We start from the raw sequence: 57104 nt of genomic DNA, 5'->3' as shown, positions 1-57104 counted from the left end.
CCGCGAGCGCGTGTACTCCCCGAGGTAGGTGATCGTGTCGGTGGACTCGCCGATCCGGCGCAGCAGCGTCCGGGCGGCGGGCAGCTGGGCCCAGCCGGCCTCGTGGCCGTGCGTGGTCGCCACGAGACGCGTCGCGCCCGCTCTGCGCAGGGCCGGCGCCATCAGGCCGAGCGGTGCCGCCGCCCCGAACCACACCGACGTACAGCCGTGTTCACGCAGCAGGCCGACCGCCCGCCGGGTGGCGCCCGGCGTGGGAAGCAGCATGGTCGTGCGGTCCCGTACGACGGTGAAGGGCTGCTCGGCGTCGAACGCGGCGGTCGCCTCGGCGCCCTCGCGACCGCGCTTCCAGGTCGAGGCGTAGACGACGAGCCGGCCGGGGTCCAGGCGCAGTGCCATGTTGTGCAGAAAGGCCTGGATACCGCCGGGGCGGGGCGGGAAGTCGTTCGTCACGATCAGGGTCTTGTGCATCGTGTTCGACACTATCGAACCTATACTCACAGCTCGGCACGGCCGCGCTCGACGGCTCGTACACAGACCGGTGCGTCACCCTGGGCCCGCGAGGAGCGCGGCGGCGGGGCACACGGATTCCGGACGATGAGAGCCAGGTGGGCATGACCGGGGCACGGAGCGTGAGATTCCCCTTCGGCCTGGCCGCGCTGCTGGGGATCTGGGGCCTGACCAGGCTCGCGCTGCTGCTCTTCGTGGCCAAGGTCTACGTCTTCCCCGGTCCGGACGTCACCAGCGACGTCTCCGTGATCTACCACGGCTGGTACGAGGTCCTGCAGGACGGCCGTTTCCCGCTGCGCGACGTCACCTGGCAGTACCCTCCGGCCGCCTCCCTCGCGATCCTCTCCCCCGCCCTGCTGCCCTTCCTCGACTACGCGCACGCCTTCTTCGTGCTGGCCTTCGTCGCCGACCTGGTGGTCTTCGGACTGCTCCTGTACGCGGGTTCGCGCCCGGGCAGGAGCGTGCGCGGCGCCTGGGTGTGGACGGCCGGGGTTCCGCTGCTCGGACCGACCGTGTACGCCCGCTACGACGTGATGGTGACGGCCGTCGCGGTCGCCGCGCTGCTCGCCGGTGCCCGCCACCCCCGGGTGATGGGGGCGCTCACGGGCTTCGGCGCGATGGTGAAGGTCTGGCCGGTGCTGCTGCTGCTCGGCGCCGTGCGCCGCCGGGCCTGGGCCTGGGCGGCGGGGACGGCGGTCTCGATCGCGGCGCTGTTCTTCGCGACGATGCCGGGCCCGTTCGCCTTCCTGACCTTCCAGCGCGACCGCGGCACCGAGGTGGAATCGCTCGGGGCCCTCGTCTTCCACGTGGCCAGGCACCACGGCTGGAACGGGCGGGTGCTGCTCAACTACGGCTCGGTGGAGTTCGTCGGCCCCCACGTCGACACGGTGAGCACGGCCGCCATGGTCCTGACCGGGCTCGCCCTCGGCTGGCTCGTCCTGTGGCGGCTGTGCGCCAAGCGGTTCCTGTCGCACACGCTCGCCGACGCGGCGTTCGTCGCCGTCCTGATGTTCACCACCACGAGCCGGGTCATCAGCCCGCAGTACCTGGTGTGGCTGGTCGGGATCGCCGCGGTGTGCCTGTGCTTCCGCGCGAGCCGGATGGCGCTGCCCGCCCTCCTGGTGCTGGTCGCGTGCTTCGTGACGGTGCTGGAGTTCCCGATCTGGTTCGGGGAGGTCGTCAACAGCACGGACCTCGGGATCACCCTCCTCGTGCTGCGCAACGGCCTGCTGGTGACCGCCTCGGTGCTGGCGGCCCGGGTGCTGTGGCGCGGGACGGTCTCCCGGTCCGAGCCCGGCCTTCCCGCTCAGGCCGCCCGCGCCAAGGAGACCCTGGCGTCCCCCTGACGCCCCTCGCGCGCGTCGCGCCGGGTCCACAGCCACAGGGCCGCGCACTGCACCGTCATGGACAGCGCGAGGGCCAGACAGATGCCCGGCAGCCCCAGTACGGACAGGGCGAGGGCCAGCGGTAGCTGGACCGCCGTGCCGGTCAGCGTCACCCGCAGCAGCACCGGCGCTCCCCCGCTGCCCTCGAAGACCCCGCCGAGGGCGATGAGGCAGGCCGTCAGCAGCAGGTAGGGGCCGACGCAGCGCAGGAACAGCACGCCGTCGTGGGCGACCGCGGGACCGGCGCCGAAGGCCTTCATGATCCAGGGAGCCAGGGCGCCGAGCAGCACGGCGGCGAGCAGGCCGACGGTGCCCGAGACGAGGACGGCCTGCCGTCCGATGGCGCCCCGCTCGTCACGGCCGGCGCCGCGGCTGTGCGCGGTGTGGATCGAGGCGGCCTGCCGGACCGAGTAGAACGCCATGGTGGCGACGTACATGACCTTGTAGGCGATCGCGTAGGCCGCCACGGCCGTCGTCCCGAGGCGGGCCACGATCGCGACCAGGACCAGGGCTCCGCCCTGGCGCACCGTGAAGTCGGCGGACATGGGCAGTCCGGTGGCCAGGGTGCGGCGCAGGGCGGCGCCGGTGGTCTCGGCGGGTGCCGCGCCGGCCGCCCGCGACAGCAGGGTGTTGCGGCGCAGGGCGCGCAGTCCCGCGGCGAGGGCCACCGAGCGGCACAGCACGGTCGACAGGGCGGCGCCCTGGACTCCGTACGCGTGGATCAGGAACGGGTCGAGGCCAAGGATCAGGCCGTTGGCCAGCAGGGCGAGGCGCATCGGGGTACGGGTGTCCCCCGCGCCCTTGAGGATGCCGTCGACGAGGTTCTGGGCGAAGAAGACGGCGATGCCGGGCAGGGAGACCGCGAAGTACTGGACGGCGAGGGCCGACGCGCGTCCGTCGCCGCCGAGGACCAGCCGGGCCAGCGGCTCGCGCAGCAGGAAGCCGCCCAGGGCGATCACCGGCGTGACGGCGGCGCACAGCGCCCAGCCCCCGCGCACGGCCGCGCGGACCGCCGCGGGGTCGCGGGCGCCCCGGGCATGGGCGACCAGGACGGTGGTGCCGGAGGCGAAGACCAGGGCGACGCCGAGCAGCACGTTCTCGGTGTTCGTCGCGACGGCGACGGCGGCCACGGCGTCGCCGCCGAGCCGGGAGACCCAGACGGTGTTGATGATCCCGGCGGCGACGGAGGCGAGCAGCGAGAGGTAGACGGGGTGGGCGAGCGCCATGAGCTGCTTGCGGTGGGCGTTCACAGAGGCTCCCTCGATACGAGCTACCTCGTTTAGAGGTAGCTCGATAAGAGGTACCATGGGTGGGTGAACCCCGCAACCACCCCGGACGCGCCGCCCGCGCGGGCGTCCACGAGGGAAGGGCCGGCCCGATGCTGGAGCTGTCGATCCTGGGCTTCCTGTACGAGGAGCCGCTGCACGGCTACGAGCTGAAGGAGCGCATCAAGGCGCTCAGCGGCCACGTCCGGCCGGTCAGCGACGGCGCCCTCTACCCGGCGATCACCCGCCTCGTCGACAAGGGCCTGCTCGGCCAGCACACCGAGCCCGGCAGCGGCGCGGCCCCGCGGCGCATCCTGTCGCTCACCGACGAGGGCCGCGCCGACCTCCTGGAGCGGCTGCGCCACCCCAGACAGGCCGAGATCACCGACCACGTGCGCTTCAACACCCTGCTGGCGTTCCTGCGCCACCTCGGCGACCCCCGCGAGCAGGCCGCGGTGCTGCGCCGCCGCCAGGAGTTCCTGGACACCCCGACGAGCTTCTTCTACGAGGACGGCCGGCCCGTGCACGCGGAGGAGGCCGACGACCTGTTCCGGCAGGGCATGCTGCGGGTGGCGCGGGCGACCGGCACGGCGGAGCGGACCTGGCTCGCGGAGGCCATCGGGAAACTGGAGGGGTGAACGACCGCGGGCGCCGACCGAGTCGGCCGGTGGGCCGCGGCCCCGGAGGCCCCGAGAGGTGTCCCCGGTGTTCCCGAGGGGCGCCCCCGGCGGTCCTGGGGGTGTCCCCGGCGGTCGCGGGGCGTCGGTCGAGTCGATCCGCGGGACATCGGCCCCGTCGGCCCCGGGGCGTCAGCCGAGCTGGTCCCTGAGGTACTGCCGCCACAGCGCGCCGAACCGCTCCGGCGTCGTGTGCAGCACCTCCCTCAGCGCGTCCTCGACCGCCCCCGCCCGCTCCCGGTGGCCGCCCACCGCCCGGTAGAAGTCGTTCAGCCGGACCTCGCCCCACCGGTCCGCGATCAGCCGGCAGGCCATCCAGCCGCCCTCGTACGCCCGCGCAAGACCGCCGGAGTCCCCGGTGAAACCGAAGTCCTCGTCCTCGGGCAGCGCGGCCGGGACGTCCCCCTGCGCCACCGCGCGCCGGAGTTCCGGCGCGACCTGTCCGGGCGTCCGCCCGCTGCCGCGGTAGCCGGTCCAGTCCGCGTACCCCTCGGAGAGCCACAGCGGGGTGGCGGCCGTGGTGCGGGCGCGGGTGGCGACGTGGGTCGTCTCGTGGGTGAGCACGACCTGCTTGCCGAGGTCGCCGAGGACGCCGAACGCGTCCGGATTGACGATGACGCGGTCCGCGGGCGCCCCGGCCGGGCCGCCCGCCTCCCCGGTGGTCACCGCCGCGATCCCCCGGTACCCGGACGCCGGGGCCCCGAGCAGCCCCGCCATCCCCTCCAGCGACTTCGGCACGAGGACGACGACGTGCCGGGACCAGTCCGCGCCCCAGACGTCCGACACGGCCGGCACCGCACGGTCCGCGAGGCCCGCGAAGGCGCGCAGCCGCTCGCCGGACTGCCCGACCCCGAGGACGAGACTGCGCTCGCCCCGTACGGCCGTCACGGTCCCCTCGTCCCACAGCTGGTCGCCGCCCTTGCCCGCCGGCTCGTCGGAGGTGACGCGCCAGGTTCCGCGGACGCGGGTCAGCCGCAGCGTGCGGTCCACCTCGACGGGTGCGGCGTCGTAACCCGCGATGCGGTAGCGCAGTTCGGCGCGGGCGGTGGCCCGGTCGCCCGAGCGGCTCAGTCCGGCCAGGCGGTAGGACCAGGCCGCGAGCGGCACGTCACGCAGGTTCGCGAGGCCCGTTCCGGCGCCGGCCGCCGCTCCGGTGGCCCGGAAGGCCGCCTCGTCCCGGTCCAGGACCGCGTCCGCCCGCCGGTCGAGGACCCGCTGCACGTCGGCCGCCGCGGTGTCCGGCACCGCCCCGCCTCCGCAGCCGACGAGCCCGGCGAGCAGCAGGACCACACCGAGCCCCGCCCGCGACGCACACCTTCGACCGGCCATTCTCCCGATCGTACGGTGCCCGCGTCCGCCACCCGCCGAAGCGCCCGCCCGGCACCGGGACCGGGCCCGTCAGACGCGGGTGACGGACGCGATCGGCATCATCCCGACCGGGTCGTAGCGCACCGGGGCGCCCGGGTGGGGGGCGTGGATCACCTGGCCGTCGCCCACGTACATCCCGACGTGGCTGGCGTCGGACCGGTAGGTGACCAGGTCGCCGGGCCGCGCCTGGGAGAGCGGGACCTGCCGTCCTGCGTACCGCTGCGCCTGCGAGGTTCGCGGCAGACCGACTCCGGCGTGCGCGTACGACCACTGCATGAGGCCCGAACAGTCGAAGCCGCCGGGCCCGTTGGAGCCCCAGACGTAGGGGCGGCCGAGCGCCGAACGGGCCGCGGCGACGGCCGCGGCCGCGCGCGAGGAGGGGGCGACGGAGCCGTCGAGGCCGGGCAGGCCGGCGCGGATCGAGCGCGACGCCCGGCCGTAGGCGGCGCGGTCGGCGTACGGCAGCGAGTCGAGCAACTGCCGCGCCCTGGCCAGTTTGGCCTCGACGACCCGTTTGTTCCGGGCCACGGCCTTGCGGCTGCGCTCCAGTTCGGCGAGTTTCCCGTCGGCCTCCTCCCGTTCCTGGGCGAGGTCGCGCAGGGCGGCCCGGAGGTTCCTGAGTTCGCCGGCCTGGCGGGAGCTGATCCGGTCGAGCGCGGAGGCCCGGTCGAGATAGTCGTCCGGGGCGGCCGAGAAGAGCAGCGCGAGGGAGGGGTCGAGGCCACCGGAGCGGTACTGCGCCCCGGCGAGCGAACCCAGCGCGTCCCTCATGGTGTTGACGCGGTCCTGCTGCCGGGCGATCCCGTCCCGCGCCTCGCCGATCTGCTCGCGCAGCGCGTCGCCGCGCTCGTCGGCCCGGTTGTACGCCTCGGTGGCCTTCTCCGCCTGGGCGTAGAGGCGGTCCACCTCGGCCCGGGTCTCGTCCTGCGGCGCCGCGGAGGCGGGCAGGGCGCCGAGCGCGGCTGTCGCCGCGGACATCACGCAGACGGCGACGCCGAAGGCGCCCCGGTCGAGGCCGGTCGGTGCAAGGCGGCGATGGAACCCCACGGGTGACCGCACTCCCTTCCGCTGACGGTCCCCCGCCGTCGGGGGAACGCGGCAGACAGTAACCGCGCGACCACGCGCCGGCCAAAGGCCCTCACGGGTACGCACAGTGACGCCCCGCCGGAGACGCAGGTCACCGACGGGGCGTGAGGTCAGCGCGAGTTGTCGCGATTCGCCCGTTCGGGCGGAATTGCGGAGGGCGCCACGGGCGGTGGCCGCCGAGCGGCGGCCGGCCCGTGCGGATCAGACCCGGACGCCGAACTGGAAGGGCATGTTGCCGATCGACTCGTAGCGGACGACAGTGCCGGTGCGCGGGGCGTGCAGCACCTGGCCGTTGCCCGCGTAGAGGCCGACGTGGTGCTGGTCGCCGTAGAAGATGACCAGGTCGCCGACCTGCAGGGCGCTCTGCGAGTAGATGCGGGTACCGGCGTTGGCCTGGTCCTGCGATATGCGGGGCAGGCCGACGCCGGCCTGGGCGTAGGCCCAGGAGGTGAGGCCCGAGCAGTCGAAGGAGCTGGGGCCGGTGGCGCCGTAGACGTACGGCGTACCGAGCTTGGTCTTGGCGGCGGCGAACGCGGCGGCGGCGCGGCCCGAGGCGGCCGGGGTGTCACCGAGGTCGACACGCTCGCTGGCGCGGGTGGCCCGCTCCTGCTCCTCGTCGGCGAGCTTCTGCCTCTCCTGCGCGGTCAGGGAGTTCAGGAGCTTCTGCGCGGAGCCCAGCTTGGCCTGGACTTCCTTCTTCTTCTTGGCGAGCTCGGCCCGGGTGTCGGCGAGGTCCTCGAGCTTCGCGGAGGCCTCGGCGCGCTGCTGGGCGAGCGAACGCTGCTTCTCCTGGACCTTCTTGAGCGACTCGACCTGCTGAGCGCTCAGCTGGTCCATCGTGGACGCCTTGTCCAGGTAGTCGTCCGGGTCGGAGGAGAGGAAGAGCGCCACGGAGGGGTCGATGCCACCGGTGCGGTACTGGGCGCTGGCCATCGAACCGAGGCCGTCACGCAGCTCGTTGAGCTCTTCCTGGCCACGGGCGACGTTGTCCTGGAGAGCGCTGATCTGCTTCTGCAGCTTCTGCTGCTTCTCCTTGGCCCCGTTGAACTTCTCCGTGGCCTGCTCGGCCTCTTCGTAGAGCTTGTCGACCTTGGTCTTGACCTCGTCCTTGCTGGGCTTCTCGGACGGGGCCGCGTTGGCGGCGTTCGCGCTGAGGACAACAGCGGCAGCGGCGGCGGTGGTGAGCACGGTCACACGGGCGCGGCTCGGCTGCTTGGGTCGACGGTGGGACGCCACGAAGGCGAGCTCCTTCTTCCTCCAGCCGCCTGCCGAAAACGCCGACGGGCGGTGCCCCTCCACCGTCACTCCCCATGAGTGATCACCCGAGTTGGAGGTTCGAGGCATGACCCTAGTGACCTACTTGTGATCAGTTCAAATCCAAACCTGAAAATTCTTTGTCACGGAGAGCATTCTTTGCCATCAACTCACCTGCAGTGATGTCCGCTTGACGCTACGTCGCGTGAAGGTCCGACGAATTCGGGCATCAGTGACAGAAGTTACGGATGACGCTTAAGCGACCCATGCGACGTAGGCCACCGATCGCCGCGCACACGAAACCCCAGGTCCGAAGGGAAACGGACACGGGGAGAGCGACGCACGGGAAAGGGGGCGCGGAGGAGACGGACGCGGAAAGAGGGCGTACGGCGGAACGCGCCCGAGGGGCCGCTCAGCCGCCCGTGAAGCGCTTGAGGAGCACCGCGGACGCCACCGGCCGCGCACCCGCCTTGGCGATCCCGTCGGCCACCTCGCGGTCGGTCGAGACGACGATCACCGGCCGGCCGGGCGGCTCGGCCCGCACCAGCTGACGGATCAGCTCGTCCGCCGTGACACCGGGCTTGGAGAAGAGCACCCGCACCCCGCGCGGGGGCGCGAGCAGCACGGGCGCGGCCAGTTCGGCCCCGTCGAAGACACAGGTGACCTCGGCGCCGGTCTGCGCGGCCAGCTGCGAGAGCTGCCCGAGCAGCCGCAGCCGCTGCTTCTCCAGCGGCATCTGGGGATAGCCGGTCTTGGTGACGTTGTAGCCGTCGACGACCAGGTGCGCCTGGGGCAGCGCGAGCAGCTGGTCCAGGATCGCGGGGTCGTTCTCGGACAGCGCGCGGGTCGCGATGTCCTTCGGGGTCATCCGTCCCGGCTCGACCGCCTCGACCGTCTCCGCGGGCCGCACGGAGACGGGAGGCAGCGCCAGTTCCCGGCGCAGTCCCTGGGCCGCCTCCAGCACCGTGTCGAGCAGCAGCCGCACCCGCATGTCCTCGACGCTGCGCCCCTCGCGGGCCGCCTTGCGGGTGGCCTCCAGGGCCGCCTCGGCCTCCGAGAGCCGCGCCTTGAGCCGCCGCGTCTCGCTCTCGGCCGCGGACACCTGCGCCTGGCTCTCCGCCTTCGCCCCGTCCGTCTCGGCCTGCAGCTTGCGCAGGGCCGCCTCACCGCGCTTGACGTCGCTGAGGGCCCCGCGCAGCTTGCGGTGAAGCGATTCCGCTTCCTTCCTGGCCGCCTCCAGTTCCGCGCGGAGCCGCTCGGTCTCGGCGCGCGTCTGGCCGCGGGCCTCCGCGAGTTCCGCGCGCAGCCGGTCGAGCTCGACGCGGCTCTCCTCGCCCGCGCGCTCGGCGTCCGCCCGCAGGGCCTCCTCGCCCGCGGCGGTCACCAGCTTCACCCAGCCCGTGGGCCGCACGACATAGGCCGCGGCCGCCACGTCCAGCGGATCCGCGGCCGGGGGCGGCGCGCCCGAGTCGAGAGCGCCGACGAGCTCCGGCTGGGCCTCTCTGAGCTTCTCGGCGATGCGCTGTCTGAACAGCGCGTCCGTCTCCAGGGCCGTCGCCATCGCGTTGCCGGCGAACTTGGCGCGGCGGTTCGGGGCGAACCGGGCGTACTGCCTCAGCTGGGCGGGCAGTTCGGACACCGTCAGCCCGCCGAAGCCGTCCGAGACGATCTGCACGACGCGTCGGCGCACACCGTCGGGCAGCGGACGGTCGAGCACCTCGGCGGTGCCGTCGTCCGGCTCCCCGCCTGTGGTCTCCACCATCCGTTCACCCCAATATCCGTGCGGGGCCCGCTCCGTCAGGAGCCGGCGCCCGGCCTGTCCACGAGTTCGACCTGATCCACCGCGTTGCACCAACGGCACCGCACCGACTCGATGGTCTCACTGACCACCTCGCGCTCCTCGACCTTGGGCTCGCCGGCCAGGTCCAGGTGCACATACTCGACGACCTTCGACGAGCGGGTCACGTCGAAACGCGTGAGGTTGCCGCACAGGGTGCAGCGCCAGCGGGTCTTGGCATCGGGCAGGGGAACTGTCATAGGGCAGCCGCTTTCCTTCTAGTGTCCGTCCGGCGCCGGTTTCCCGGTGCTTGGCTCGTAACCCTACGGCCTGGCGGGTACTCGACGCTCGGGTGTCCACGGCGGCGAGGCGATATGTGCGCATCGACGCGGTTACGTCATGCTCTGCACCATGATCGGCAATTGGAGCGGAACGGTCGTCAGGGCGGGCAGGGCGCTGCGGGGCCGGTCGACGCCGGTGACGTACGGACTGATCGCCCTGTGCTGTCTGGTCTTCGTGATCGGTCCGGCCTCGGGCCTCGATCCCGCGTACGGCACCGGGGACGAGCTGCTGGTGGCGCAGCGGACGTACTTCCGCCGCTGGGGCGTGGTGCCGGCCGACCTGTTCGACGGGGCCCCGGCCGAGGCGCTCACCCCCGCGACCGCCCTGTTCATCCACGGGAGCTGGCTCCATCTGCTGGGCAACATGCTCTTCTTCTACGTCTTCGGGCTGATGACCGAGGAGCGCATGGGCCACCTGGAGTTCGCCCTCTTCTACCTGGGCTGCGGGTACCTGGCCCTGCTCGGCTACGCCGCCGCCAACGCGACCTCGCAGCAGTCCCTGGTCGGGGCCTCCGGGGCGATCTCCGCGGTGCTCGGCGCCTTCCTGTACCTGTTCCCCAGGGCCCGGGTGACCAGTCTCTTCCCGTTCCTGTTCTTCCTGCCGCTGCGGTTCCCGGCCTGGGTGGTGCTGCCGTTCTGGTTCGCCCTGCAGTGGCTGGCGGCGGGCCGCAGCTCCCCGGGCCCCGGGGTCGCCTACCTGGCCCACCTCGTGGGCTTCTGCCTGGGCTTCCTCTACGCGTGGGCGCGGTTCCGGAGCCGTCCGGCCGCCGCGCCCGAGCGGAGGGTCCTGCCGGGGCCCCCGGTGGAGCGGCCGGGCCGGGGGGACCGCGAGTAGGGTGAGATCCCCAGCAGCGGCCTCCCAGGGAGAGAAGCAGACGTGATCACCGCGATCGTCCTCATCAAGACCAGCGTGGACCGGATCCCCGAGATCGCCGAGTCGATCGCGTCGCTGGAGAGCGTCAGCGAGGTCTTCTCCGTCACCGGCACCTACGACCTGATCGCCATGGTCCGGGTCCAGGCCCACGACGACCTGGCGGACGTCATCCCCGGCAGGATCAGCAAGATCCCGGGCGTCGAGGCGACGGACACGCACGTGGCGTTCCGTACGTACTCCCAGCACGACCTGGAGGCGGCGTTCGCGATCGGCCTCGACAACTGACCGGCGCGGCGCCGCCTCCGGGCGGGGCTCCCGTGGGCGTCAGACCGCCGGGACGCAGCGGCCGTCCTCGGTGCGGTACTGCCAGCGCGCGCCGTCCCTGACGAGCTCGCGCACCGCGCGGACGAACCGCTCGACGTGCTCGTCGGGGGTACCGGCCCCGAAGCTGACGCGGATGGCGTTGAGGGACTTCTCGCCCGGGGCGGCCTCGGGTGCTCCGCACTCCCCCTGGGTCTCCGGTGCGCTGCCGAGCAGCGTGCGGACGAGCGGGTGGGCGCAGAAGAGGCCGTCGCGCACCCCGATGCCGTACTCGGCGGAGAGCGCGGCCGCGAAGTGCGAGCTGTTCCAGCCCTCGACGACGAAGGAGATGACGCCGACCCGAGGGGCGTCGTCGCCGAAGAGGGACAGGACCCTGACCTCGGGGACCTCGGCGAGACCCGCGCGGACGGTGCGGATCAGGTGCCGCTCACGGGCGACGAGCTTGTCGAAGCCCTCCTCGGTGAGCGCCTTGCAGGCCGACGCGATCGCGTAGGCGCCGATGACGTTCGGGGAGCCGGCCTCGTGGCGGGCGGCGCTGTCGTGCCACTCCACGTCCACGCCGCCGTCCTCGCGCCGGGTGACCCGGCGGCTGGCGCCGCCGCCCGCGAGGTACGGGTCGGCCTCGCGCAGCCAGTCGGAGCGGCCCGCGAGGACGCCGGAGCCGAAGGGCGCGTACAGCTTGTGCCCGGAGAAGGCGACCCAGTCGACGTCGAGGTCCTGGACCGACACCGGGTGGTGCGGGGCGAGCTGGGCCGCGTCGAGGACGATGCGGGCGCCGTGGGCGTGCGCGGCGGCGGCCAGCTCCCGCACCGGCCACAGCTCGCCGGTGACGTTCGAGGCGCCGGTGACGCAGACCAGGGCCGGTCCGTAGGGGTCACGGGCCGCGAGAGCGCGTTCCAGGGTGTCGACGGCCTCGCCCGGGGTGCGCGGGGCGTTCAGGTAGGTCACCCGGGCGTCGCGCCAGGGCAGCAGCGAGGCGTGGTGCTCGGTCTCGAAGACGAAGACCTGGCAGTCGGCCGGGAGGGCCGCGGCGAGCAGGTTGAGCGAGTCGGTGGTGGAGCGGGTGAAGACCACCTGGTCGCCGGTACGGCAGTCGAGGAACTCCTCGACGGTCCTGCGGGCGTTCTCGAAGAGGTCGGTGGACAGCTGCGAGAGGTAGCCGGCGCCCCGGTGGACGCTGCCGTAGTACGGGGCGTACGCGGCCACGTCGTCCCACACCCGCTGGAGGGCGGGCGCGCTGGCGGCGTAGTCGAGGGCCGCGTAGGTCACCTCGCCGCCGGTGACGAGCGGGACGGTGACATCCCGGCCGAGAACGGGCAGCGGGGCACAAATGCTCTGGTCGGCGGCAACGGTGGAGACAGACATGGCGAGCTCCTGTGAGAGGCAGGCGGGATCACCGCGCGAGCCGGCCGCCGGAAGGCGGCGCTCGGCGCGGGAAAAGGTGAAAAGGGGTGTGCGGAGGCGGGGCTCGGCGCCCTAACGCATTCGCTTGCTCACAGAAGGCTCCCTCGAACGACCAGGACCCCTGGTTGTCCGCCCGGAGAGCGGGAGGGGTCCGCGCTTGCCGTGGGCCTCGCTGCCCACGACCTGGTCTTCACCCGGGGCACCCCGCCACGGACGGAGGGTTGCCGGACAGCCGGCCGGGGCCTGATGGCTGTCACTCATGACCTGGTACAGCATCCTGCCAGAGGATCTTCCGCGCGCAAGACGCAGTCCGGATGCTGGACTGCGTCCCGCGCGTTCCCCGGGGAGGATCAGGCGTTGCTGGCGGCCACCCAGCGCTCCAGGGTGCGCCTCGCCGCCCCGGAGTCGATCGCCTCGGCCGCCCTCTCCATCTGGTCGCGGAGCTGCTCGGCGAGCGGCGCGCCGGTCTGGGTGAGGGCCACCAGGGCCGCCGCCGAGTTCAGCAGGACGGCGTCCCGTACGGCCCCCTTCTCGCCGTCCAGCAGGCGCCGGGCGACCTCCGCGTTGTACGAGGCGTCGGCGCCGCGCAGGGCCTCCACCGGGACGATGCCGAGCCCCACGTCGCGGGGGTCGAAGCGCTCCTTCGTGACCTCGCCGTCGCGGACGATCCAGACGTCGGAGCCCCCGGTGGTGGTCAGCTCGTCGAGGCCGTCGTCGCCGCGGAAGACGAGCGAGGAGTTGCCGCGCTCGGCGAACACGCCCGCCACGATGGGCGCCATCCGGGGATCGGCGACACCGACCGCCTGGGCTTTCACCCGCGCCGGGTTGGTCAGCGGTCCGAGCACGTTGAAGGTGGTCCGGATGCCCAACTGGCCGCGGGCCGCGGCGGCGTGACGCAGCGCCGGGTGGAACTTGACCGCGAAGCAGAAGGTGATCCCGGCCTCCTCGGCCACCTCGGCGACCCGCTTCACCGGCAGCTGGAGATTGACGCCGAGCTTCTCCAGGACGTCCGACGAGCCGGACGCGGAGGACGCGGCCCGGTTGCCGTGCTTGACGACCTTGGCGCCGGTGCCGGCCACCACGATCGAGGACATCGTGGAGATGTTGACGGTCTTCGCGCCGTCGCCGCCCGTCCCGACGATGTCGACGGTGCTTCCGGGCACCTCGATCACGTTGGCGTGCGCGTACATCGCCCGGACGAGTCCGGTGATCTCCTGGACGGTCTCGCCCTTGGCGCGCAGGGCCACCATGAACCCGGCGATCTGCGCGTCGGTCGCCTCGCCGCTCATGATGCGGTCCATCGCCCAGGCCGTGTCGTCCGCGCTCTGGTCGCGGCCCTCGAGCAGGCCGTTCAGTACCGCGGGCCAGGAACGGCCCGCCGCGGTGTCGCCTCCAGCGGGGTTCACAGCGCTCATGGTCGCTCCTGGGTTCGTCGGTCACGCGGTCGCGGGTGACACGGTCGTGGGTGACGCGGGGTGGATCACCCCGCACCACCGGGTGAGAGTCCACCCTATCCAGCCCGGGGGACGGCGAAGAGCCCCGTCCATGTCATGGACGGGGCTCCAGCCGTGGCGAACAGCCGGGGATCAGTGGTGGCCGTGGCCGCTCGCGATCTCCTTGTACTCCTCGACGGTGGGCTTGGGGATCTGGCCCTCGTCGCCGTAGAAGCCCTTGCTCATCTTGGCGCGCAGCTTCTGCGTGCCCGAGACCTTGCGCTCGACACCGTTCTCGTCGACCGTCGGGCCGATCTCGACCGGCTTGTACTGCTCGTGCGCGGTGAGCGTGTGCAGCGCGTCCTGGCTGAGCGGCTCGTGGACCTCGATGAACTCACCGTGCGGCAGGCGCTTGATGATGCCCGACTCACGGCCGTGCAGCACCTTGTCCCGGTCCCGGCGCTGGAGGCCGAGGCAGATCCGCTTGGTGGCGATGAAGGTCAGCACCGGCACGACGAAGAACGCGATCCGGACGAACCAGGTGATCGAGTTGATCGACAGGTGGAAGTGCGTGGCCCACAGGTCGTTGCCACCGCCGACGAGCAGGACGAAGTACCAGCTGATCCAGGCGACGCCGAACGCCGTCCGGGTCGGGACGTTGCGCGGGCGGTCCAGGATGTGGTGCTCGCGCTTGTCGCCGGTGACCCAGCCCTCGATGAACGGGTAGACCGCGATCGCGACCAGGACCAGCGGGAAGATGACCAGCGGGATGAACACGCCCAGGACGAGCGTGTGACCCCAGAGGTTGATCTCCCAGCCCGGCATGACACGGATCAGGCCCTCGGAGAAGCCCATGTACCAGTCGGGCTGGGCTCCGGTGGACACCTGGTCCGGACGGTACGGGCCCAGCGCCCAGATCGGGTTGATCGAGGCGATCGCCGCGATGACCGCGATGACACCGAAGACCAGGAAGAAGAAGCCTCCGGCCTTGGCCATGTAGACCGGCAGCAGCGGCATGCCGACGACGTTGTTGTTCGTCTTGCCGGGACCCGCGAACTGCGTGTGCTTGTGGTAGAAGACCAGGATCAGGTGGCCGACGACCAGGCCGAGCATGATGCCCGGCAGCAGCAGCACGTGCACCGAGTAGAAGCGGGCCACGAAGTCGCCGCCCGGGAACTCGCCGCCGAACAGGAAGAACGACAGGTACGTGCCGACGATCGGCACGGACAGGATCGCGCCCTCCATGAAGCGGACACCGGTGCCGGAGAGCAGGTCGTCCGGGAGCGAGTAACCGGTGAAGCCGGTGAACATGCCGAGGACGAACAGCAGGAATCCGAAGACCCAGTTGACCTCACGGGGCTTGCGGAACGCACCCGTGAAGAACACGCGCATCATGTGCACGAACATGCCGGCGAGGAAGATCAGCGCGGCCCAGTGGTGGATCTGACGGATCAGCAGACCACCGCGCACATCGAAGGAGATGTGCATGGTCGAGTTGAACGCCTCGGACATCAGCTGGCCCTGCAGCGGGACGTAGCTGCCGTGGTACTCCACCTCGTTCATCGACGGGTGGAAGAACAGGGTCAGGTACACACCCGTGAGGATGATGATGATGAAGCTGTAGAGGCAGATCTCACCCAGCATGAACGACCAGTGGTCGGGGAAGATCTTGCGCATGTTGGCCTTGGCCAGGGAGTAGATCCCGAGGCGGCCGTCGGCCCAGTCGGCTACCCGCTCACCGGCGGGCGCCTTCTCGCGCGAGGGGCGCGAGTCGGAGGTGGTGGTAGTGCTCATCCGCGCTCCCAGAATGCAGGACCGACGGGCTCCTGGAAGTCGCTGAGCGCTTCGAGGTAGCCCTCAGCGTTCACACCGATCTGCAGCTGCGGCAGGGCGTGACCGGCCGGGCCGAAGATGACTCGGGCTCCGTCGGAGAGGTCGAAGGTGGACTGGTGGCACGGGCACAGCGCGTGGTGCGTCTGCTGCTCGTACAGGGAGATCGGGCAGCCGACGTGGGTGCAGATCTTCGAGTACGCCACGATGCCCTGGTAGGACCACTCGAGTTCCTGCTTGTCTTTGATGTCCTGCGGCTGGAGCCGGACGATCATCAGGGCCGCCTTGGCGATCTCCTTCTGGAAGTCCTCGTCGTGCTCCTCCAGGCCCTCGGGCTTGGCGAAGGTGAGCGAACCGACGGCCAGGTCCGAGGGACGCAGCGGCTCGTTCGTGTTCATGTTGACGAGGAGCTTGCCCTTGGACCACAGCGTGTGGCGCAGCTTCGTGCCGGGCAGCGGGCCGAGGTCGCGCAGCAGCACGACGCCGGAGAGCGGGAACAGGGCCAGCGCGCCGAACATCGTGTTGCGGATCAGCTTGCGGCGGCCGAGCGCGGACTCCCTGGCACCGTCCCTGAAGTCGGCCATGACCTTGGCCTTGACCTCGGGCGCCGCCTCGATCGGGTGACGCTCGTCGGCGATCTCCACGTCGGACATCAGGGTGCGGGCCCAGTGGACCGCGCCCGCGCCGATCGCGAACAGCGCCACGCCGAGGGTCATGCCCAGCGCGAAGTTCAGTGCGCTGATGTGCCCGAGCGGGAAGATGTAGACCGACTTGTCGGCCGGGATCGCCACGTAGGAGGCGATGAAGCCGACGGTGGCCAGCATCGACAGCACGAACAGCATCGCGACCAGACGCTCGGACCGCTTGGCGGCCCGCTCGTCGATGTCCTGGATGCGGTGCTCGTGGGGCGGCAGCCCCGGGTCCGCGAACGGGTTCTGCTCGTCCGCGACGGCTACCGGAGCGTGACCGGCGTGGTCGTCGGAGGCCCGCTCGGCGGGCACGTTCTCTTCTGGAATGTCTTGGCTACTCATGACTTCTTGGCCTTTGCGGTCCGAGCGGCGACCCAGACGGCGACGGCGACCAGGGTTCCGAGACCGAAGATCCAGCCGAACAGTCCCTCGCTGACCGGCCCGAGGCCGCCCAGCTCGAGACCGCCGGGGCTCTCGGTGTCGTCACCGTTGACCGCGTCGAGGTACGCGATGATGTCCTGCTTGTTCTTCTCCGTCAGCGTGGTGTCGGGGAAGGACGGCATGTTCTGCGGGCCCGTCTGCATGGCCTCGTAGATGTGCTTCGGGTCGACACCCTCCAGGGTCGGCGCGTACTTGCCGTGCGTCAGCGCGCCGCCCTTGCCGGTGAAGTTGTGGCACTGGGCGCAGTTCGTACGGAAGAGTTCGCCGCCCTTGGCGATGTCCGCGCCCTCGGGGCTGACCTGGTTCTTGGTCGGGATCGCGGGACCGGCGCCGAGCGAGGCGATGTAGGCCGCGAGCTGGTCGATCTCGGCCTGGGTGTAGATCACCTTCTTGCGCGGGATCTGGGCGCCCGGCTGCTGGGCCGGCATACGGCCGGTGCCGACCTGGAAGTCGACCGCCGCGGCGCCGACACCCACCAGGCTCGGACCGTCGGAACTGCCCTGACCGCCGGTTCCGTGGCAGCTTGCGCAGCCCACGGAGTACAGCTTCTGGCCCTCGGTGATGCCGAGGGACTGGGCGGTTTCATCGGCTTGCGCCTTGCCCGCGGGCGCGAACGCGGCGTACAGCCCCCCGGTGGCCGCCAGCGCGAGGAGTAGGACGACGACCGCCGCCAGCGGATGGCGTCGTCGTGCGGAGAGCTTTTTCACGGATTACCCCGGTGTCAGGATCTTCTGCGTCGGTGCTTCTGGATGTTTCGGGCGGTGCGCCCGATTACTTGATCAGGTAGATCGTGGCGAAGAGGCCGATCCAGACGACATCGACGAAGTGCCAGTAGTAGGACACGACGATGGCGGCGGTCGCCTGCTCGTGAGTGAACCTCCGAGCCGCGTAGGTGCGACCGAGGACCAGCAGGAAGGCGATGAGTCCGCCCGTCACGTGCAGTCCGTGGAAGCCGGTGGTCAGGTAGAACACCGAGCCGTACGGGTCGGAGGAGAGCGTGAGCCCGTCCTTCGTGACCAGTTCGGTGTACTCGAAGACCTGACCGCCGATGAAGATCGCACCCATGACGAAGGTGACGATGAACCACATCCGGAGCTTCTTCACGTCCCCGCGCTCGGCGGCGAACACGCCGAGCTGGCAGGTCAGGGAGGAGAGCACCAGGATGGTGGTGTTCGTCGCCGAGAACGGAAGGTTCAGGCTGTCCGCCATTTCCTTCCAGTGATCCGGCCCGGTCACCGATCGCAGGGTGAAGTACATCGCGAAGAGGGCCGCGAAGAACATCAGCTCGGAACTCAACCAGATGATGGTTCCGACGCTGACGAGGTTCGGTCGATTGACCGAGGGGTGCGCGTGCCCGGTTTCTACTGTCGTTGCTGTCGCCACGACCGACATTATGTCGGTCGCTTATCCCGCCCTCACGCCGGGGGGTGCCGTTCGGGGTGTTGACCGGGTGTGTCCAGCCCGGATGGACCATCGAAGCCCTGTCCGAACCGGTGTTGACGAGGTGTTCAAGGGAGTAGCATCCGCGCATCGGGCCGGGGACGATCAGCCCGATGCGCACGATGTCCGTACGACGCTGACGTCTCGGAGGAAGCATGCAGCCGACCGCCACGGTGCTGGTCTACAGCGACGACTCCAACACCCGCGCGCAGGTGCGGCTCGCCACCGGGCGCAGGCCCGCCCCCGACGCCCCTCTCGTCGAGTTCGTCGAGTGCGCGACGCCGGCCGCCGTCGTCAGGGAACTCGACAAGGGCGGCATCGACGTCTGCGTGCTGGACGGCGAGGCGGTGCCGATGGGCGGCATGGGGGTGTGCCGCCAGATCAAGGACGAGATCTTCGAGTGCCCGCCCGTGCTGCTGCTCATCGGGCGCCCGCAGGACGCCTGGCTGGCCACCTGGAGCCGCGCCGACGCCGCCGTGACCCTGCCGGTCGACCCGGTGGAGTTCGCCGCCTCACTGGCCTCCCTGCTGCGCCGCAGGAACCTCCTGAGCGCCTGAGGAACCCGCGCCCCGCCAGGGCCCGTCCGCGCCGTTCCCTCCGTCGCCCTCTTCGTGCGCGACGGAGGGAGAACCGGACGGGCCCTGGCGCGCCTCACGCGCTCTGGGGGCGCAGTCGGGCACGCTGGGCGGGGTTGGGGACGTCCGGGGACCCGGCCACCAGCGCGCTGCCCTCGCGCCAGTCCTTCCAGTCGAGGTTCCAGTCGCCGAAGCCGTTCCCGAACGCGTCCATGGTCTTGCCGTCGGAGTTGACGACCTTGACTATGTCGCCCTCGTTGAACGTGTTGAAGAACCACTCGGCGTTCTCGGTGCTCATCCCGGTGCAGCCGTGGCTGACGTTGGCGTACCCCTGGGAGCCGGTCGACCAGGGCGCGGCGTGGACGTACTCACCGCTCCAGGTGACCCGGGTCGCGTAGCGCACCTCCAGGTCGTAGGAGTCCGCACTGCCCTCGGCGATGCCGATGCTGGTGCCGCGCATCCGTACGAGGGACTCCTTGCCGAGCACGACCTTGACGCCGTTGCGGGTGTCGAAGCCGGGCTTGCCCGTGGTGACGGGGATCCGCTTGATGCTCTGACCGTTGCGGTAGACGGTCATGGAGTGGGCGGCGGCGTCGGTCAGGGCGACCAGGCTGTCGCCCGTGGTGATCTTCACGGTCTCGGCCCCGCCGCCCCAGAGGCGTTCGCCGATCCTGACCCCGGCGAGGTTGCTGTGGGCGGTGACGCCGGCGTGGGCGGGCCAGTAGTCCCGGGGGCGGTAGTGCAGCGTCTTGTCGTCCACCCAGTGCCAGGCGCCGTCCACCGCGGGGACGGAGTCGACCCTGAGGGCGCGTTCGACGATCGTGCGGGCCGCCTTGTCCTTGACGGGGGCGCTGAGTTCAGCGGTTATCGGCTGGCCGACGCCGTACTTGCCCGCCTTGGGGCCGAACGTGACGTCCAGGAGCTTCTTCGCCTTGGGCGTGCTGGTGTCGAAGCCGACGACCTTGCGGCCCGGGGCGCCGTCGCGGTCCTCGGTGCTCACGCGCACCGTGTAGTGGGCGCCCGCCGCGAGGGGCGAGGTGCTGTGCCAGCGGCTGCCGTCGGCGGCCAGTTCGCCCGCTACGTGGCGCCCTGAGGCGTCCGTGGCGGTCACGTCGGTGATGCGCCCCTCGTCACTCTCGGAGGTGATTTCCAGGGGCTTGTCGGGGTCGACCTTGGTCTGCTTCCCGCTGTCCTCCGAGAGGCCCTTGAACGAGATCTGTCCCGCCGCGTCGTACGGCTTCGCCGAGAGCGGGCGGCCGCCGGAGCCGCAGGCGGTGACGCCTGCGCCGAGGGCGACCACCAGCGCGGTGCAGCTGACGACCGTGCGGATGCGCGGTGAGTGGTTCATGAGTCCACGCTATGAACGTCCGTCAAGCACGGCGCGCCGGGTGAGCCGAGCGGGGGACGCAAGTCCCGGCGAACGAGGGAGCCCGGACTCTCCTGACGGAGTGTCCGGGCTCCCGTGTGTTCAGCGCGTGCTACTGGGTGCGGTTCTCACCGTGGTAGTACTCGAAGACCCAGCCCCACAGGCCGAGCAGGATGAGCGGCGCCGAGAAGTACAGCAGCCACCAGCCGAAGACGACGCCCATGAAGGCGAGCGCGCCACCGGCACCGAGCGCGAGCGGCTGCCAGCTGTGCGGGCTGAAGAAGCCCACCTCGCCGGCCTCGTCCGCGACGTCGGCCTCCTTGTCGTCCTGCGCCATGGCGTCGACCCGCCGGGCCGTGAAGGCCAGGTAGTAGCCGATCATCATGCTCAGGCCGAAGCCCATGAAGAGGGCCGTGGTGCCGGCCGGCTCCTTGGACCACACGCCGTAGACGATCCCCATGATGAGGATGAACACCGCCAGCCAGATGAACATCTTGCCTTGGACCTTCACTTGCCGGCCTCCTTTCCGCCAGGAAGGGCCGACGAACCGTGACCGGCGGTCTCGAGCTGGTCGAGAGCGGCGATCTCCGGGTGGTGCAGGTCGAAGGCCGGGGATTCACTGCGGATCCGCGGCAGGGTGAGGAAGTTGTGCCGCGGCGGCGGGCAGGAGGTCGCCCACTCCAGCGAACGGCCGTAGCCCCACGGGTCGTCGACCTCGACCTTCTTGCCGTACTTGGCCGTCTTCCACACGTTGTACATGAACGGCAGGATCGACAGGCCGAGCACGAACGAGCTGATCGTCGAGAACGTGTTCAGCGCGGTGAAGCCGTCGGCCGCGAGGTAGTCCGCGTAACGACGCGGCATGCCCTCGGCACCGAGCCAGTGCTGCACCAGGAACGTGCCGTGGAAGCCCACGAACAGCGTCCAGAAGGTGATCTTGCCGAGGCGCTCGTCGAGGATCTTGCCGGTGAACTTCGGCCACCAGAAGTGGAAGCCGGAGAACATCGCGAACACCACGGTGCCGAACACGACGTAGTGGAAGTGCGCCACCACGAAGTACGAGTCCGAGACGTGGAAGTCCATCGGCGGCGAGGCCAGGATCACGCCGGTCAGACCACCGAAGGTGAAGGTGATGAGGAAGCCGACGGCCCAGAGCATCGGGGTCTCGAAGGACAGCGAGCCCTTCCACATCGTTCCGATCCAGTTGAAGAACTTCACGCCGGTCGGGACCGCGATGAGGAACGTCATGAAGGAGAAGAACGGGAGCAGAACGCCGCCGGTGACGTACATGTGGTGCGCCCACACCGTCACGGACAGACCCGCGATCGCGATCGTCGCGCCGATCAGACCCATGTAGCCGAACATCGGCTTACGGCTGAAGACCGGGATGACCTCGGAGATGATGCCGAAGAACGGCAGCGCGATGATGTACACCTCTGGGTGGCCGAAGAACCAGAAGAGGTGCTGCCAGAGCAGGGCTCCGCCGTTCACCGGGTCGAAGATGTGCGCCCCGAACTTCCGGTCCGCCTCCAGGGCGAACAGCGCCGCCGCGAGGACGGGGAAGGCCAGCAGCACCAGAACCGCGGTGAGCAGGACGTTCCAGGTGAAGATCGGCATGCGGAACATCGTCATGCCGGGAGCGCGCATGCAGATGATCGTGGTGATGAAGTTGACCGCGCCGAGGATCGTGCCGAAGCCGGAGAAGGCCAGACCCATGATCCACATGTCGGCGCCGATGCCCGGCGAGCGGACCGCGTCCGACAGCGGGCTGTAGGCGAACCAGCCGAAGTCGGCCGCGCCCTGCGGGGTGAGGAAGCCGCCGACCGCGATCGTCGAGCCGAAGAGGTACAGCCAGTAGGCGAACATGTTCAGCCGCGGGAACGCCACGTCGGGCGCGCCGATCTGCAGCGGCATGATCCAGTTCGTGAAACCGGCGAACAGGGGCGTCGCGAACATCAGCAGCATGATCGTGCCGTGCATCGTGAACGCCTGGTTGAACTGCTCGTTCGACATGATCTGCAGGCCGGGACGCGCCAGTTCGGCGCGCATGAGCAGCGCCATGACGCCGCCGACCAGGAAGAACGCGAACGACGTCACCAGATAGAGCGTGCCGATCGTCTTGTGGTCGGTGGTGGTGAGCCACTTGACCACGACGCTGCCGGGCTGCTTGCGCCGCACCGGCAGCTCGTTCTCGTACGAGTCTTCGGCGGCGGCACCCTGGGGTTCGTTGAGGATGCTCACAGGTTGTTCGTCTCCCGGTTCTTCTCGTGGCCCGTCTGCTCAATGCCGGCCGGGACGTAACCGGTCTGTCCCTTCTCAGCGAGCTCCTTGAGGTGGGCCTCGTAGCGCTCGGGGGAGACGACCTTCACGTTGAAGAGCATCCGGGAGTGGTCGACGCCGCACAGCTCGGCGCACTTGCCCAGGAAGGTGCCCTCACGGTTGGGCGTCACCTGGAAGGAGTTGGTGTGGCCCGGGATGACGTCCTGCTTCATGAGGAACGGCACCACCCAGAAGGAGTGGATGACGTCACGCGAAGTGAGGATGAATCGGACCGTCTTGCCCTTGGGGAGCCAGAGGGTCGGACCCGGGTTGCCCGTCTGCGGGTTCTTCGTGGCGGGCGTGCCGACGTCGTAGACACCGCCGGCGTTCGCCGGGAACTGCTCCTTGAACCGGTCCGGAATGGCGGACAGGTTCGGATCCGTCTTGGCGTTCCCGGAGGAACCGGGGACGTCCGCGACGTAGTTGAAGCCCCAGCTCCACTGGAAGCCGACCACGTTGACCGTGACGTCGGGCTTCGGCTTGAGGCTGAGGAGCTTCGTCTCGTCACGTGCCGTGAAGTAGAACAGCACGGAGACGATGATGAGCGGGACCACCGTGTACAGCGCCTCGATCGGCATGTTGTACCGGGTCTGCTGGGGAACTTCGACCTTGGTCCGGCTGCGCCGGTGGAAGATGACGCTCCACAGGATCAGGCCCCAGACCAGCACGCCCGTGGCGAGCGCGGCCGCCCACGAGCCCTGCCAGAGGGAGAGGATCCGCGGAGCCTCCTCCGTGACCGGGGTGGGCATACCAAGGCGGGGGAAGTCTTCCCAGTTGTACGAGCAACCAGTGGCTGTCGCCAGGACCAGGCCCGCAGTCATTGCCTGCAGCAGCTTCCGCCGCATCGGGCGCCGCGGCGAGCGGTCGGAGCCGTTGGGACTCACGTAGCGCCTTCCCGAGAGTCTCGCCCGCGCTGTTGGCTGCGGCCTTCTCGCTGGTCGGTCGCCGCCCTGCGTCGGGCAGGGGTTTGGATGTTTATGCGGACCAAACCCTACTGGACGCTATTTGGGGTCGCGCGGGGAGGGTGCCCAACGCGCCGCCCGACTCCCCGAAGGAGTGCTGTTTCGCCTGCAAGACCCTGTCAGAGTACCTGGAATGCCCCAGTCCGGATGCCTTCTGACGCCCCCTTGGGAGGACCGGCGACGGGCGGACGCGCGCCGCCGCGGGACCGGTATCCGCCGCTCGGACTCACGCGGAGGGACGCACCTCGGCACCCCTCCGGCCCGGACGGCAGGACCGGGGTCCGCCCGACGGTTCCCGTCACCACCCGGCGGACGGAAACCGCCGGACAGGCCCTAGCGTGGTGGTGTGTCCTACTTCGACGCCGCGTCCGCGGCCCCGCTGCACCCCGTCGCCCGGCAGGCCCTGCAGGCCTCGTTCGACGAGGGGTGGGCCGACCCCGCCCGTCTCTACCGCGAGGGGAGGAGGGCCCGGCTGCTCCTCGACGCGGCGCGCGAGGCGGCGGCCGAGGCGGTGGGCTGCCGCCCCGACGAACTGGCCTTCACCACCTCCGGCACCCGCGCGGTGCACTCCGGCGTCGAGGGCGCCCTGGCCGGCCGGCGACGCGTCGGACACCACCTGATCGTGTCAGCCGTCGAACACTCGTCGGTGCTCCACTCGGCGGACGCCCACGAGGCGTCGGGCGGAACGGTGACCCGCGTTCAGGTCGGGCGTGGCGGACGGGTGTCCCCTTCTTCCTATGCCGAGGCCCTGGGTCCCGGCACCGCGCTGGCCTGCCTCCAGTCCGCCAACCACGAGGTGGGCACGGAGCAGCCGGTCGCCGAGGTGGCACAGATGTGCCGGGAGGCAGGAGTGCCGCTGCTGGTGGACGCGGCGCAGTCGCTGGGCTGGGGACGGGTGGAGGGCGACTGGTCCCTGTTGACGGCAAGTGCCCATAAATGGGGCGGCCCCTCGGGCGTGGGGCTGCTCGTCGTCCGCAAGGGCGTACGGTTCGCGCCCCAAGGCCCGGCGGACGAGCGGGAGTCGGGGCGGGCGGCCGGGTTCGAGAACATCCCGGCGATCGTCGCCGCGGCGGCCTCGCTGCGCGCCGTCCGGGCGGAGGCGGCGGTGGAGGCGGGGCGCCTGCGTGAACTGACGGAGCGGATCCGGGCGCGGGTGCCCGCGCTGGTGCCGGACGTCGAGGTGGTCGGCGACGCGGTCCACCGGCTGCCGGGGATCGTCACCTTCTCCTGTCTCTATGTCGATGGAGAGACCCTGCTGCACGAACTGGACCGGGCGGGCTTCTCGGTCTCCTCGGGCTCGTCCTGCACGAGCAGCACCCTGACCCCCAGCCACGTCCTGAAGGCCATGGGTGTCCTGAGCGAGGGCAACGTGCGGGTGTCGCTGCCGCCCGGCACCGGGGAGGAGGACGTCGACCGCTTCCTGTCGGTGCTTCCGGGGGTGGTCTCGGGGGTCCGCGAGAGGCTGGGGGCGCCGACGGCGGTGACGAAGGTCCCCGCGGCCGCCGACGCGCTGGTGGTCGACGCGCTGGGCAGGCGCTGCCCGATCCCCGTCATCGAGCTGGCCAAGGTCATCGGGGACGTGCCCGTCGGCGGCACGGTCCGGGTCCTGTCCGACGACGAGGCGGCCCGCCTCGACGTCCCTGCGTGGTGCGAGATGCGGGGCCAGGAGTACGTCGGGGAGGAGCCCGCGGAGCACGGCTCGGCCTACGTCGTCCGCCGGCTGTCGTAGGACCGCCCCGCGGAGGCGGGCCGACCCTGCCCGCGCCGGGCGGAGGCGGGCCCCGGGCGAAAGGTCCGGGCCCGCCTCCGTCGGACGGAGGCGGGCCCGGACCTTTCGCCGTGCGCGGGGTCTAGTGCTGCGGCACTAGGAGAGGTGCGCCTTGACCTCGGTGGCGGCGTCGTCGCCGTACGCCTTGGTGAAGCGCTCCATGAAGTGGGCGCGGCTCAGCGTGTACTCCTGCGTGCCGACGGTCTCGATGACCAGGGTGGCGAGCATGCAGCCGACCTGCGCGGCGCGCTCCAGGCCGACCCCCCAGGCGAGACCGGAGAGGAAGCCGGCGCGGAACGCGTCGCCGACGCCCGTCGGGTCCGCCTTGAGCTGCTCCTCGGGGCAGCCGACCTCGATCGGGTCGTGGCCGACGCGCTCGATGCGGACGCCGCGCGAGCCGAGGGTGGTCACCCGGTGGCCGACCTTGGAGAGGATCTCCTCGTCGCTCCAGCCCGTCTTGGACTCGATGAGCCCCTTCTCGTACTCGTTCGAGAAGAGGAACTCCGCGCCCTCCAGCAGGACCCGGATCTCCTCGCCGTTCATGCGCGCGATCTGCTGCGAGAAGTCGGCGGCGAACGGGATCCCGCGCGAGCGGCACTCCTCGGTGTGGCGGAGCATCCCCTCGGGGTCGTCCGCCCCGATCAGGACGAGGTCGAGACCGCCGACCCGGTCCGCGACGGCCTTGAGCTCGATGAGGCGGGCCTCGCTCATCGCGCCCGTGTAGAAGGAGCCGATCTGGTTGTGGTCGGCGTCCGTGGTGCACACGAAGCGCGCGGTGTGCAGCACCTCGGAGATGCGCACGGACTCGGTGTCGACGCCGTGCCGGTCCAGCCAGGCACGGTACTCGTCGAAGTCGGAACCGGCCGCTCCGACCAGGATCGGGCGGGTACCGAGCTGGCCCATGCCGAACGCGATGTTCGCGCCGACCCCGCCGCGGCGGACATCGAGGTTGTCGACCAGGAAGGAGAGGGAGACCGTGTGCAGCTGGTCGGCGACCAGCTGGTCGGCGAAACGGCCGGGGAAGGTCATGAGGTGGTCGGTGGCGATGGAGCCGGTGACTGCGATACGCACGGCTAGGACACGCTCCTGCGAGGGGAGGGGATTGACAGTTAACGCTACCGGGTCCGCACGCGACCCCTGAAGGGCCAAAACTACCCGATAGTAGATCTTTCTTCGTGACGGCAACGGTGCATACGGTTCCGGTATGACGAACATCAAGGTCCACGGCACCGCTCCGCTCGGCCCGGTCGGCGACCTGGAGGGCGACCTGGAGTCGCTGCGCGGCGACTGCGCCCGGATGGCCGGCCACTGGTCGGCCCCCGCTCCCGTCCCCGCGCTCCACGTCTCCCCCTCCCTCATCCACGGGGTGACGGTCCCGCCCGCCTCAGCGCGGCTGCTGGACGCCATGTCCGACTACGGCGACTGACCGCGCCGTCCGGGCGGTGCCGCCGTACGGGTGAGCCCCGGCGCCGCCCGGGTGAAGACGGGTGCGCATGCGGGGAACCGTGCGCTCCCCCGCTGCGTCCCATCGGCGTCCCCCGTGAAAGGGATGCGCCGTACGACCCTGGAGTGCCCGTCATCGACAGGGCCGGGTCGTGGGACGGCAGCGGAGCCGAAGGAGCGATGCGGTGAGCACCGAGCGACCCGACAACGACGCGACCGATCCCGTCGGGGGTCACGCCGAGGGTCCCGCCGAGGACACGGCCGGGGGCACCGTCGAGGATCCCCCCGAGGGGGGCACCGCGACGGACGCCGCCGACGTGACGGATGCCGCCGGCACGGTCGCGGACACCCCGGAGGGCGCCGTCCCGGGTTCCGGTGAGGAGGCCGACGGGAGTTCCGGCGGGGACACCGACGGGGCGACCGGCGAGGACGCCGCCGAGGGTTCCGTCGGGGGTTCCGTCGGGGACTCCCCCGAACCGCCCGGCTCGCCCGAGGACACCGACGGGGCGGCCCCGGAAGGATCCCGCGAGGACGAGGACGAGGCCGGCGACTCCGGCGAGGGCGCCGTCGAGAGTGCCGTCGAAGGTGCCCCGGAAGGGTCCGGCGAGGACGAGGCCGGTGACTCCGGTGGGGTCGGCGGGGGTTCCGGCGGGGAGTCCCGCGACGAGCACCCCGAGGTCGCCGTCGTGGGGTCCGGCGCGGGACACGGCGAGGGCGCCGGAGCCGACGGGGCGCGCCGTCGGCGCACTCCGGTGCTCGTCGCCTCGGTCGCCGCCGCCGTGCTGCTCGCCGGGGGCGGCGGCGCCTACTTCGCCGCGACGGCGGCCGGAGGCGGCCGTTCCGGCACCCCCGGCGCCGACGGCACTCCCCCGCCGCTCGCCCTCGAGGGCTACGCCGCGAGCACCTCGGGCGACGACGCCACGGGCAGCACCGCCGGCATCGCGCCCGGCGAGCCCGACCCCTACGGCACGACCTACCGCGCGAGCGGCACACTCCCCTCGGGGCCCGGCTCGGCGCACGTGCGGTGGGCCGAGGGCACGGTCACCCGGGCCGAGGTGGCCCGGCTCGCGAAGGCCCTGGGCCTGGCGGGCACCCCCCGGCTCTCCGGGGACTCCTGGACCGTCGGCACCGCCGGGGACGGCAGCGAGCCGAACCTGCGGGTGACCGCGGACGCTCCGGGGACCTGGACCTACGCCTCCGCCCTGCCGGGAGGCGACAACTGCGTCAAGGTCACGAGGTGCGCTCCCGCCCGCTCCGGCTTCTCGGCGGCGGACTCCGCGCCGGGCCCGGTGAGCGAGGCGGCGGCCGAGAAGGCGGCGGCGCCGGTGCTGAAGGCGGTGGGCCAGGACGACGCGAAGCTGGACGCGAGCCAGCTCATGGACCGGGTACGGGTCGTGAACGCCGACCCGGTCATGGGCGGGCTGCCCACCTACGGCTGGACGACCGGCCTGCGGATCGGCACGGACGGCCGTGTCGTCGGAGGCAGCGGCCGGCTGAAGGCGCCGGTGGAGGGGGACGCGTACCCGGTCGTCGGTGCACGGAAGACGCTGGACCTGATGAACGGGTCGGCGAAGGCCGACAGGCGCATGGGCATCGGCGGCTGCGCGAGCCCCGTACCGCTGAAGGACCGGGACGAGACGCCGTGCGAGCACCCCTCCGCGAAGCCGGAGCCGGAGGCCGCGACCGTCGAGAAGGCCGTCTTCGGACTGGCGGCCCAGCGTGCGGACGGACGGCAGGTGCTGGTGCCGTCCTGGCTGTTCGAGGTGCGGTCGCCGGGCGCGCGGGACACGTACACCGTGACGCGTCCGGCGGTCGACCCGGCGTTCCTCGCCTCGCCGGAGTCACCGGCGCCGCCGAGCGCGGACCCGGCCGTGCCGGTGCCGTCCGGCGAGCCGTCCTCCCCGGCGGCCACGCGTGACGTCGGCGTCCAGGGCTACACGGCAAAGGGCAGGGACCTGACCGTCAGCTTCACCGGCGGGGTCTGCGCCCACTACTCGGTGTCGGTGAGCGAGAGTTCCGGCAGGGTCACCGTCACCGTGACGGAGAAGCCCTGGAAGAACAAGGTCTGCATCATGATCGCCAAGATCTACGAGAAGACCGTGCGCCTGGACGAGCCGCTCGGCGGTCGCGAGGTCGTGGGGAGCGACGGCAGGGCCGTCCACCACGGGCACTTCGGCGTCCCCGAGACGTCCGCGGCGACACCGCCCACGTCCGCTGCGACGCCGCCCGGGCCCCGGTAGGCGCGGGCGGCCCGGTCCCGGACACGCGAAGGCGGCGTCCCCCTGAGGCAGGGGGACGCCGCCTTCGTCCGTACTCCGCGTGCACGCGCCTTCTCCACGAGCCGTGGAACCGGCCCGGGGGCGGACTAGCTGAAGGAGTCGCCGCAGGCGCAGGAGCCCGTCGCGTTCGGGTTGTCGATCGTGAAGCCCTGCTTCTCGATGGTGTCGACGAAGTCGATCGAGGCGCCGCCCAGGTACGGGGCGCTCATGCGGTCGGTGACGACCTTCACACCGTCGAAGTCCTTGACCACGTCGCCGTCGAGCGAGCGCTCGTCGAAGAAGAGCTGGTACCGCAGGCCGGAGCAGCCGCCGGGCTGAACGGCGACGCGCAGCGCCAGGTCTTCACGGCCTTCCTGGTCGAGCAGGGCCTTGACCTTGGCAGCGGCGGCGTCGGACAGGATGATGCCGTCGCTCACGGTGGTGGTCTCGTCCGATACGGACATCTGCTTCTCTCCCGGGTTGTACGGAGACTGCTTGCCGCAGGTTGCAACCGGCGGGGCCGCGGATTCATTCCGGGCCGAGCTCGTGTCTTCTGCCTTCTCTCTTCATGCTCGCACATGCGCCCGCGCACGAACACCGGCCCGTGGGCAACCCCACGGACACCCGGGGGTCACCCGACCGAGAGGCGATCGGGATTCATGTCACATGGACGCTATGGCCCATCGTCAACGTGACGTGAAGCGGTTATGATAGATAGCGTCAAATAGACGAAAAGGTATCGTCCCGCCGGACCGCTCCCCAAGAGCCCGGTGACCCGCAGAACAGAAAGGGTGCGTGTCGTGACCACCGCCCAGACCCAGGAGCTCGACGTACAGCCGACGCCCCTCGCCCTGCTGCTGCTCGGCCGCCAGGCCGACCCGAACAGCGAGCGGGGCGTCGAGTGCCCCGGCGACCTGCCCTCACCGTCCGACCCGGACTTGGTCGAGCGCGCACGGGCGGCCAAGGAGAAGCTCGGCGACAAGGTCTTCGTGCTCGGCCACCACTACCAGCGCGACGAGGTCATCCAGTTCGCTGACGTCACGGGTGACTCGTTCAAACTGGCCCGCGACGCGGCCGCCCGTCCGGAGGCCGAGTACATCGTCTTCTGCGGTGTGCACTTCATGGCGGAGTCCGCCGACATCCTCACGGGCGACGCCCAGAAGGTCGTCCTGCCGGACCTCGCCGCGGGCTGCTCGATGGCCGACATGGCCACCGCCGAGCAGGTCGCCGAGTGCTGGGACGTCCTGACCGAGGCCGGTATAGCCGAGCAGGTCGTGCCCGTCTCGTACATGAACTCGTCCGCGGACATCAAGGCGTTCACCGGCAAGCACGGCGGCACGATCTGTACGTCCTCGAACGCCCAGCGGGCCCTGGAGTGGGCCTTCGAGCAGGGTTCGCAGGTGCTGTTCCTGCCCGACCAGCACCTCGGCCGCAACACCGCCGTCCGCGACATGGGCATGTCCCTGGACGACTGCGTGCTCTACAACCCGCACAAGCCGAACGGCGGACTGACCGCCGAGGAACTGCGCGGCGCGAAGATGATCCTGTGGCGCGGCCACTGCTCGGTGCACGGCCGCTTCAGCGTCGACTCGGTGAACGACGTGCGCGAGCGCATCCCGGGCGTCAACGTCCTCGTGCACCCCGAGTGCAAGCACGAGGTCGTCGCGGCGGCGGACTACGTCGGCTCCACCGAATACATCATCAAGGCCCTGGAGGCCGCCCCGGCCGGCTCCAAGTGGGCGATCGGCACGGAGCTGAACCTCGTACGGCGCCTCGCGAACCGGTTCGCGCCCGAGGGCAAGGAGATCGTCTTCCTCGACAAGACGGTCTGCTTCTGCTCGACGATGAACCGCATCGACCTGCCCCACCTGGTGTGGACCCTGGAGTCCCTGGCCGAGGGCAACCTCGTCAACCGCATCGAGGTCGACAAGGAGACCGAGGCGTTCGCGAAGCTGGCGCTGGAGCGGATGCTGGCGCTGCCGTAGTCGCAGGTGACGACGGAGAGGCGCCCCCCGTGTCCGGGGGGCGCCTCTCCGTCGTACACCGCCCCGCCCGGCCGGAGAACCCATGGCTCCCGGCGTGAACGCACGGCCGGAAGGCGCGCGGGCGGAAAGCGCGTGGCCCCGTCCCGGCGTGTGGACGCCGGGACGGGGCCGTGTTCGGAACCGGGTCAGACTCCGGCCGGCTCCGGGGATTTGTCCTCGTCGTCCACGGAGTCCTCGCCGGACCCGGCCGGCTCGGTCTCCTTCTTCGACTCCCGCTTCGCCGCCCGCTTCTCCGCGCGGCGCTCCTTGCGCAGTTCGATCATCGCGTAGAGCGTCGGGACGAGCAGCAGGGTCAGCAGCGTCGACGTGATGAGACCGCCGATCACGACCACCGCGAGCGGCTGCGCGATGAAGCCGCCCTCACCGGTCACGCCCAGCGCCATCGGCAGCAGGGCGAAGATCGTCGCCAGTGCCGTCATCAGGATCGGGCGGAGCCGGTGCCGGCCGCCCTCGATCACGGCCTCGACCACGCCGTGGCCCTGCGCCCGGTACTGGTTGACGAGGTCGATCAGCACGATCGCGTTCGTCACCACGATGCCGATGAGCATCAGCATGCCGATCATCGCGGGGACGCCCATCGGAGTACCCGTGACGACGAGCAGACCGATCGCGCCGGTCGCCGCGAACGGGATCGACACGAGCAGGATCAGCGGCTGGACCAGCGAACGGAAGGTCGCCACCAGCAGCATGAAGACGATCGCGATCGCCGCCAGCATCGCCAGCCCCAGGTTCGCGAACGCCTCGTCCTGGTCGGAGGAGACACCGCCGATCGACGCCGTGGCACCGGCGGGCAGCTTCAGCTTGTCGAGCTTCGCCGTGAGGTCCGCGCTGACCGCGCCGGTGTTGTCGCCGGTGGGCTTGGCGGTGATCGTGGCGGCCCGCTGGCCGTCGATGCGGGTCATCGCGACCGGTCCGTCGACCAGCTCCACGTCGGCGATGTCACCGAGCTTCACCGCGCCGAGCCGCAGCCCGCGCAGCTCCTCGAGCGTGGTGACCGGCTTCGCGGACCTGATGACGACGTCCCGCTCGGTGTCGTCCAGGATCGCCTTGCCGCTGACGGTGCCGCGCACCGCCTGGCCGACCGCGGCGCCCAGCGTGGCGTCGTCGAAACCGGCCGCCGCCGCCTTGGAGTTGGCCTTGACCGAGATGCGCGGCACGCTCTGGGAGAGGTCGCTCGTGACGTCGGTGACGTCGTCGAGCTTCGCGACCGTCTCGCGGACCTGCTCGGCCGCCTTGCGCAGCACGTCCTTGTCGGCCGCCTTCACGACGACCTTGAGGTCCTGGCTGCCGAAGGCGTCACCGGCCGCGACCGTGGTGGTGCCGAGGCCGGAGAGCTCGCCGAGCCCCTTCTCGATGCGCTTCTGGACGTCCTTGGAGGAGGCGGAGTCCTCCAGCATGATCTGGTACGACGCCTGGTTGGTGTCCGTGCCGCCGCCGAAGGCCGCCATGAAGCCGGAGGAGCCGATGGTGACCTGGTAGTCCTTGACGCCCTTGACGCCGTCGAGGAGCTTCTCGACCTTCCTCGCCTGCGCGTCGGTCGCGGCCAGGCTGCTTCCCGGCTTCAACTGCTGCTTGACGGTGAGGACTTCCTGCTCGCCCTGGTCGAAGAAGTTCGTCTTCAGCAGGGGCGCCATGCCGAACGTGCCGACGAGGACCACGGCCGCGATCGCCAGGCTGGTGAGCCGGCGACGGGTCGCGAAGCGCAGGACGGGGACGTAGACGCGCTGGAGGCGGCTGCGCTCCTCCTTCTCCTCGGCCTCGCGGCGGGCCTCCTCGGCGTCCTCCGGGGTGCCCTTGGGGGCGCGCAGGAACCAGTAGGAGAGCACCGGGACGACCGTCAGCGAGACGAGCAGGGACGCGAGGAGCGCCGCCGTGACCGTGAGGCTGAAGGAGCCGAACAGTTCACCGACCATGCCGCCGGTCAGTCCGATCGGCAGGAAGACGGCGACCGTGGTGAGGGTCGAGGAGGTGACCGCGCCGGCCACCTCGCGGACCGCGGTGAGGATCGCCTCCTGGCGCTCCTCGCCGTAGCCGAGGTGCCGCTTGATGTTCTCCAGGACGACGATCGAGTCGTCGACGACCCGGCCGATCGCGATGGTGAGCGCGCCCAGCGTCAGCATGTTGAGCGACAGGTCCTGGGTCCACAGCACGATGAGGGCCAGCACCACGGACAGCGGGATGGAGACCGCGGTGACCAGCGTCGAGCGGACCGAGGCCAGGAAGAGCAGGATGACCAGGACCGCGAACAGCAGACCGAGGGCGCCCTCGGTGGTCAGCCCGTGGATGGACTTGGAGACCGCCGGGCCCTGGTCGCTGACGACGGTGATCGCCGAGCCGGCGCCGAGGTCGGTGCGCAGGCCGGGCAGCTTGTCCTTGACCGCTTCGGAGATGGCGACGGCGCTGCCGTCGTGGTCCATGGTGACCATCACGGCGAGGCTCGGGCGGCCGTCGGTGCGCGTGATGGAGTCGGCCTCGGCCTGCTCCTGCTTCACGGTGGCGACGCTGTCGAGGCGCACCGGCTTCTTGCCGGGCCGGCCCGGGACCATCAGGTCCTTGATCTGCTCCAGCGAGGTGAAGCCGCCGCCGACCCGCACGGTGCGGTTGCCGCCGTCCTCGTCGAACGAGCCGGCCGGGACGGTCGCCCCGCCCGCCTGGAGGGCCTGGCCGAGGGCGGCCGGGGTGAGGCCGGCCTTCGCCAGCTTCCTGTCGTCGGGCGTGACGGTGACCTGGAGGTCCCGGACACCGGTGACCGCGACCCGGCCGACGCCGTCGATGCCCTCGATGGAGGGGACGACCGTGCGGTCGAGCTGGTCGGCCAGCGCCTGCTGGTCCTTGTCGGAGGTGACGGCGAGGACGACGGTCGGCATGTCGTCCGTCGAGCCGGCGATGACCTGCGGGTCGACGCTGTCCGGGAGCTGGGCGCGCGCCCGGTTGACGGCCTGCTGGACGTCGGCGACGAGCTGCTTGGTGTCGTTGCCGTAGTCGAAGGACGCCATGATCACGGCGTTGCCCTCGCTCGCGGTGGAGGTGACACCGGTGATGCCGTCGACGCCTTCGAGGTTGTTCTCGATGGGCTCGACGACCTGCTTCTCGACCACGTCGGGAGACGCACCCTGGTACGGCGCGATGACCGACACCATGGGCAGTTCGATGGTGGGCAGCAACTGCTGCTTGAGCTGGGGGATCGCTATCGCCCCGAAGACGAGCGCGATGATCGACATCAGCCCTATGAGGGCCCGCTGCGCGAGGCTGAATCTGGACAGCCAGGACATGGGTGGTGGGTCTCTCTTCCGTGGTTCGAGCGGAAAGCGGGGGACGGGGGAACTCCCCACGCCACACCCTGGACCATGGACGGGCGGCGATCCGTAACCCCAGAGTCCATTTCCGTACCCGGAACCTACTCCAGGCGCAGTACGCGCGGGTGACGCTCAGTCCACCCTCGGACGTACCAGCCCCGACTCGTACGCGATGACCACGAGCTGGGCCCGGTCACGGGCGCCGAGCTTGGCCATGGCCCGGTTGACGTGCGTCTTCACCGTGAGCGGACTCACTTCGAGACGCTCGGCGATCTCGTCGTTGGAGTGGCCCGCGGCGACCTGGACGAGCACCTCGCGCTCGCGCCCGGTGAGCGCGTCGAGCCGCGCGGAGCGGGCGCCGCCGGGTCCGTCGTCGTCGCCCTGGGCGAGGAACCGGGCGATGAGGCCCTTGGTCGCCGCCGGGGACAGCAGCGCCTCCCCGCCCGCGGCGATCCGGATGGCGTTCAGCAGTTCCTCGGGTTCGGCGCCCTTGCCGAGGAACCCGGACGCGCCGGCGCGCAGCGACTGCACGACGTACTCGTCGACCTCGAAGGTGGTCAGCATCACGACCCGTACGTGCGCGAGCTCCGGGTCGGCGGTGATCAGCCGGGTGGCGGCGAGTCCGTCGGTGCCCGGCATCCTGATGTCCATCAGCACCACGTCGGCCCGCTCGGCCCGGGTCACCGCCACGGCCTGGGCGCCGTCGGACGCCTCCCCCACGACCTCCATGTCGGGCTCCGAGTCGACCAGCACGCGAAAGGCGCTGCGCAGCAGCGCCTGGTCGTCGGCGAGCACGACACGGATCGTCATACGGGTTCCCCCAGGGCAGTCGCGCGGTTCTTGACCGGAAGGATCGCATGGACGCGGAACCCGCCTCCGTAGCGGGGACCGGCCGTGCAGCTCCCTCCGATCGCGGTGACGCGCTCGCGCATGCCGAGCAGCCCGTGGCCGCCGCCCGTCCGCGCTCCGGTGTCCGCTCCGGGTCCGTTCCCGTGCCGCGGGCCGTCCTCCGCTCCGTGACCGGGGGCCGGTGCGGCGTCCGGTCCGTTGTCCTGTCCGGGGACGGTGCCGGGTCCCGGACCGCCGTCGAGGACGGTCACCTCCACCACGGGCCCGACGCGGACCACGCTGACCTCGGCCTTCGCCCCCGGGCCCGCGTGCTTGCGCACATTGGTCAGGGCCTCCTGGATCACCCGGTACGCGACGAGGTCGGCGGCCGCGGGCAGCACCGTGCCGGAGTCGGAGCGGGCCACCTCGACGGGGAGCCCCGCGTTGCGGAAGGTGTCCGCGAGCTCGTCGAGCCGGGCCAGCCCGGGGGCGGGCTCGGTCGGCGCCTCGGGGTCGCCGGACTGGCGCAGCAGGCCCACGGTCGCGCGCAGTTCGTTCAGCGCGGACCGGCTGGCCTCCCGTACGTGGGCGAGCGCCTCCTTGGCCTGGTCGGGGCGCTTGTCCATGACGTGGGCGGCGACGCCGGCCTGCACGTTGACGAGGGCGATGTGGTGGGCGACGACGTCGTGCAGATCGCGGGCGATCCGCAGCCGCTCCTCGGCGACGCGGCGGCGCGCCTCCTCCTCCCGGGTGCGTTCGGCGCGCAGCGCGCGTTCCTTGATCGCGTGCACGAAGGCGCGCCGGCTGCGGACGGCGTCACCGCCCGCGGCGGCCATGCCGGTCCACGCGAAGACGCCGAGGTTGTCCTGGGCGTACCAGGGCAGCGGCCCGGCGAGCATGGCGACCGCCGTCAGGACCGTCATGGTGACCAGACCGACGCGCCAGGTCGTGGGGCGGTCGGTGGCGGAGGCGACGGTGTAGAGGGCGACGACGGCGGACATGGCGACCGGGGCGCGGGGGTCGGCGGTCACCAGTTCCACCAGGGAGACGGCGACGGTCGCCGCGAGGACCTTCATCGGGGCGCGGCGGCGGAAGACCAGGGCCGCGGCGGCGAGGACCATCAGGGCGAGGCTGAGGACGTCCGGGGTGCGGGCGCTCCAGGTCGTGCCGTCGGAGCCGTGCGGGTCGACGAAGGAGCCGGCCACCATGCTGACGAGGACGCCGGCGGCGACGGCGGCGTCCAGGGCCAGGCGGTGGTCCCGCAGCCAGTCCCTCATGCGCTCCAGGGTGCTCATCCGGCCACGGTACGGGGCCCTGCCGGGCTCGGGACCGGGCGGTACGGCACAACCGTGCGCGCGGTCCGTCCCCGGCGGGGGCACGGGGGTGGCGGTGTCCCGGTGCCGCCGGTACGGCACGAAGCCCTGCCGGGCTCGGGACCGGGCGGCAGGCACGTACGGGGCCGGGCACGGGGACGGCGGCCCCGGGTCGTCCGCTCGCCCTCGCGGGCCCCGGCCGCGGGCTTCCTCGGGCTCCGGGCCGCGGCTTCCGGGACGTGGGCCGGAAGCCCGGGAACCGTGCCGGTGCGGCGTCAGCCGGGGATCAGACCGTCGTCGCTCAGCATCTCGCGGACCTCCTCGAGGGTGGCGTCCGGGGAGGGGAGGATGAGCTCCGACGGCTCCAGCGAGTCGTCGGGGAGGGGGGTCCCGGCGGCGCGCACCGCGTCCAGGAGGGCGGCCAGGGTGCGGCAGAAGCCGGACTCGTCACCCCTCTCCATCTCGGTGAGCAGTTCGTCGTCCAGCTCGTTCAGGGCGGTGAGCCGGCCGTCGTCCAGCCTCACCTGCCCCTCCCCCATGATCCGTACGATCATGTCGCCTCCTCGGGCCCGGGCCCGTCAGGTCACTGCTTGTCGAAGCGCGGGGTGTCCTGCTGCTGCGACGACGGCCGGTCCTGGCCCGTGCCGCCCTCGATCGCCTGCTTCTGCGAGGAGGAGCCGCCGGCCAGCTCGGCCTTCATGCGCTGGAGCTCGAGCTCCACGTCCGAGCCGCCGGAGATGCGGTCCAGCTCGCTCTGGATGTCGTCCTTCACCAGCCCGGACTGGTCGTCGAGGGCTCCGGAGGCGAGCAGCTCGTCGATCGCGCCGGCCCGCGCCTGGAGCTGCGCGGTCTTGTCCTCGGCGCGCTGGATGGCGAGCCCGACGTCGCCCATCTCCTCGGAGATGCCGGAGAAGGCCTCGCCGATCCGGGTCTGCGCCTGGGCCGCGGTGTACGTCGCCTTGATCGTCTCCTTCTTCGTGCGGAAGGCGTCGACCTTGGCCTGGAGTCGCTGGGCGGCGAGGGTGAGCTTCTCCTCCTCGCCCTGCAGGGTCCGGTGCTGCGTCTCCAGGTCGGTGACCTGCTGCTGGAGGGCGGCGCGGCGGGACAGCGCCTCGCGGGCGAGGTCCTCGCGGCCGAGCGCGAGGGCCTTGCGGCCCTGGTCCTCCAGCTTGGAGGACTGGCTCTGGAGCTGGTTCAGCTGGAGTTCGAGCCGCTTGCGGCTGGTCGCCACGTCGGCGACACCGCGCCGGACCTTCTGCAGCAGCTCCAGCTGCTTCTGGTAGGAGTAATCGAGGGTCTCGCGCGGGTCCTCGGCCCGGTCAAGGGCCTTGTTCGCCTTCGCGCGGAAGATCATCCCCATACGCTTCATGACACCGCTCATGGGCTTCGCGCGCCCCCTTCTGACGGACTCCGGCTCCAGGTACTGCAATAGGACCCACAGTACGGGCCCCGCATCCATTACCGCACTGTTCGGGGACGGATGCGCTCATCCCCAAGGACGACTGCGCCTGTCACCGCTCCGGCGTAAGGAGTAGGTGGCCCCCGGGGTTCGTCCCGGAGAGACGTCCTCTCTGTCCAGCACAGACGCACGGTGTTGCCGGATCGTTCCCCACTCGATCGGCGTCCATGCCCGCGGACCCCGTACCCTTGGGTTTTGTGTTCCGTAGCCGTGCGAAGGAAGAGAAGGCCCCCGCCGACAAGGCGCCGGTGACCCTCTCCAAAGTGACCCGTGACCCCCAGGCCCCCAAGGGCCGCCCCACGCCCAAACGCAGTGAGGCCCAGACCCAGCGCCGCAGCGTCGCCCAGACGCCGACGACGCGCAAGGAGGCCGCCAAGCGCCAGCGCGACGACCGCCGTGCGGCGATGGAGCGGCAGCGCCAGGCGCTGGCCAGTGGGGACGAGCGCTATCTGCCCGTGCGCGACAAGGGCAAGGTGCGCCGGTTCGCCCGCGACTACGTGGACTCGCGGCTGTGCGTCGCCGAGCTCTTCCTGCCGATGGCCGTGGTCATCCTCATGCTGAGCGTGCTGCCCAACCCGTGGCTGAAGAACGTGGCGCTGCTGCTGTGGATGGTCGTCATCGTGATGATCATCGTCGACATGGTCGTCATCGCGATCCGCCTGCGCAAGCAGCTCAACACGCGCTTCCCGGACGAGAACACCAAGGGCGCCGTCCGCTACGCGCTGCTGCGCACGCTCCAGATGCGTCGACTCCGGCTGCCGAAGCCGCAGGTCAAGCGCGGAGAGCGGCCCTGAGCACTACGTCGTTCTCCGGGGGCGCGGCGGATGCCTGGCTGAGCAGGCTGGGCGGGCTGCGGGATGTCGTAAGGCAAGAACTGGTGGCCCGGCAGCTCGAGGAGCAGATAACCGGGCGTTATCCGGTGGGGCAGCGCCTGCGGGTGCTCGACGTGGGTGCGGGCCAGGGCACCCAGGCCCTGCGGCTGGCCCGGGCCGGCCATCAGGTGACCGGGCTCGAGCGGGACCCCACGATGCTGTCGGCGGCGCGTGAGGCGCTGGCCGCCGAGCCCGAGGGCATCCGGAGCCGGGTGCGCCTCATGGAGGGCGACGGGCACGAGACCGGTGTGCACTTCCTGCCGGGCGGCTTCGACGTGGTGCTGTGTCACGGCGTCCTGATGTACGCCGAGGAGCCGGACGCCCTGCTGGCCGGGCTGGCGCGGATGCTGGCCCCGGGCGGGCTGCTCTCGCTGCTGGTGCGCAACGGGGACGCGCTGGCCATGCGGCCCGGGATCGGCGGGGACTGGGCGACGGCGCTCGCCTCGTTCGACACGACCGCGTACACGAACCGGCTCGGTCTCGACGTCCGTGCCGACCGGCTCGCCACGCTGACCGCCACGCTCGCCGGGATCGGGGCCCCGCTGCACACCTGGTACGGCGTGCGCGTCTTCACGGACACGGCGGTCGACGGCGCGCCGGTGCCGGAGGACGCGGAGGCGATGCTGGCCGCGGAGGAGCGGGCCGGCCGGACCGATCCGTACCGCCAGGTGGCGGCCCTCCTGCATCTGTGCGGCGTACGCGGCTGAACCGCCCCGGACCGCCGCCCCGGACCGGAACACCGATGTCGCCCGTGCGGGTGCCGCGGGCGGCGACGGGTTGCCGGGGTGTGGCCCCGGCAACCCCTGCCGGCCTACTCCGCTTCGGCGTGCAGGCTCATCGGACCGTAGATCTGCGTGCTGTCCTCGAAGAGGAACACCTGGTCCGCGCCGCCCGCCAGAAGGTCCTTCCACACCTCGCCGATCCAGGACTCGGCGTCGCCCTGGGTGGTGAACTCCTCGGGCTGCACCGCGGGTTGGACCTCTGTCCCGTCGGACTTCTCGAACCGCCACGTCCATGCCGCCATGTACGCCTCCAAGGTGTGAGCACACTGCACAGCGGAAGCCGGACAAGATCCGTCTCCCGTCCGAAGCCTAGCCGGACGCGCAAGACGCGCGGGGACACGGAAAAATCGGCGGCGTGGAACTGACTCTGCTCGGCACCGGTGCCCCCGCGGGCCTGCCCCGCCCCGACTGTCCCTGCGCCGCCTGCGCGGGCGCGCTCGGCGAGGAGGCGCGGGCGGCCACCGCGCTGCTCGTGGACGGCACGCTGCTGCTCGACCTCACCCCCGGCGCCGCGCTCGCGGCGGCCCGCGCCGGACACTCGCTGGGCGGCGTACGGCAGGTGCTGCTCTCCCACCCGCACGACGGCCCCCCCGTGGAGGTGCCGGCCGGGCTGCCGCAGCCGGGCCGGGTGCCCGACGGACGGGAGTTGGCGCTGCTGACGGGACACCGGGTGCGGGCGGTGCCGATGGACGCGCCCGGCACGGGGTACGCGGTGACCGGCCCGGCCGGGCAGCGGCTGCTGTACCTGCCGCCGGGCGCGGCGCCGGCGGGCCTGGACGAGAACGGCGGGGCGTACCACATGGTGCTCCTGGACGTGGTGGGGCGTCCCGACGCCCTGGCGAGACTGCGCGCGGCCGGCGCGGTCGACCCGACGACGGACGTGATCGCGGTGCACCTCGACCACGACGTGCCCCCGGGGGCCGAACTGCGCAGGCGGCTCGCCGCGGCGGGCGCCCGGGCCGTGCCCGACGGGACGACGCTCGACGTGGGTGTCTACGAGGACGTGCCCGACGTCCCGCGCAGGACGCTGGTGCTCGGGGGTGCGCGCTCGGGCAAGTCGGTGGAGGCGGAACGGCGGATGGAGACCTTCGCCGAGGTCCTGTACGTCGCGACGGGAGGGACGCGCGGCGGGGACGTGGAGTGGGCGCAGCGGGTGAGGGTCCACCGTGAGCGGCGGCCCGGTTCCTGGCGGACCGCCGAGACGTGCGACCTGGTGCCCCTGCTCGCCGAGGACGGGCCGCCCCTGCTCGTCGACTGTCTCTCGCTGTGGCTGACGGACGCCATGGACGCGGTGAACGCCTGGGACGACGCCGAGTGGTCCGGGGGCGGTGAACGCGCCCTGCGCGCCCGCGTGGAGGAGCTCGTCGCCGCGGTCCGCCGCACCCGCCGCACGCTCGTCGCCGTCTCCAACGAGGTCGGCTCGGGCATCGTGCCGGCCACGGCGTCCGGACGCCGCTACCGCGACGAACTCGGCCGTCTGAACGCCGCCTTCGCCGGGGAGTGCGAGCACGTGCTGCTGGTGGTGGCGGGACAGGCCCTGCCCCTGCGGGGCTGACGGCGGGCGGCGGGCGGCGGGCGGCGGGCGGCGGGCGGCGGGCGGCGGGCGGCGGTTCAGTCTTCCTTGCGGGCGACGACGCGGTACGCGTTCGAGAAGCGGGTGCGGCACAGCAGGGGGGCCGACAGCCGGTCCAGCGCCGCGGCCGAGGCGAGGAGGGGGGCGGCCGCCCGGCTCAGCGCCCGGCGCGCGGCGCGCTGGAAGGGGGTCGGCGGTGCCGGGTGCCAGGGGGCGTCGGGACCGGGGAGGGCGCGCCCGAGTGCCAGGGCGAGGGCTCCCGAGAGGTCGTGGGGGACGTGCGCCCCGCGCCGGTCCGCGGCGACGATCACGCAGCCCAGTGCCTCCAGTTCGCCGAGCAGGTTGGGCAGCGGAACGAGGTGGAGACGGCGCGGCTGGCCGTGCGCCGGCCACCACTTGCCGAGCAGCGCGCCGAACGCGCAGTCCGGATCGGCCACTTCGGCCACGAGGTGTCCGCCGGGTCTCAACACGTCCAGCGCGGCGCGCAGTTCCTCGCGCGGTTCGGGGGTGTTCTCCAGTTGGTGGAACATGCTCACGACGTCGTAGCGGGCGCGCAGCCGCTCCGCGATCCGCGGGTCGGTGAGCCGTCCGACGTGCGCCTCCTCCACCCGTCCCGCCGCCCGCGCCCGCTCGACGCGCCGCGTGGGGTCGAGACCGTCGAAGGACGTGTACGGGTGGACCTCCCTGGCCGCCGCGGGGAAGTGTCCGTGTCCGGTGCCGACGTCGAGCCAGCTCTCCGGTTCGGCGGAGGGCGGCACGGCGCGGGCCGCCGCGCGGTGGCGCCCGGCTCCGCCGCGGGGGCCGGGCGGCCGTCCGGCGGGACGGCCGTGGGCGCCCTCGCCCGGGTCCCGCCGGTAGAAGGCCAGCCCCTCGGGGGTGAGCCGGGGGTTCTGGAAGGCGTGGGCGCAGTCCCCGCATTCGTCGACGGTGAACGTCCCCGGCTTGCGCTGGCGCAGGTCCGGCGTACGCAGCCGGGTGCGCAGGCGCTTCGAGCCGCACCACGGGCAGTCGGCGCGGCGCGGCTCGTGGAACCGGGCGGTGCCCCGGGCGAGTTCGGCCGCGTAGGCGGCACGGCGTTCGGCGATCGGCTGCGGGGTGGGGGGCATGGACGCTCCTGTCCGGGACGAACCGTACGACAATCCGATGCAAACGGTACGTATGCGATGGGGATCCGGAGCGCAACGACGTGGCGCGGACGCGTTCGATCGGTGCCGGTACTGTTCGGCGAATGAGCTCGCTTAATCTCGACGACTTCACCGATCTGATCGAGCGTCCCGACGGAGGCGTACGCCGTGACGCCGAGGCGCACCGGGAGCGCCGGATCGTGCCGCCCGGGGCGCTGGGCCGCCTCGACGACCTGGGTGAATGGCTGGCGGCGGCGCAGTCCGCGGTGCCGGTGCGGCCGATCGAGCACCCGCGCGCCGTACTGTTCGCGGGCGACCACGGGATCGCCGCCCTCGGTGTGTCGGCGCGCCCCGCGGGCGGGGCCGCGCGGCTGGTGCGGTCGGTCCTGGAGGGCGCGAGCCCCGCGTCGGTGCTGGCCCGCGGGCTCGGCGTGCCGGTGCGCGTGGTCGACATGTCGCTGGACGCCGATCCCGAGGGGCTGCCCGACGAGGTCGTACGGCACCGGGTGCGGCGCGGTTCGGGGCGGATCGACGTCGAGGACGCGATGACCCTGGAGGAGGCCGAGGCCGCGTTCCGGGCCGGGGTCGCCGTCGCCGACGAGGAGGCCGACTCCGGTACGGATCTGGTGGTGCTCGGCGACATCAGCGTCGGCGGGACCACGGCGGCGGCCGTCCTGATCGCGGCGCTGTGCGGGACCGACGCGTCCGTCGTGACCGGGCGGGGCGGGCAGCCCGTCGACGACCTCGCGTGGATGCGCAAGTGCGCCGCGGTGCGTGACTCGCTGCGGCGGGCCCGGCCCGTGCTCGGCGACCAGCTCCGGCTGCTCGCGACGGTGGGCGGGCCCGACCTGGCGGCGATGACCGGGTTCCTGCTGCAGAGCGCGGTCCGCAAGATGCCGGTGATCCTCGACGGTGTGGTGTCGGCGGCGTGCGCGCTGGTCGGCCAGCGGGTCGCCTTCCGGGCGCCGGACTGGTGGCTGGCGGGGCAGCTCAGCGGGGAGCCGGCGCAGGCCAAGGCGCTGGACCGGATGGCGCTCGAGCCGTTGCTCGACCATGGGGTGACGGTGGGAGAGGGGGCGGGGGCGCTGCTCGCCCTGCCGTTGGTGCGGGCTGCGGCGAGTCTTGCCGCGGAGTTGCCGGAGGCTTCCGTTCCGGCGACGGAGGAAGCGCCGGAGGGGGTCTCCGAGGCCGGCTCCGACTCCGAGGCCGGCTCCGAAGCCGCCTCCGACGCGTAGCTCCGACCCCGGGCCCGGGCCCGGGTCAGCTCCGGGTCCGGGGTCCGACCGGCGTCACCTCAGCCTTCTTCCGCCCCCTCCGCCCCTGCCCTTCCCGTACCCGGGGGCTCCGCCCCCGGACCCCCGCTCCTCAAACGCCGGAGGGGCTGAAACTTTCCCCGGACAGGGCTGAAACCTTCCTCGGGGAAGCTGAAAGCTTCTCCGGAGAGGCCGGAACCGAGCTGAATCCTTCCCGTGCGGCCGCCTCCCCCGTAGCGGCCTTCCCGGCCCATATCATCCCGGTTCATGGGAGATGTCCGAACTGTCGTTGCTGCCGACGCCGGCGTCGGCGTTGCCGTCGGCCAGGAACGGGCGCCGGCTCGTCGGGGTGGCGGGGAACGGCGGTCCACGGCCGTCTCCCGGCGGTCCGCCGCCTTCGCGGTGTGGTACCTGCGCGCGGTCACGTTCATCAACTTCCTGAGCGCCGCCTGGGTGTCGCTCGGACAGGACGTGCGCCGGCACAACACGGAGGACTACTTCACTCCCTACCTGCTGACCGCCGGCTTCGCCTCCGGTGTGTTCACGATGTTCCTGGCCATCACGATGCGGCGGCGCAAGCGGGCCGCGTGGATCCTCAACTCCGTGCTCGGCGGACTGTTCCTGGTGCTGTTCGGCGCCGCGATGGCGTTCCCGGAGATCCGCCGGTACGCGCAGAACTGGGTCTCGCTCGCGCTGACCGCGGCCTTCGTGGGCTCCCTGGCCCTCGGCCGCCGGGAGTTCTACGCCAAGGGCGACCGGTCGAACCCGAAGCTCGCCGCGGCCGTCGCGCTCGGCGGGCTCCTGGTCGCCTCACTGCTCGCCGCGCTCCTGGTCACCGTCACCAACGACGCGCACGACGCCCACCGTTCGACCTTCCTGGACCGCTGGCGCTACGGCACCCTGCGGCTCGTCTCGGTCGCCGCCGACGACTCCCACCACCTCGGGATCTCGACGCCGAACTGGGCCGACGTCACCGTCAACGTGCTCAGCACCCTGCTGGTGCTCGCCGTCCTCTACGCGGCCTTCCGCTCCCGGCGCGCCGTCGACCCGCTCACCGAGGACGACGAGAAGCAGCTGCGCGCGCTGCTGGAGCGGCACGGCGACCGGGACTCGCTGGGCTACTTCGCGCTGCGCCGGGAGAAGAGCGTGGTGTGGTCGCCCACCGGCAAGGCGGCGGTGGCGTACCGGGTGGTGGGCGGGGTCTCCCTGGCGAGCGGCGACCCCCTCGGCGACCCCGAGGCATGGCCCGGCGCCATCGAGCCCTGGCTCGCCGAGGCCCGGGAGCACGGCTGGATCCCGGCGGTGATGGGCGCGGGCGAGGAGGCGGGCACCGTCTACTCCCGGCACGGTCTCGACGCCCTGGAGCTGGGCGACGAAGCCCTCGTCGAGACGGCCGAGTTCACGCTGGAGGGGCGGGCCATGCGGACCGTCCGGCAGGCCTACAACCGGGTCGGGCGGGCCGGGTACCGGGTGCGCGTCCGGCGGCACGAGGACATCCCGGCCGACGAGATGGCGTACCTGCTCCAGCGCGCGGACGACTGGCGCGACGGCGCGACCGAGCGCGGTTTCAGCATGGCGCTGGGACGGCTCGGCGACCCGGAGGACGGGCGCTGCGTGATGCTCGAGTGCACGGACGCCGAGGGCCGTCTGAGGGCGATGCTGTCCTTCGTGCCCTGGGGTCCGGGCGGGCTCTCCCTCGACCTGATGCGGCGCGACCGCGACGCGGAGAACGGACTGGTGGAGTTCATGGTGATCGAGCTCCTGCGGCGCTCCCGGGAGATCGGCATCACCCAGGTCTCGCTGAACTTCGCGATGTTCCGCTCGGTCTTCGAGCGCGGGGCGCGTCTCGGCGCGGGTCCGGTGCTGCGGCTGTGGCGCTCGCTGCTCAGCTTCTTCTCCCGCTGGTGGCAGATCGAGTCGCTGTACCGGGCCAACGCCAAGTACCGACCGATCTGGGAGCCGCGGTTCCTGCTCTTCGAGAAGAGCGCGGACCTGCCGCGCATCGGGGTCGCGTCCGCGCGCGCCGAGGGGTTCCTGGAGGCGCCCGGCCTGCCGAAGTGGCTGCACCGCAGGCACCTGGAGTCGCACCGGTGAACATGGGCGCCGCCCCCTCGCCCCACCGTCGTCCGCCGCGCCTCACCGCCGTTCGGACAGGGACCGGGCGGGCGCCGGGTCGGGTTTGCCGCCGATCCACTCCTGCATCCTGCGGGCCGGGCCCGCCCAGCGGCGGTCGTGCCGGTACGCGCGCAGTCGTGCCCGGGCCCGGGCACGCGGGCGGTGCCGGTAGAAGTGTCTGGCCCACGGGGACGTGGGCTTGGCCAGCCTGACGGCGCCGACGATCGCGATGAAGGGAATGATCACCCCGAAGATCGCCATGCGGGCCTTGCCCTTGCTCAGGGTGAGCAGCGCGAAGAAGAAGTTCAGGGCGATGCTCGCGATCGCGCTCGCGCGGTCCTGCGCCTCCTGGTTGCTGACGTCGTTGACGCCGAAGGGCGAAAAGCCGCTGAGCATCAGGCCGACGAGGGCCGCGGTGACCACCACGACCTCGACGCTCTTGCGCCCGTCCTCGGTCCAGTAGACGTCGTCGAGGTGCAGGATCAGGGCGAACTCGTCGAGCACGAGGCCCGTGCCGACGCCGAACACCACGGCGCTCACGCAGGGCCAGAATCCGTGGCGGCCGCCGGCGACCGCGCCGAAGCCGCCGATCACCGTGAGCACGACCCCGGGGACCACGTGGTGGATGTGCAGATCACCGGCCTTGACGTTGCCGAAGGGCCCCTTGCCGGCGCGGATCATCCGCACGATGACGCGGGTGACCACGAAGGTCACGACGAACGAGGCCAGCGCCAGGAACAGGGGGAGCTTCCCGGGCTCGACGATGTTCCGATACAGCCAATGACCCATATGTGAACTTTATCCATGGCCGCCGTATCCGCCCTCCGGGCGTCCGGGTAGCCTGCGCCGATGTCCAAGACCGCTTCCGGCGCCTCGTTGCCCGACAGCCTCCGCTTCGCCTTCGGCACCCTCACCGTGCTCCCGGTGAAGGTCACCCGCTGGGACCGTGACGCGGCACGCGGCGGCATGCTGTGCGCCCCCCTGGCCGGTCTGGTGGTCGGGGCGGGCGCGGCACTGGCGGGCGTGGCGCTGCTGGCCATGGGCTCGGGCCCGCTGCTCGCGGCCGTGGCCACCGTCGCCGTACCGGCCGCGCTGACCCGGGGCCTGCACCTCGACGGTCTCGCCGACACCGCCGACGGGCTGGGCAGCGGGAAGCCCGCCGAGGACGCGCTGCGGATCATGAAGCAGTCGGACATCGGGCCGTTCGGCGTGATCACCCTCCTGTTCGTCCTGCTCGCCCAGGTGGCCGCACTCGCCCAGGCGTACGAGGTCTCGTGGGGCCGGGGGGTCCTCGCGGCCGTCGTCTCGGCGTCCGCGGCCCGCCTCGCCCTCACGCTCGCCGCCCGCACCGGGGTGCCCGCGGCCCGCCCCGAGGGGCTGGGCGCGGCGGTCGCGGGCACCGTGCCGACGGGCGGCGCGCTGCTGGTGGCGGTGGCCGTGGCCGGCGCGGCGGCGGGCGCCGGGGCGCTCGTGGGGCCGTACGACACCGGGCGCGCCGCGGTGGCGGTGGGGCTGTCCGTCCTGGCCGCCGAACTGCTGCTGCGGCACTGCACCAGGCGCTTCGGCGGTGTCACCGGCGATGTGTTCGGCGGCCTGGCGGAGACGGCGGCGACGACCGCGCTCGTGGTGCTCTCGCTGGGCTGACCAGGGCGGTCACCGCGTTCACGGGGCGGGGGCCAGGCCGTGGGGCAGGGTGCCCCAGGGATGGTCGCCCGTGCCGGGGACCGCGCAGGACAGCGCGGCCCCCCGCTCCCGGGCCAGCGCCACCGTGTCGGCGCCGGGCGGGGCTCCGTGGACGAGGTGGCACAGCTCCACGCCGGCGCCCCGCCACGGCGGCGGGGGCTTCCTCCGGTACGTGGCCCAGGTGCCCTCGAAGGTGACGAGGACGTCGGCGACACGGGCGTACGAAGGGTGCGGCACCGTGCCGTGGTTGAGGACGAGGGTGCCGCCGCCGAGCCCCCGGACCGCCGTCGCCAGCCGCCGGTAGTAACCGAACTCGCCCTCCGCCGCGGCCGCCTGGTCCAGGAAGACGCCGTCGGTGCCGAACCAGTCGCGGTGCCGGTCCAGTTCGCGCAGGACGTCCTCGAGCGGCCTGCGTCCGTACGCCGTGTCGACGTATCCGAGGACCCTGACGTCCGCCGCGCGCAGCCGTCCGGCGACCGCCGCGAACGCCGGGTCGGGGCGGTCGCCGGGTCCGCTGGCGGGGTTGAGCACCACGCCGTGGAGCCGGGGCGCGGCGGCGACGAGCGCGTCCCACTCGGCCGGGCGGACGGCGGGGTGTTCGTAGTACGGGACGAGGAGCGTCCTCACCGGTGGGCCGTCACCTTTCCCAGCCGGACGCAGACGAGGACGGTCTGCGCGCCCGCCGCCGCGCCGTGCACGATCAGGCCCGCCCAGTGCGCGCCGCCCGTGTGGGTGGCCAGTGCCGCGGTCTGGGCGAGCGCGGCGGCGCAGACGACTGCGGCGGTGCCCGTCACGGCGCCGAAGGACTGGAGCAGCAGCCCGGTCCACATGACCACCCCCAGCAGGAGCAGCCCGCCGAGCCTGACCCCGTCCGCGGCCGCGGGCACGTGCGGCCACAGCGCGGAGACACCGACGCCGAGCACGAGCAGCGCGGCGAGGTAGCCGGACAGGCACCGCAGGAGCGCGCCGGCGGCGGCCCGCCGGAAGCTCCTCGCCGAGGTGCTGGAGCGCAGTCCGGCGAGGCTCCCGCTGCGGAACCGGAAGAGCAGCCACTCCGCGGGGCCCATGCTGAGGGTCAGCGCGATCGCGGCCGGCGCGGCGACCGCCGTACGGGCTCCCGTCAGGACGTCTCCGAGCGCCGCGTACAGCACGAGGACACCGCTGCCGAGCCCGAAGAGGGCGTACGCGAGGGTTCCGGCGTGCCGGCGCGGGGCGGACAGCCGGGCGCGCAGCCGCGCGGCGGCCGCGGCGAGGCGTCCCGGAGCGGTCTCCGGTTTCCCCGCGGCGAGGCGGCCCGTGGAGGCCGCCCGCGGCTCACCGGTCCGCCCGGACGGCTCGGCGCCGCCCCGCCGGCTGCCGTACGGCAGCAGCGCGACCAGTCCCGCGCCCCAGCTCCCCCTTCCCAGCTCGCGCACCGCGGGGGCCACTTCGAGGAGGCCGAGCAGGGCGACCGCCGCCAGGGAGCCGAGGAGCAGGGCCACGCGCGCCGGGTCGGGGACCGGGTGGAACACGGTGACGGCCGCGCCCGCCGTCATGGGGGCCAGGGCGGCGAGCAGCGTGCATTCCCTGCCCATGACCAGCAGGACGGTCGCCGCGCCCAGGTAGCCGGACTGTCCGGCGGCGAACGCGACGGCGCCCTTTCCGGCCGATCCCGCGACCGCGAGGGCCACCAGGGAGCCGAGCAGGACACCGGCCGGGGTGCCGACGAGCAGGGCACGGCGTGCGGCGGTGCGGTCCCCGAGCCCCATCCAGGTGTACGCGCGGTGGGCGAGTCCCTGGTTCCAGGTCCAGCCGCACAGCGCTCCGGCGAGCATCGGGACGGTGCCGGCCGGGAGTCCGAAGGCGCCCTTCGGCCCGGCGAGGAGCGGTGCGGCGAGGACGTAGCCGAGGCCGGGGAGGGCGAAGACGACGCCCCGCAGGAGGCATCCGATCAGCCCGGTCCGCCAGGGGTCGGGGGCCGGTTCCTCCGGTTCGGGACAGCCCCGGTCGACCCGCGCGAACAGCTCCTCGGCGAGGGCGAAGGAGTCGGCGACGCCGTACCGTTCGCGGATCTGGTCGTCCGAGAGGCCCTCGGACTCCAGGAGGGCCGCCACCTCGTCGGGGTGGACGGCGGCGGTCACGGACTCCTTCAGTTCCGCGGCGAGTTCGTCGATCGGGTCGGGCCGTCCCCCGCTCGCCGGGCGGCGCTGGCTCGGCACCAGGGGGCGGGTGGTCTCGTGTGCGCCCGGCTGGGTGCGCAGGGAGCCGCTCACCAGCCGGTCCCGTCCGTGGCGACGGCCTGGTACCAGGGGTCGCGCAGTTCGAGGGTCCAGTCGTCGACGGTCTCCACGGCGGGCTCGTACACCGTGGGCCGGCCCGCCAGTTCCTGGTAGACCGTCCTGAACGCGTCGACGGAGCGGCGCAGCGTGAACCGGTCGATGACCCTCTGGCGGGCCAGTCCGCCGAGGTCCAGACGCCGTTCCTCGTCCCTCAGCAGGACGAGGGCGGCGGCGGCCATCTTCTCCGGTTCGCGGGGCGGCACGACGATGCCGGTGTCACCGACGGCCTCCCGGACCCCGCCCACGTCCGTGGAGACCGTCGTGCGGCCGCAGGACATGGCTTCGATGATCGAGAAGGGGAAGCCCTCCGAGATGGAGGACAGCATGACGACGTGGCCGGCCGCGTAGGCGCGCCACACCTCGGTGATGCGGCCCTCGAAGGTCAGCCCGTCGGTGACGCCCAGTTCGGCGGCGAGCTTCTCCAGGCGGGTGCGGTACGCCTCCCCGCCGGGCGGCACGGGGCCGAACAGCCTGAGCCTGGTCTCGGGCAGTTCGGCGCGCACCATGGCGTACGCGCGCAGGAGGGTCTCCAGGTCCTTGATGGGGTCGATGCGGCCGCACCAGGTGAGGGTGGGCACGGCGGGTTCGGGTCCCGCGTGCGGGAAGGCGTGCGGGTCGACGCCGTTGTAGACCGTGCGGATCCGGTCCCCGTCGGCGCCGCCGCGCTCCTCCCAGCGGCGGTTGTACCGGTTGCAGGGGGTGATGAGGTCGGCGGCGCGGTAGCCGAGGGAGTTCAGCTCGCGGTAGAAGCCGAGCATGAACGCCTTGACGGGCCATCGCTGTCCGGTGCCGCGGTAGCCGAGGTAGCGCTCGCGCAGGTAGATGCCGTGCTCGGTGAGCAGGAAGGGGACCCCTTCCCTGTGGCGCGCGACGAGGGCGGGCAGCGTGGCGAGGCCGCTGCTGACCGCGTGGGCGACGCAGTCCTCGGGGATCCTGACGCCGAGCGGGCGCAGCGCGTGTTCCAGCAGGTCCGTCGCGGTGAGCGCGTCGTGCACGGTGGGCCGGGCGGCCGCCGTCGGCAGGTGCGGCATGGTCCAGATCAGCATCAGCGAGCGCAGCGCGGACTCGCTGCGCAGGGCGGCCGAGAGGTGCCCCGCGCGGGCGAGTTCGGCCAGTTCGTACAGGGCGTCGCCGAAGTCCTCGCAGGAGCCGGGGTCGAGGACGGAGAGCAGGAAGCGTTCGTAGGTCTCGGCGAAGCGGCGCCGGGCGCGGCCCAGCGGCGGGCGGGCGCGGCCGGGGCGTGGTCCCCAGGTCGGTACGCGGGTGTGCCGGTAGACGTTGGGCGGCAGCTCCCAGGTCACGGGTTCGCGGCCGCTGCCGGTGAGCGAGACGATGTGGAAGTCGACCTCCGGCATGCCCTTGACCAGCTGGTCGCACCAGGTGCTGACCCCGCCGTGGACATGTGGGTAGGTGCCTTCGGTGAGCATGGTGACATGACGGCCGGTGCGCATCATGCGCGGTTCCCCCCTGGGACTGTGTTCTTCCGGAGAGCCCCCCGGCTCTCCGTCGCACGGCTCACGAGCGCACCCCGGCCGGGTCGGGCCGGGGTGCGCGTGGTGAGCCGCGGTGCCGTGCTCAGGCGGGCAGGTTCAGCCTGACCGCGGACTGGAGCAGTTCCGGCTTGGTCCAGTCGTTGCGCGCTCCCGCGTACGCCGTGCCGAACGGGGTGGTGCCGACCACGAGCTGCTTCGTGGTCCCCTCGGGCACGGTCACCGGGATCTGCGTCCCGGACGGGGCGGTGACGGTGACCTGGTTGCCGACGCGGTAGGCCGTGACCCGGCCGCTCGCCAGGGCGGTCTGCCAGGCGGTACGGCGCTGCAGTTCGGTGCCGATGGCGCTCTGGCGGGGGTTCTGCACCGGGGTGTTGTCGGCGTAGATCGCCTTGTAGTCGGCGAGCACCTTGTCCAGGACCGGGTAGAGGATGCGGTCCTCGGCCAGGTTGGACTGGTGGACGTAGTGCGGGCGCGGGTCGTTGCCGATGACGTGCCCGAGCGCGGTGCGCGCCTCCGCCGGGGCGATGTACTCGGCGTAGCCGGTGGCCGTGTCCAGCGGGGCCGGCAGGCAGGTGGACGTCGCGTTGTTCTCGCACACCCCGCTGCCGCCGTCGGCCTTCGAGGTGTAGATGTAGTTGTACTCGTCGGCCATCTCCTCGGCCGTGCCGGTGTTGTAGTAGACGTTCATCGGGTAGCGGGGGACGGTCAGCGTGCTACTGCCGACCGAACGCTGCTCGGGCTCGCGGGAGTTGTCGGACCCGGTCCACCTGACGCCGTTCGCGGCCATGGCGCGCGCGAGGTTCGGGTTGTCGACGGGCTGCTGGGGCAGCGTCTTGAGGCCCGAGTGCTCGCCGGTCACCAGCTCGGTGCGGTCGATGGCGAGGCCGTGCTCGGCCGCCCAGTCGTTGTTGTCGGAGATCTGCGCGGAGATCTCCGACCGGCTCATCCACTTCGTGGTGCCGTCGGCGTTCTTCGCGCAGGTCCAGGGGACGGTCGTGGTGTCCTGGACGCAGCCGAGGAACGGGTGCGTGTAGGTGTGGTTCATCCAGCGGAACTTGGCCTTGTCGGCGAGCAGCTGGTCCGTGAGGGCGTCGGTGCCGCCGTTCTCGTCCTTCCACTGCTCACCCGCGCCCCCGTTGAAGACCATGTCGAGCGTGAACCCGCGGTCGGCCTGCCACTGCGCGGCGTGGACGGCGTCGGCCGCGGTCATGCGGATCGGCGTGGTGGTGTCCTCGCCGTTGCCGCCCGCGCAGTCGATGTCGCCGGGGGTGCAGTTGCGCTCGGAGTCCCAGCGGGCGTCGGGCGCGAAGACGTCGTCGACGTGGACGGCGAAGTAGTTCCTGGCCTGTCCGAGGTGCACGCCCTGGGTGAGCCATTCGACGATTCCGCGCGCCAAGACCTTGAACTGCTTCTGGTACTGGTTGTACGCGAAGGTCACCACGAGTTCGCGGCGCCCGTCGTGCTCGTACTGTCCGAGCAGCGAACCGCCGCTGGGCGCGTTCAGGTAGCTGGTGAACCCCTCCCTCGGGTGGGCCGCGTAGCCGTAGGTCTCCTGCACGGCCGGGTCGTTGTCCTCGAAGGGCAGCGGTCCGTCGAGGTAGCGGAACGGGCCCGTCGTGCCCGCCGCGGTGATCTGGGTGGTCTGGCCGTCCAGCACGCCGGACCAGCCGCCGTTCTGGTCGGTGTAGTCGAGACCGACCTCCGGGTGGGCCCAGGTGTAGGCGTCGACCTGCGGGATGCCGAACGTCTTCTCGTAGCTCTCCAGAGCGGTCTGTTCGGCCGAACCCGCGCCGAACGGCGCCTCGTTCGGCAGGACGACGCCCTGGTACTTGGCGCGCGGGACGCCGTTCACGGTGTCGCTCAGGAACGTCGCGTTGATGGTCGGGCGGTTCGCGTCGCCCAGGTTGACCGTGGTGTACGGGACACCGGAGTTCTTCAGCTCCGCGGTGATGGCTCCGACCTGGCCCGCGCCGTTGTCCACGACCAGGACCTTGAGGTCGATCCGCGGCGTGACCGCCGCGGACGCGCCGGGTGCCCCCATGCTCAGTGCCAGAAGTCCGGCGGCCCCCAGGACGGCAGCCGTCCCTCTCCACCGATGCAGGCTCTGTGCCATATGTAGCTTTCTCCCCCTCGAGCATCCCCCATGAGCGAAAACCATGGGGAATCTGTGGAAATCGTGCAAAGCAGTGGACGGCGTGCCCACTGAACACGATGAGTGTGGCTCAGGTCACCGGCAGTGAGGGGCGGTAATCCGGCACGGCGCCACCTGTGGGTGAACGTCCGCAGAAATGAGCGAAACCCGGCCCCGAGCGTAGGCTCGTCCCGGGTACTCGCCCGCCCTGTCGAAGGGCCCGGCAAGGACCGCCCCCGAGGACGGATCTAGGGTCAGCCGTCGGGCCCGGTCGACCCACCCCTTCTCGGCCACACGAACCCTCAATGGAAGCGGAGATCTCACCACCGTGACTGCTCTCACTCTCAGCACCGCCGCGGCGTCCGGCCTGCGGGCCGACGCGATCGTCGTCGGTGTCGCGAAGGGCCCCAAGGGTCCGGTCGTCGCACCGGGCGCCGAGGCCGTTGACAACGCCTACGACGGCGGGCTCGCCGCGGTCCTGGAGACCCTCGGGGCCTCGGGGGCCGAGGGCGAGATGACCAAGCTGCCCGCGCCCTCCAAGTTCAAGGCCCCCGTCGTGGTGGCCGTCGGCCTGGGAGCGGTCCCCGAGGACGGGGCCGGCTACGACGCCGAGGCGCTGCGCCGCGCGGCCGGTGTCGCCGCCCGCGCGCTCGCCGGCGCCAAGAAGGCCGCGTTCGCGCTGCCCGTCGCGGACGCCGCCGACGCCGCCGCCGTCGCCGAGGGCGCCCGCCTGGGCGCGTACGGCTTCGACGCCTACAAGGAGGCGGGCCGCGACGAGGCCGCCAAGGACCGCAAGGGTCCGCTCGGCGAGGCGACCGTCCTCGGCGGCAAGCCCCGGGACGCGGCGTACAAGGCGGCCCTCGCGCGTGCCACCGCCGTGACCGAGGAGCTCAACCGCGCCCGCGACCTCGTCAACACCCCGCCGAACGACCTCAACCCGGAGTCCTTCGCCGCCGTCGCCACGGCGGCCGGCAAGGAGCACGGCATCAAGGTGCAGGTGTTCGACGAGAAGGCCCTCGTCAAGGGCGGCTTCGGCGGCATCCTCGGCGTCGGCGCCGGCTCGGCCGCCGGCCCCCGCCTGGTGAAGCTGTCGTACACCTCCTCGAAGGCGAAGAAGCACCTCGCCTTCGTCGGCAAGGGCATCACCTACGACTCGGGCGGCATCTCGCTCAAGCCCGCCGGGCACAACGAGACGATGAAGTGCGACATGGCCGGCGCCGCGGCGGTCTTCGCCGCCGTGGTGACCGCCGCGCGCCTGGGCCTGAAGGTCAACGTCACCGGCTGGCTCGCGCTCGCCGAGAACATGCCCTCCGGCTCCGCCACCCGTCCGGGTGACGTGCTGCGCATGTACAGCGGCAAGACCGTCGAGGTCCTGAACACCGACGCCGAGGGCCGGCTCGTCCTGGCGGACGCGCTGTGGAAGGCGTCCGAGGAGAAGCCGGACGCGATCGTCGACGTGGCGACGCTGACCGGCGCGATGGTGCTGGCGCTCGGCAACCGCACCTTCGGCGTGATGGCCAACGACGACGCGTTCCGCGCCGCGATCGTCGAGGCCTCCGAGGAGGTCGGCGAGGAGTCCTGGCCGATGCCGCTGCCCGAGCACCTGCGCAAGGGCATGGACTCCCCCACCGCCGACATCGCCAACATGGGCGAGCGCATGGGCGGCGGTCTGGTCGCCGGTCTGTTCCTGCGCGAGTTCGTGGGCGAGGGCATCACCTGGGCGCACCTGGACATCGCGGGTCCCGCGTTCAACGAGTCCGGCCCGTTCGGCTACACCCCCAAGGGCGGCACCGGTTCCGCGGTCCGCACCCTGGTCCGTCTCGCCGAGCTGACGGCGGCCGGCGACCTGGGCTGAGCCCCCGTACGGCACACCGGCCCCGGGCGTCCGAGCGCCCGGGGCCGCTCCTCCGGCCGAACAGAGGTTTCGCCCTCGACGAAATCCGCAGGTTCACCCGGCTCCGCACCCCGTCGACGTGATGGATCAGACGTCCCACACACCGGCCCGGCGTCTCGCTCGCCCTCGACAAGTGCAAAGATGGGTTCTCGGCAGGACAGGGCCCCCACCACAGGGCCGTAGTAAAGAGCGGCCGGACACCAGCCGACCGACCGGTCAACCACCCGTAAGGGACGAAGGTGCCCGGCGTAACGGCGCACATGCATGGAGGACGTGACGTGGCGAACGACGCCAGCACCGTTTTCGACCTAGTGATCCTCGGCGGCGGTAGCGGCGGTTACGCCGCGGCGCTGCGCGGAGCGCAGCTGGGCCTGGACGTCGCCCTGATCGAGAAGGACAAGGTCGGCGGTACCTGCCTGCACCGTGGGTGCATCCCCACGAAGGCCCTGCTGCACGCGGGCGAGATCGCCGACCAGGCTCGCGAGAGCGCGCAGTTCGGCGTCAAGGCCACCTTCGAGGGCATCGACGTACCCGCCGTCCACAAGTACAAGGACGGGGTCATCTCGGGCCTGTACAAGGGTCTGCAGGGGCTCATCGCGTCCCGCAAGGTGACGTACATCGAGGGTGAGGGCCGTCTGTCCTCCCCGACCTCCGTCGACGTGAACGGCTCGCGGATCCAGGGACGCCACGTGCTCCTCGCGACCGGCTCCGTGCCGAAGTCGCTGCCGGGCCTGGAGATCGACGGCAACCGCATCATCTCCTCGGACCACGCGCTCGTCCTGGACCGCGTGCCGCAGTCCGCGATCATCCTCGGCGGCGGTGTCATCGGCGTCGAGTTCGCCTCGGCGTGGAAGTCCTTCGGTGCCGACGTGACCGTCATCGAGGGCCTCAAGCACCTCGTCCCGGTCGAGGACGAGAACTCCTCCAAGCTCCTCGAGCGCGCGTTCCGCAAGCGCGGCATCAAGTTCAACCTGGGCACCTTCTTCTCGAAGGCCGAGTACACCGAGACCGGTGTCAAGGTCACCCTCGCCGACGGCAAGGAGTTCGAGGCCGAGGTCCTGCTCGTCGCCGTCGGCCGCGGCCCGGTCTCGGCCGGCCTCGGCTACGAGGAGCAGGGCATCGCGACGGACCGCGGCTACGTCCTGGTCGACGAGTACATGCGCACGAACGTCCCCACCGTCTCCGCCGTCGGCGACCTCGTCCCGACGCTCCAGCTCGCGCACGTCGGCTTCGCCGAGGGCATGCTGGTCGCGGAGCGGCTGGCCGGTCTGAAGACCGTCCCGATCGACTACGACGGCGTCCCGCGCGTGACGTACTGCCACCCCGAGGTCGCCTCCGTGGGCATCACCGAGGCCAAGGCCAAGGAGATCTACGGCGCGGACAAGGTCGTCGCCCTGAAGTACAGCCTCGCGGGCAACGGCAAGAGCAAGATCCTCAACACCTCGGGCGAGATCAAGCTCGTCCAGGTGAAGGACGGTGCCGTGGTCGGCGTCCACATGGTCGGCGACCGCATGGGCGAGCAGGTCGGCGAAGCCCAGCTCATCTACAACTGGGAAGCGCTGCCCGCCGAGGTCGCCCAGCTCATCCACGCCCACCCGACGCAGAACGAGGCGCTCGGCGAGGCGCACCTCGCGCTCGCGGGCAAGCCGCTGCACGCGCACGACTGATCGGCCGGGCCGGGGCACCCCCCGGCCCTCGGCCGTCCCAGTCACCGCGTCGCGCAGGGCGCGACGACGACCACAGACTTCCGCACTTCCCCTGGCCCTCGACCCCGGTCGGGCAGGGGAGACCCAATAAGGAGCAACAGAAACCATGCCGGTTTCCGTAACCCTTCCGGCACTCGGTGAGAGCGTCACCGAGGGCACCGTCACCCGCTGGCTGAAGGCCGAGGGCGAGCGCGTCGAGGCCGACGAGCCGCTGCTGGAGGTGTCGACGGACAAGGTCGACACCGAGATCCCCTCCCCCGTCGCCGGCATCCTCGCGTCCATCAAGGTCGCCGAGGACGAGACCGTCGAGGTCGGCGCCGAGCTGGCCGTCATCGACGACGGCACGGGCGCGCCCGCCGCCGCCCCGGCTCCCGCCGCCGCCGAGGCTCCGGCCCCGGCCGCCGCCCCGGCCTCCCCCGCCCCCGTCGCCGAGGCC

The 57104-nt window shown here is 71.9% G+C and carries 49 protein-coding genes and 1 riboswitch (1 of these 50 running past the window's edge); of the genes, 18 read left to right on the top strand and 31 right to left on the bottom strand.

What is annotated here, in order from left to right; all coding sequences use genetic code 11:
• A protein-coding gene (locus ACFW6B_RS25550; RefSeq protein WP_386599129.1) for a glycosyltransferase family 4 protein crosses the window boundary here: on the bottom strand, nt 1-468 show its start. It extends 675 nt beyond the left edge of the window; 468 of the gene's 1143 nt are visible here — the first part of the coding sequence; it begins with the start codon at nt 466-468; its stop codon lies off the left edge, out of view.
• Between the two features lie 143 nt (nt 469-611).
• On the opposite strand from ACFW6B_RS25550, the gene ACFW6B_RS25545 reads away from it, so the two are divergent.
• Complete coding sequence (locus ACFW6B_RS25545) at nt 612-1853, top strand: glycosyltransferase 87 family protein (protein ID WP_386599127.1); 1242 nt, start codon at nt 612-614, stop codon at nt 1851-1853.
• Here ACFW6B_RS25545 and ACFW6B_RS25540 read toward each other — a convergent pair.
• Entirely contained in the window at nt 1814-3142 is a 1329-nt protein-coding gene (locus ACFW6B_RS25540; RefSeq protein WP_386599124.1) for an MATE family efflux transporter, read from the bottom strand. The genes ACFW6B_RS25545 and ACFW6B_RS25540 overlap by 40 nt on opposite strands.
• Before the next feature lie 128 nt (nt 3143-3270).
• Between ACFW6B_RS25540 and ACFW6B_RS25535 the strand changes: the two genes are divergently transcribed.
• Nucleotides 3271-3795 carry a PadR family transcriptional regulator gene (locus tag ACFW6B_RS25535; RefSeq protein WP_386599236.1) on the top strand — a complete coding sequence of 175 codons (525 nt, stop codon included), beginning with the start codon at nt 3271-3273 and terminating at the stop codon, nt 3793-3795.
• A gap of 171 nt (nt 3796-3966) precedes the next feature.
• Here ACFW6B_RS25535 and ACFW6B_RS25530 read toward each other — a convergent pair whose 3' ends face one another.
• From ACFW6B_RS25530 to ACFW6B_RS25510, 5 genes are all read right to left on the bottom strand, one after another.
• On the bottom strand, nt 3967-5163 hold the full coding sequence (locus ACFW6B_RS25530) for a hypothetical protein (protein WP_386599122.1): 1197 nt from the start codon (nt 5161-5163) through the stop codon (nt 3967-3969).
• A gap of 69 nt (nt 5164-5232) precedes the next feature.
• Nucleotides 5233-6249: an NlpC/P60 family protein gene (locus ACFW6B_RS25525; RefSeq protein WP_386599120.1), complete on the bottom strand. Its 1017-nt coding sequence runs from the start codon at nt 6247-6249 to the stop codon at nt 5233-5235.
• 240 nt (nt 6250-6489) lie between these two features.
• Nucleotides 6490-7524 (bottom strand): NlpC/P60 family protein, encoded by a 1035-nt coding sequence (locus ACFW6B_RS25520; protein ID WP_386599118.1) that lies wholly within the window; start codon nt 7522-7524, stop codon nt 6490-6492.
• 430 nt (nt 7525-7954) lie between these two features.
• Nucleotides 7955-9304, bottom strand: coding sequence for an NYN domain-containing protein (locus ACFW6B_RS25515; RefSeq protein WP_386599116.1), 1350 nt, complete (start codon nt 9302-9304; stop codon nt 7955-7957).
• Between the two features lie 35 nt (nt 9305-9339).
• A complete protein-coding gene (locus ACFW6B_RS25510) occupies nt 9340-9579 on the bottom strand; it encodes a hypothetical protein (RefSeq protein WP_037624014.1) in 240 nt (79 codons plus the stop codon).
• A gap of 151 nt (nt 9580-9730) precedes the next feature.
• On the opposite strand from ACFW6B_RS25510, the gene ACFW6B_RS25505 reads away from it, so the two are divergent.
• Together ACFW6B_RS25505 and ACFW6B_RS25500 are read left to right on the top strand one after the other, a co-directional pair.
• Nucleotides 9731-10495, top strand: coding sequence for a rhomboid family intramembrane serine protease (locus tag ACFW6B_RS25505; protein ID WP_386599113.1), 765 nt, complete (start codon nt 9731-9733; stop codon nt 10493-10495).
• A 42-nt stretch (nt 10496-10537) separates the two neighbouring features.
• Nucleotides 10538-10819 (top strand): Lrp/AsnC family transcriptional regulator, encoded by a 282-nt coding sequence (locus tag ACFW6B_RS25500; protein ID WP_151469679.1) that lies wholly within the window; start codon nt 10538-10540, stop codon nt 10817-10819.
• 39 nt (nt 10820-10858) lie between these two features.
• Here ACFW6B_RS25500 and ACFW6B_RS25495 read toward each other — a convergent pair whose 3' ends face one another.
• The 6 genes from ACFW6B_RS25495 to ACFW6B_RS25470 all read right to left on the bottom strand — a co-directional run bounded on the left by ACFW6B_RS25495 (nt 10859) and on the right by ACFW6B_RS25470 (nt 18044).
• Nucleotides 10859-12220, bottom strand: coding sequence for an aminotransferase class V-fold PLP-dependent enzyme (locus ACFW6B_RS25495; protein ID WP_386599111.1), 1362 nt, complete (start codon nt 12218-12220; stop codon nt 10859-10861).
• A 187-nt stretch (nt 12221-12407) separates the two neighbouring features.
• Nucleotides 12408-12524: riboswitch (SAM riboswitch) on the bottom strand.
• An 85-nt stretch (nt 12525-12609) separates the two neighbouring features.
• Nucleotides 12610-13674 (bottom strand): anthranilate phosphoribosyltransferase, encoded by a 1065-nt coding sequence (gene trpD, locus ACFW6B_RS25490; protein ID WP_386599109.1) that lies wholly within the window; start codon nt 13672-13674, stop codon nt 12610-12612.
• A gap of 171 nt (nt 13675-13845) precedes the next feature.
• Nucleotides 13846-15486 (bottom strand): cytochrome bc complex cytochrome b subunit, encoded by a 1641-nt coding sequence (locus ACFW6B_RS25485; RefSeq protein ID WP_386599107.1) that lies wholly within the window; start codon nt 15484-15486, stop codon nt 13846-13848.
• Nucleotides 15483-16553, bottom strand: a complete 1071-nt coding sequence (locus ACFW6B_RS25480; RefSeq protein WP_386599105.1) for a Rieske 2Fe-2S domain-containing protein — start codon at nt 16551-16553, stop codon at nt 15483-15485. The genes ACFW6B_RS25485 and ACFW6B_RS25480 overlap by 4 nt, the downstream gene beginning before the upstream one ends.
• Complete coding sequence (locus ACFW6B_RS25475) at nt 16550-17359, bottom strand: c-type cytochrome (RefSeq protein ID WP_386599102.1); 810 nt, start codon at nt 17357-17359, stop codon at nt 16550-16552. The genes ACFW6B_RS25480 and ACFW6B_RS25475 overlap by 4 nt, the downstream gene beginning before the upstream one ends.
• 64 nt (nt 17360-17423) lie before the next feature.
• Nucleotides 17424-18044 (bottom strand): heme-copper oxidase subunit III, encoded by a 621-nt coding sequence (locus ACFW6B_RS25470; RefSeq protein WP_386599100.1) that lies wholly within the window; start codon nt 18042-18044, stop codon nt 17424-17426.
• A 203-nt stretch (nt 18045-18247) separates the two neighbouring features.
• Here ACFW6B_RS25470 and ACFW6B_RS25465 point away from each other — a divergent pair, with 203 nt between their 5' ends.
• Entirely contained in the window at nt 18248-18649 is a 402-nt protein-coding gene (locus ACFW6B_RS25465) for a hypothetical protein (RefSeq protein WP_386599099.1), read from the top strand.
• 94 nt (nt 18650-18743) lie between these two features.
• Here ACFW6B_RS25465 and ACFW6B_RS25460 read toward each other — a convergent pair whose 3' ends face one another.
• The 4 genes from ACFW6B_RS25460 to coxB all read right to left on the bottom strand — a co-directional run bounded on the left by ACFW6B_RS25460 (nt 18744) and on the right by coxB (nt 23236).
• Nucleotides 18744-20015 carry an Ig-like domain-containing protein gene (locus ACFW6B_RS25460; protein ID WP_386599097.1) on the bottom strand — a complete coding sequence of 424 codons (1272 nt, stop codon included), beginning with the start codon at nt 20013-20015 and terminating at the stop codon, nt 18744-18746.
• Nucleotides 20016-20145: 130 nt separating this feature from the next.
• Nucleotides 20146-20544 carry a cytochrome c oxidase subunit 4 gene (locus tag ACFW6B_RS25455; protein WP_386599095.1) on the bottom strand — a complete coding sequence of 133 codons (399 nt, stop codon included), beginning with the start codon at nt 20542-20544 and terminating at the stop codon, nt 20146-20148.
• On the bottom strand, nt 20541-22274 hold the full coding sequence (ctaD, locus tag ACFW6B_RS25450; protein ID WP_386599094.1) for a cytochrome c oxidase subunit I: 1734 nt from the start codon (nt 22272-22274) through the stop codon (nt 20541-20543). Before ctaD ends, ACFW6B_RS25455 begins: the two co-directional genes overlap by 4 nt.
• Nucleotides 22271-23236 (bottom strand): cytochrome c oxidase subunit II, encoded by a 966-nt coding sequence (gene coxB / locus ACFW6B_RS25445; RefSeq protein WP_386599092.1) that lies wholly within the window; start codon nt 23234-23236, stop codon nt 22271-22273. Before coxB ends, ctaD begins: the two co-directional genes overlap by 4 nt.
• A gap of 424 nt (nt 23237-23660) precedes the next feature.
• On the opposite strand from coxB, the gene ACFW6B_RS25440 reads away from it, so the two are divergent.
• The gene (locus ACFW6B_RS25440; RefSeq protein ID WP_386599090.1) at nt 23661-25043 is read left to right on the top strand and encodes a cysteine desulfurase/sulfurtransferase TusA family protein; all 1383 of its coding nucleotides are present in this window, start codon (nt 23661-23663) and stop codon (nt 25041-25043) included.
• Between the two features lie 135 nt (nt 25044-25178).
• Here the strand turns inward: ACFW6B_RS25440 and ACFW6B_RS25435 are convergent, their stop codons facing one another.
• Complete coding sequence (locus tag ACFW6B_RS25435; RefSeq protein ID WP_386599088.1) at nt 25179-26153, bottom strand: carbohydrate kinase family protein; 975 nt, start codon at nt 26151-26153, stop codon at nt 25179-25181.
• 133 nt (nt 26154-26286) lie between these two features.
• Here ACFW6B_RS25435 and ACFW6B_RS25430 point away from each other — a divergent pair, with 133 nt between their 5' ends.
• Both ACFW6B_RS25430 and ACFW6B_RS25425 read left to right on the top strand, forming a co-directional pair.
• Nucleotides 26287-26508: a hypothetical protein gene (locus ACFW6B_RS25430; RefSeq protein WP_386599085.1), complete on the top strand. Its 222-nt coding sequence runs from the start codon at nt 26287-26289 to the stop codon at nt 26506-26508.
• A 202-nt stretch (nt 26509-26710) separates the two neighbouring features.
• Nucleotides 26711-28765: a hypothetical protein gene (locus tag ACFW6B_RS25425; protein WP_386599083.1), complete on the top strand. Its 2055-nt coding sequence runs from the start codon at nt 26711-26713 to the stop codon at nt 28763-28765.
• 125 nt (nt 28766-28890) lie between these two features.
• On the opposite strand, the gene ACFW6B_RS25420 is transcribed toward ACFW6B_RS25425, so the two are convergent.
• On the bottom strand, nt 28891-29247 hold the full coding sequence (locus ACFW6B_RS25420) for an iron-sulfur cluster assembly accessory protein (RefSeq protein ID WP_010987443.1): 357 nt from the start codon (nt 29245-29247) through the stop codon (nt 28891-28893).
• 336 nt (nt 29248-29583) lie between these two features.
• Between ACFW6B_RS25420 and nadA the strand changes: the two genes are divergently transcribed.
• Entirely contained in the window at nt 29584-30768 is a 1185-nt protein-coding gene (gene nadA, locus ACFW6B_RS25415; RefSeq protein WP_386599081.1) for a quinolinate synthase NadA, read from the top strand.
• 185 nt (nt 30769-30953) lie between these two features.
• Here the strand turns inward: nadA and ACFW6B_RS25410 are convergent, their stop codons facing one another.
• The 5 genes from ACFW6B_RS25410 to ACFW6B_RS25390 form a co-directional block, all read right to left on the bottom strand.
• Entirely contained in the window at nt 30954-34100 is a 3147-nt protein-coding gene (locus ACFW6B_RS25410; RefSeq protein WP_386599079.1) for an efflux RND transporter permease subunit, read from the bottom strand.
• Nucleotides 34101-34256: 156 nt separating this feature from the next.
• Complete coding sequence (locus ACFW6B_RS25405; RefSeq protein WP_386599077.1) at nt 34257-34934, bottom strand: response regulator; 678 nt, start codon at nt 34932-34934, stop codon at nt 34257-34259.
• Nucleotides 34931-36247 carry a sensor histidine kinase gene (locus tag ACFW6B_RS25400; RefSeq protein WP_386599075.1) on the bottom strand — a complete coding sequence of 439 codons (1317 nt, stop codon included), beginning with the start codon at nt 36245-36247 and terminating at the stop codon, nt 34931-34933. The genes ACFW6B_RS25405 and ACFW6B_RS25400 overlap by 4 nt, the downstream gene beginning before the upstream one ends.
• 293 nt (nt 36248-36540) lie before the next feature.
• On the bottom strand, nt 36541-36819 hold the full coding sequence (locus tag ACFW6B_RS25395) for a hypothetical protein (RefSeq protein WP_386599073.1): 279 nt from the start codon (nt 36817-36819) through the stop codon (nt 36541-36543).
• Between the two features lie 29 nt (nt 36820-36848).
• Complete coding sequence (locus ACFW6B_RS25390; protein ID WP_386599071.1) at nt 36849-37646, bottom strand: PspA/IM30 family protein; 798 nt, start codon at nt 37644-37646, stop codon at nt 36849-36851.
• A gap of 245 nt (nt 37647-37891) precedes the next feature.
• Between ACFW6B_RS25390 and ACFW6B_RS25385 the strand changes: the two genes are divergently transcribed.
• Nucleotides 37892-38518 (top strand): DUF3043 domain-containing protein, encoded by a 627-nt coding sequence (locus tag ACFW6B_RS25385; protein ID WP_386599069.1) that lies wholly within the window; start codon nt 37892-37894, stop codon nt 38516-38518.
• An 83-nt stretch (nt 38519-38601) separates the two neighbouring features.
• Nucleotides 38602-39303, top strand: a complete 702-nt coding sequence (locus ACFW6B_RS25380) for a class I SAM-dependent methyltransferase (protein WP_386599067.1) — start codon at nt 38602-38604, stop codon at nt 39301-39303.
• 104 nt (nt 39304-39407) lie between these two features.
• On the opposite strand, the gene ACFW6B_RS25375 is transcribed toward ACFW6B_RS25380, so the two are convergent.
• Nucleotides 39408-39620, bottom strand: a complete 213-nt coding sequence (locus ACFW6B_RS25375) for a hypothetical protein (RefSeq protein ID WP_361691930.1) — start codon at nt 39618-39620, stop codon at nt 39408-39410.
• 113 nt (nt 39621-39733) lie between these two features.
• Here ACFW6B_RS25375 and ACFW6B_RS25370 point away from each other — a divergent pair, with 113 nt between their 5' ends.
• Nucleotides 39734-40933, top strand: a complete 1200-nt coding sequence (locus ACFW6B_RS25370; RefSeq protein ID WP_386599065.1) for a bifunctional adenosylcobinamide kinase/adenosylcobinamide-phosphate guanylyltransferase — start codon at nt 39734-39736, stop codon at nt 40931-40933.
• A 56-nt stretch (nt 40934-40989) separates the two neighbouring features.
• On the opposite strand, the gene ACFW6B_RS25365 is transcribed toward ACFW6B_RS25370, so the two are convergent.
• The gene (locus ACFW6B_RS25365) at nt 40990-42057 is read right to left on the bottom strand and encodes a class I SAM-dependent methyltransferase (protein ID WP_386599063.1); all 1068 of its coding nucleotides are present in this window, start codon (nt 42055-42057) and stop codon (nt 40990-40992) included.
• A gap of 122 nt (nt 42058-42179) precedes the next feature.
• Between ACFW6B_RS25365 and cobT the strand changes: the two genes are divergently transcribed.
• Nucleotides 42180-43310: a nicotinate-nucleotide--dimethylbenzimidazole phosphoribosyltransferase gene (gene cobT, locus ACFW6B_RS25360; RefSeq protein WP_386599061.1), complete on the top strand. Its 1131-nt coding sequence runs from the start codon at nt 42180-42182 to the stop codon at nt 43308-43310.
• A gap of 285 nt (nt 43311-43595) precedes the next feature.
• A complete protein-coding gene (locus ACFW6B_RS25355; RefSeq protein WP_386599058.1) occupies nt 43596-45422 on the top strand; it encodes a phosphatidylglycerol lysyltransferase domain-containing protein in 1827 nt (608 codons plus the stop codon).
• Between the two features lie 42 nt (nt 45423-45464).
• Here ACFW6B_RS25355 and ACFW6B_RS25350 read toward each other — a convergent pair whose 3' ends face one another.
• Complete coding sequence (locus tag ACFW6B_RS25350) at nt 45465-46232, bottom strand: hypothetical protein (RefSeq protein WP_386599056.1); 768 nt, start codon at nt 46230-46232, stop codon at nt 45465-45467.
• A gap of 60 nt (nt 46233-46292) precedes the next feature.
• On the opposite strand from ACFW6B_RS25350, the gene ACFW6B_RS25345 reads away from it, so the two are divergent.
• Entirely contained in the window at nt 46293-47087 is a 795-nt protein-coding gene (locus ACFW6B_RS25345; protein ID WP_386599054.1) for an adenosylcobinamide-GDP ribazoletransferase, read from the top strand.
• Nucleotides 47088-47105: 18 nt separating this feature from the next.
• On the opposite strand, the gene ACFW6B_RS25340 is transcribed toward ACFW6B_RS25345, so the two are convergent.
• From ACFW6B_RS25340 to ACFW6B_RS25325, 4 genes are all read right to left on the bottom strand, one after another.
• Nucleotides 47106-47753 carry a spherulation-specific family 4 protein gene (locus ACFW6B_RS25340; RefSeq protein ID WP_386599052.1) on the bottom strand — a complete coding sequence of 216 codons (648 nt, stop codon included), beginning with the start codon at nt 47751-47753 and terminating at the stop codon, nt 47106-47108.
• The gene (locus ACFW6B_RS25335) at nt 47750-49378 is read right to left on the bottom strand and encodes a hypothetical protein (RefSeq protein WP_386599049.1); all 1629 of its coding nucleotides are present in this window, start codon (nt 49376-49378) and stop codon (nt 47750-47752) included. Before ACFW6B_RS25335 ends, ACFW6B_RS25340 begins: the two co-directional genes overlap by 4 nt.
• Nucleotides 49375-50898 carry a GT4 family glycosyltransferase PelF gene (gene pelF / locus ACFW6B_RS25330; RefSeq protein WP_386599047.1) on the bottom strand — a complete coding sequence of 508 codons (1524 nt, stop codon included), beginning with the start codon at nt 50896-50898 and terminating at the stop codon, nt 49375-49377. Before pelF ends, ACFW6B_RS25335 begins: the two co-directional genes overlap by 4 nt.
• A gap of 121 nt (nt 50899-51019) precedes the next feature.
• Nucleotides 51020-53050 carry a hypothetical protein gene (locus ACFW6B_RS25325; RefSeq protein ID WP_386599044.1) on the bottom strand — a complete coding sequence of 677 codons (2031 nt, stop codon included), beginning with the start codon at nt 53048-53050 and terminating at the stop codon, nt 51020-51022.
• 346 nt (nt 53051-53396) lie between these two features.
• Between ACFW6B_RS25325 and ACFW6B_RS25320 the strand changes: the two genes are divergently transcribed.
• The 3 genes from ACFW6B_RS25320 to ACFW6B_RS25310 form a co-directional block, all read left to right on the top strand.
• Nucleotides 53397-54923 (top strand): leucyl aminopeptidase, encoded by a 1527-nt coding sequence (locus ACFW6B_RS25320; protein ID WP_386599042.1) that lies wholly within the window; start codon nt 53397-53399, stop codon nt 54921-54923.
• 317 nt (nt 54924-55240) lie between these two features.
• Nucleotides 55241-56629 carry a dihydrolipoyl dehydrogenase gene (gene lpdA, locus ACFW6B_RS25315; protein WP_386599039.1) on the top strand — a complete coding sequence of 463 codons (1389 nt, stop codon included), beginning with the start codon at nt 55241-55243 and terminating at the stop codon, nt 56627-56629.
• Between the two features lie 145 nt (nt 56630-56774).
• A partial coding sequence (locus tag ACFW6B_RS25310) for a biotin/lipoyl-containing protein (RefSeq protein ID WP_386599037.1) occupies nt 56775-57104 on the top strand: 330 nt, incomplete at its 3' end.

It is taken from the genome of Streptomyces sp. NPDC058751 (assembly GCF_042746485.1).
In the GTDB taxonomy this organism is placed as follows: Bacteria; Actinomycetota; Actinomycetes; order Streptomycetales; family Streptomycetaceae; genus Streptomyces.
Note: the sequence above shows the minus strand (reverse complement) of the source record. Positions and strands in the feature narration are given on the sequence as shown.

Bases quoted from the DNA above. Each gene is read 5' to 3' on its own strand.
- ACFW6B_RS25535 (WP_386599236.1), top strand. From the start codon at position 3,271: ATGCTGGAGCTGTCGATCCTGGGCTTCCTGTACGAGGAGCCGCTGCAC.
- ACFW6B_RS25350 (WP_386599056.1), bottom strand. From the start codon at position 46,232: ATGGGTCATTGGCTGTATCGGAACATCGTCGAGCCCGGGAAGCTCCCC.
- ACFW6B_RS25480 (WP_386599105.1), bottom strand. From the start codon at position 16,553: ATGAGTAGCCAAGACATTCCAGAAGAGAACGTGCCCGCCGAGCGGGCC.
- trpD (WP_386599109.1), bottom strand. From the start codon at position 13,674: ATGAGCGCTGTGAACCCCGCTGGAGGCGACACCGCGGCGGGCCGTTCC.
- ACFW6B_RS25545 (WP_386599127.1), top strand. From the start codon at position 612: ATGACCGGGGCACGGAGCGTGAGATTCCCCTTCGGCCTGGCCGCGCTG.
- ACFW6B_RS25325 (WP_386599044.1), bottom strand. From the start codon at position 53,050: ATGGCACAGAGCCTGCATCGGTGGAGAGGGACGGCTGCCGTCCTGGGG.
- ACFW6B_RS25395 (WP_386599073.1), bottom strand. From the start codon at position 36,819: ATGATCGTACGGATCATGGGGGAGGGGCAGGTGAGGCTGGACGACGGC.
- ACFW6B_RS25510 (WP_037624014.1), bottom strand. From the start codon at position 9,579: ATGACAGTTCCCCTGCCCGATGCCAAGACCCGCTGGCGCTGCACCCTG.
- ACFW6B_RS25390 (WP_386599071.1), bottom strand. From the start codon at position 37,646: ATGAGCGGTGTCATGAAGCGTATGGGGATGATCTTCCGCGCGAAGGCG.
- ACFW6B_RS25375 (WP_361691930.1), bottom strand. From the start codon at position 39,620: ATGGCGGCATGGACGTGGCGGTTCGAGAAGTCCGACGGGACAGAGGTC.
- ACFW6B_RS25410 (WP_386599079.1), bottom strand. From the start codon at position 34,100: ATGTCCTGGCTGTCCAGATTCAGCCTCGCGCAGCGGGCCCTCATAGGG.
- ACFW6B_RS25465 (WP_386599099.1), top strand. From the start codon at position 18,248: ATGCAGCCGACCGCCACGGTGCTGGTCTACAGCGACGACTCCAACACC.
- ACFW6B_RS25355 (WP_386599058.1), top strand. From the start codon at position 43,596: ATGGGAGATGTCCGAACTGTCGTTGCTGCCGACGCCGGCGTCGGCGTT.
- ACFW6B_RS25495 (WP_386599111.1), bottom strand. From the start codon at position 12,220: ATGTCTGTCTCCACCGTTGCCGCCGACCAGAGCATTTGTGCCCCGCTG.
- ACFW6B_RS25365 (WP_386599063.1), bottom strand. From the start codon at position 42,057: ATGCCCCCCACCCCGCAGCCGATCGCCGAACGCCGTGCCGCCTACGCG.
- ACFW6B_RS25405 (WP_386599077.1), bottom strand. From the start codon at position 34,934: ATGACGATCCGTGTCGTGCTCGCCGACGACCAGGCGCTGCTGCGCAGC.
- ACFW6B_RS25485 (WP_386599107.1), bottom strand. From the start codon at position 15,486: ATGAGCACTACCACCACCTCCGACTCGCGCCCCTCGCGCGAGAAGGCG.
- ACFW6B_RS25345 (WP_386599054.1), top strand. From the start codon at position 46,293: ATGTCCAAGACCGCTTCCGGCGCCTCGTTGCCCGACAGCCTCCGCTTC.
- pelF (WP_386599047.1), bottom strand. From the start codon at position 50,898: ATGATGCGCACCGGCCGTCATGTCACCATGCTCACCGAAGGCACCTAC.
- ACFW6B_RS25515 (WP_386599116.1), bottom strand. From the start codon at position 9,304: ATGGTGGAGACCACAGGCGGGGAGCCGGACGACGGCACCGCCGAGGTG.
- ACFW6B_RS25430 (WP_386599085.1), top strand. From the start codon at position 26,287: ATGACGAACATCAAGGTCCACGGCACCGCTCCGCTCGGCCCGGTCGGC.
- ACFW6B_RS25470 (WP_386599100.1), bottom strand. From the start codon at position 18,044: ATGTCGGTCGTGGCGACAGCAACGACAGTAGAAACCGGGCACGCGCAC.
- ACFW6B_RS25460 (WP_386599097.1), bottom strand. From the start codon at position 20,015: ATGAACCACTCACCGCGCATCCGCACGGTCGTCAGCTGCACCGCGCTG.
- ACFW6B_RS25420 (WP_010987443.1), bottom strand. From the start codon at position 29,247: ATGTCCGTATCGGACGAGACCACCACCGTGAGCGACGGCATCATCCTG.
- ACFW6B_RS25505 (WP_386599113.1), top strand. From the start codon at position 9,731: ATGATCGGCAATTGGAGCGGAACGGTCGTCAGGGCGGGCAGGGCGCTG.
- ACFW6B_RS25385 (WP_386599069.1), top strand. From the start codon at position 37,892: ATGCCCGCGGACCCCGTACCCTTGGGTTTTGTGTTCCGTAGCCGTGCG.
- ACFW6B_RS25400 (WP_386599075.1), bottom strand. From the start codon at position 36,247: ATGAGCACCCTGGAGCGCATGAGGGACTGGCTGCGGGACCACCGCCTG.
- cobT (WP_386599061.1), top strand. From the start codon at position 42,180: ATGAGCTCGCTTAATCTCGACGACTTCACCGATCTGATCGAGCGTCCC.
- ACFW6B_RS25530 (WP_386599122.1), bottom strand. From the start codon at position 5,163: ATGGCCGGTCGAAGGTGTGCGTCGCGGGCGGGGCTCGGTGTGGTCCTG.